The 57,017-nt window shown below is 66.0% G+C and carries 51 protein-coding genes (2 of these 51 running past the window's edge); 25 read left to right on the top strand and 26 right to left on the bottom strand.

The genetic code is table 11. The features are described from left to right. From EJP69_RS19580 to EJP69_RS19565, 4 genes are all read left to right on the top strand, one after another. Positions 1-511 carry the 3' end of a tyrosine-type recombinase/integrase gene (locus EJP69_RS19580; RefSeq protein WP_126472164.1) on the top strand. It extends 524 nt beyond the left edge of the window, so the window shows 511 of its 1,035 coding nt (coding positions 525-1,035); its start codon lies off the left edge, out of view; it ends in the stop codon at positions 509-511. 416 nt (positions 512-927) lie between these two features. Next, on the top strand, positions 928-2,106 hold the full coding sequence (locus tag EJP69_RS19575; protein WP_240652223.1) for an efflux RND transporter periplasmic adaptor subunit: 1,179 nt from the start codon (positions 928-930) through the stop codon (positions 2,104-2,106). Between the two features lie 2 nt (positions 2,107-2,108). Beyond that, positions 2,109-4,064, top strand: a complete 1,956-nt coding sequence (locus tag EJP69_RS19570) for a MacB family efflux pump subunit (RefSeq protein WP_126472162.1) — start codon at positions 2,109-2,111, stop codon at positions 4,062-4,064. Next, on the top strand, positions 4,064-5,500 hold the full coding sequence (locus EJP69_RS19565; RefSeq protein ID WP_240652222.1) for a TolC family protein: 1,437 nt from the start codon (positions 4,064-4,066) through the stop codon (positions 5,498-5,500). The genes EJP69_RS19570 and EJP69_RS19565 overlap by 1 nt, the downstream gene beginning before the upstream one ends. A gap of 126 nt (positions 5,501-5,626) precedes the next feature. On the opposite strand, the gene EJP69_RS29515 is transcribed toward EJP69_RS19565, so the two are convergent. The 4 genes from EJP69_RS29515 to EJP69_RS19550 form a co-directional block, all read right to left on the bottom strand. Next, entirely contained in the window at positions 5,627-5,794 is a 168-nt protein-coding gene (locus EJP69_RS29515) for a hypothetical protein (protein WP_170217177.1), read from the bottom strand. 209 nt (positions 5,795-6,003) lie between these two features. Continuing rightward, positions 6,004-6,930 (bottom strand): ChbG/HpnK family deacetylase, encoded by a 927-nt coding sequence (locus EJP69_RS19560; protein WP_126472161.1) that lies wholly within the window; start codon positions 6,928-6,930, stop codon positions 6,004-6,006. Between the two features lie 175 nt (positions 6,931-7,105). After that, positions 7,106-7,993, bottom strand: coding sequence for a glycosyltransferase family 2 protein (locus EJP69_RS19555; RefSeq protein WP_240652221.1), 888 nt, complete (start codon positions 7,991-7,993; stop codon positions 7,106-7,108). A 184-nt stretch (positions 7,994-8,177) separates the two neighbouring features. Beyond that, entirely contained in the window at positions 8,178-9,695 is a 1,518-nt protein-coding gene (locus EJP69_RS19550) for a glycosyltransferase family 39 protein (RefSeq protein ID WP_240652220.1), read from the bottom strand. 1,045 nt (positions 9,696-10,740) lie between these two features. Between EJP69_RS19550 and EJP69_RS19545 the strand changes: the two genes are divergently transcribed. Both EJP69_RS19545 and EJP69_RS19540 read left to right on the top strand, forming a co-directional pair. Further along, entirely contained in the window at positions 10,741-11,139 is a 399-nt protein-coding gene (locus EJP69_RS19545; RefSeq protein WP_126472159.1) for an ABC transporter ATP-binding protein, read from the top strand. 839 nt (positions 11,140-11,978) lie between these two features. Then, positions 11,979-14,105, top strand: a complete 2,127-nt coding sequence (locus EJP69_RS19540; RefSeq protein WP_420824225.1) for a type IV pilus secretin PilQ — start codon at positions 11,979-11,981, stop codon at positions 14,103-14,105. A gap of 59 nt (positions 14,106-14,164) precedes the next feature. Here the strand turns inward: EJP69_RS19540 and EJP69_RS19535 are convergent, their stop codons facing one another. Then, positions 14,165-15,208, bottom strand: coding sequence for a prephenate dehydratase (locus EJP69_RS19535; RefSeq protein ID WP_240652219.1), 1,044 nt, complete (start codon positions 15,206-15,208; stop codon positions 14,165-14,167). A 61-nt stretch (positions 15,209-15,269) separates the two neighbouring features. On the opposite strand from EJP69_RS19535, the gene EJP69_RS19530 reads away from it, so the two are divergent. Beyond that, positions 15,270-15,659: a PepSY domain-containing protein gene (locus EJP69_RS19530; protein WP_170217176.1), complete on the top strand. Its 390-nt coding sequence runs from the start codon at positions 15,270-15,272 to the stop codon at positions 15,657-15,659. Between the two features lie 119 nt (positions 15,660-15,778). Next, positions 15,779-16,231, top strand: a complete 453-nt coding sequence (locus tag EJP69_RS19525) for an SRPBCC domain-containing protein (protein WP_206169358.1) — start codon at positions 15,779-15,781, stop codon at positions 16,229-16,231. A 46-nt stretch (positions 16,232-16,277) separates the two neighbouring features. Here the strand turns inward: EJP69_RS19525 and EJP69_RS19520 are convergent, their stop codons facing one another. Then, positions 16,278-17,633 carry a M20 metallopeptidase family protein gene (locus EJP69_RS19520; RefSeq protein ID WP_126472158.1) on the bottom strand — a complete coding sequence of 452 codons (1,356 nt, stop codon included), beginning with the start codon at positions 17,631-17,633 and terminating at the stop codon, positions 16,278-16,280. A 397-nt stretch (positions 17,634-18,030) separates the two neighbouring features. Between EJP69_RS19520 and EJP69_RS19515 the strand changes: the two genes are divergently transcribed. Continuing rightward, on the top strand, positions 18,031-18,390 hold the full coding sequence (locus EJP69_RS19515; RefSeq protein ID WP_338067645.1) for a hypothetical protein: 360 nt from the start codon (positions 18,031-18,033) through the stop codon (positions 18,388-18,390). Between the two features lie 53 nt (positions 18,391-18,443). Here EJP69_RS19515 and EJP69_RS19510 read toward each other — a convergent pair whose 3' ends face one another. Genes EJP69_RS19510 through EJP69_RS19475 form a run of 8 tightly spaced genes read right to left on the bottom strand, consistent with a single transcriptional unit; the run spans position 18,444 to position 25,748 of the window. Beyond that, complete coding sequence (locus tag EJP69_RS19510) at positions 18,444-18,767, bottom strand: DUF971 domain-containing protein (protein WP_126472157.1); 324 nt, start codon at positions 18,765-18,767, stop codon at positions 18,444-18,446. Continuing rightward, a complete protein-coding gene (locus tag EJP69_RS19505; protein WP_126472156.1) occupies positions 18,757-19,779 on the bottom strand; it encodes a HEAT repeat domain-containing protein in 1,023 nt (340 codons plus the stop codon). The genes EJP69_RS19510 and EJP69_RS19505 overlap by 11 nt, the downstream gene beginning before the upstream one ends. Positions 19,780-19,787: 8 nt before the next feature. Beyond that, positions 19,788-20,636 (bottom strand): ABC transporter ATP-binding protein, encoded by an 849-nt coding sequence (locus tag EJP69_RS19500; RefSeq protein ID WP_126472155.1) that lies wholly within the window; start codon positions 20,634-20,636, stop codon positions 19,788-19,790. Then, positions 20,633-21,451 (bottom strand): ABC transporter permease, encoded by an 819-nt coding sequence (locus EJP69_RS19495; protein ID WP_126472154.1) that lies wholly within the window; start codon positions 21,449-21,451, stop codon positions 20,633-20,635. Before EJP69_RS19495 ends, EJP69_RS19500 begins: the two co-directional genes overlap by 4 nt. 36 nt (positions 21,452-21,487) lie before the next feature. Then, a complete protein-coding gene (locus EJP69_RS19490) occupies positions 21,488-22,900 on the bottom strand; it encodes an ABC transporter substrate-binding protein (protein ID WP_206169357.1) in 1,413 nt (470 codons plus the stop codon). Between the two features lie 48 nt (positions 22,901-22,948). Then, positions 22,949-23,182 carry a 4Fe-4S dicluster domain-containing protein gene (locus EJP69_RS19485; protein WP_018904228.1) on the bottom strand — a complete coding sequence of 78 codons (234 nt, stop codon included), beginning with the start codon at positions 23,180-23,182 and terminating at the stop codon, positions 22,949-22,951. 38 nt (positions 23,183-23,220) lie between these two features. Then, positions 23,221-24,978 (bottom strand): fumarate reductase/succinate dehydrogenase flavoprotein subunit, encoded by a 1,758-nt coding sequence (locus EJP69_RS19480; protein WP_126472153.1) that lies wholly within the window; start codon positions 24,976-24,978, stop codon positions 23,221-23,223. Continuing rightward, complete coding sequence (locus EJP69_RS19475; RefSeq protein ID WP_126472152.1) at positions 24,975-25,748, bottom strand: GntR family transcriptional regulator; 774 nt, start codon at positions 25,746-25,748, stop codon at positions 24,975-24,977. Before EJP69_RS19475 ends, EJP69_RS19480 begins: the two co-directional genes overlap by 4 nt. Before the next feature lie 372 nt (positions 25,749-26,120). Here EJP69_RS19475 and EJP69_RS19470 point away from each other — a divergent pair, with 372 nt between their 5' ends. Further along, the gene (locus tag EJP69_RS19470; RefSeq protein ID WP_126472151.1) at positions 26,121-26,360 is read left to right on the top strand and encodes a hypothetical protein; all 240 of its coding nucleotides are present in this window, start codon (positions 26,121-26,123) and stop codon (positions 26,358-26,360) included. Between the two features lie 78 nt (positions 26,361-26,438). Here the strand turns inward: EJP69_RS19470 and EJP69_RS19465 are convergent, their stop codons facing one another. Further along, positions 26,439-27,806 (bottom strand): replication initiation protein, encoded by a 1,368-nt coding sequence (locus EJP69_RS19465; RefSeq protein ID WP_093307253.1) that lies wholly within the window; start codon positions 27,804-27,806, stop codon positions 26,439-26,441. A 548-nt stretch (positions 27,807-28,354) separates the two neighbouring features. Here EJP69_RS19465 and EJP69_RS19460 point away from each other — a divergent pair. The 7 genes from EJP69_RS19460 to EJP69_RS19430 all read left to right on the top strand — a co-directional run bounded on the left by EJP69_RS19460 (position 28,355) and on the right by EJP69_RS19430 (position 37,200). Then, the gene (locus EJP69_RS19460; RefSeq protein ID WP_093307252.1) at positions 28,355-29,605 is read left to right on the top strand and encodes an AAA family ATPase; all 1,251 of its coding nucleotides are present in this window, start codon (positions 28,355-28,357) and stop codon (positions 29,603-29,605) included. An 891-nt stretch (positions 29,606-30,496) separates the two neighbouring features. After that, positions 30,497-31,585 (top strand): ParB/RepB/Spo0J family partition protein, encoded by a 1,089-nt coding sequence (locus tag EJP69_RS19455; RefSeq protein ID WP_126472150.1) that lies wholly within the window; start codon positions 30,497-30,499, stop codon positions 31,583-31,585. 1,070 nt (positions 31,586-32,655) lie between these two features. Then, entirely contained in the window at positions 32,656-32,865 is a 210-nt protein-coding gene (locus tag EJP69_RS19450; RefSeq protein WP_240652217.1) for a hypothetical protein, read from the top strand. Then, the gene (locus EJP69_RS19445; RefSeq protein ID WP_126472149.1) at positions 32,862-34,736 is read left to right on the top strand and encodes a site-specific integrase; all 1,875 of its coding nucleotides are present in this window, start codon (positions 32,862-32,864) and stop codon (positions 34,734-34,736) included. Before EJP69_RS19450 ends, EJP69_RS19445 begins: the two co-directional genes overlap by 4 nt. A gap of 270 nt (positions 34,737-35,006) precedes the next feature. Then, positions 35,007-36,056, top strand: a complete 1,050-nt coding sequence (locus EJP69_RS19440) for a Bug family tripartite tricarboxylate transporter substrate binding protein (RefSeq protein ID WP_240652216.1) — start codon at positions 35,007-35,009, stop codon at positions 36,054-36,056. An 11-nt stretch (positions 36,057-36,067) separates the two neighbouring features. Continuing rightward, positions 36,068-36,454, top strand: coding sequence for a chorismate mutase family protein (locus EJP69_RS19435; protein WP_240652215.1), 387 nt, complete (start codon positions 36,068-36,070; stop codon positions 36,452-36,454). Positions 36,455-36,585: 131 nt separating this feature from the next. After that, positions 36,586-37,200: a hypothetical protein gene (locus tag EJP69_RS19430; RefSeq protein ID WP_126472148.1), complete on the top strand. Its 615-nt coding sequence runs from the start codon at positions 36,586-36,588 to the stop codon at positions 37,198-37,200. A 43-nt stretch (positions 37,201-37,243) separates the two neighbouring features. On the opposite strand, the gene EJP69_RS19425 is transcribed toward EJP69_RS19430, so the two are convergent. The 6 genes from EJP69_RS19425 to EJP69_RS19400 form a co-directional block, all read right to left on the bottom strand. After that, positions 37,244-37,744 carry a hypothetical protein gene (locus EJP69_RS19425; protein ID WP_126472147.1) on the bottom strand — a complete coding sequence of 167 codons (501 nt, stop codon included), beginning with the start codon at positions 37,742-37,744 and terminating at the stop codon, positions 37,244-37,246. 84 nt (positions 37,745-37,828) lie between these two features. Beyond that, positions 37,829-38,017, bottom strand: a complete 189-nt coding sequence (locus EJP69_RS19420; RefSeq protein WP_240652214.1) for a hypothetical protein — start codon at positions 38,015-38,017, stop codon at positions 37,829-37,831. Between the two features lie 143 nt (positions 38,018-38,160). Beyond that, positions 38,161-38,478 carry a hypothetical protein gene (locus tag EJP69_RS19415; protein WP_126472145.1) on the bottom strand — a complete coding sequence of 106 codons (318 nt, stop codon included), beginning with the start codon at positions 38,476-38,478 and terminating at the stop codon, positions 38,161-38,163. 22 nt (positions 38,479-38,500) lie between these two features. Further along, positions 38,501-39,580 carry a hypothetical protein gene (locus EJP69_RS19410; RefSeq protein WP_126472144.1) on the bottom strand — a complete coding sequence of 360 codons (1,080 nt, stop codon included), beginning with the start codon at positions 39,578-39,580 and terminating at the stop codon, positions 38,501-38,503. A gap of 3 nt (positions 39,581-39,583) precedes the next feature. Further along, positions 39,584-39,805 (bottom strand): hypothetical protein, encoded by a 222-nt coding sequence (locus EJP69_RS19405; protein WP_126472143.1) that lies wholly within the window; start codon positions 39,803-39,805, stop codon positions 39,584-39,586. 11 nt (positions 39,806-39,816) lie between these two features. After that, the gene (locus EJP69_RS19400) at positions 39,817-44,253 is read right to left on the bottom strand and encodes an RHS repeat-associated core domain-containing protein (protein ID WP_126472142.1); all 4,437 of its coding nucleotides are present in this window, start codon (positions 44,251-44,253) and stop codon (positions 39,817-39,819) included. A gap of 539 nt (positions 44,254-44,792) precedes the next feature. Here EJP69_RS19400 and EJP69_RS19395 point away from each other — a divergent pair. Together EJP69_RS19395 and EJP69_RS19390 are read left to right on the top strand one after the other, a co-directional pair. After that, complete coding sequence (locus EJP69_RS19395) at positions 44,793-45,422, top strand: hypothetical protein (RefSeq protein WP_126472141.1); 630 nt, start codon at positions 44,793-44,795, stop codon at positions 45,420-45,422. Positions 45,423-45,799: 377 nt separating this feature from the next. Further along, positions 45,800-46,003, top strand: coding sequence for a hypothetical protein (locus EJP69_RS19390; RefSeq protein WP_126472140.1), 204 nt, complete (start codon positions 45,800-45,802; stop codon positions 46,001-46,003). Between the two features lie 142 nt (positions 46,004-46,145). Here EJP69_RS19390 and EJP69_RS19385 read toward each other — a convergent pair whose 3' ends face one another. Beyond that, on the bottom strand, positions 46,146-46,739 hold the full coding sequence (locus EJP69_RS19385; RefSeq protein ID WP_206169356.1) for a TetR/AcrR family transcriptional regulator: 594 nt from the start codon (positions 46,737-46,739) through the stop codon (positions 46,146-46,148). Positions 46,740-46,942: 203 nt separating this feature from the next. Between EJP69_RS19385 and EJP69_RS19380 the strand changes: the two genes are divergently transcribed. Beyond that, a complete protein-coding gene (locus tag EJP69_RS19380) occupies positions 46,943-47,386 on the top strand; it encodes a hypothetical protein (protein ID WP_126472138.1) in 444 nt (147 codons plus the stop codon). A 613-nt stretch (positions 47,387-47,999) separates the two neighbouring features. Here the strand turns inward: EJP69_RS19380 and EJP69_RS19375 are convergent. Both EJP69_RS19375 and EJP69_RS19370 read right to left on the bottom strand, forming a co-directional pair. Continuing rightward, complete coding sequence (locus tag EJP69_RS19375) at positions 48,000-48,203, bottom strand: hypothetical protein (protein WP_126472137.1); 204 nt, start codon at positions 48,201-48,203, stop codon at positions 48,000-48,002. 121 nt (positions 48,204-48,324) lie between these two features. Beyond that, a complete protein-coding gene (locus tag EJP69_RS19370) occupies positions 48,325-50,148 on the bottom strand; it encodes a sigma-54-dependent Fis family transcriptional regulator (RefSeq protein ID WP_240652213.1) in 1,824 nt (607 codons plus the stop codon). Between the two features lie 256 nt (positions 50,149-50,404). On the opposite strand from EJP69_RS19370, the gene EJP69_RS19365 reads away from it, so the two are divergent. The 4 genes from EJP69_RS19365 to EJP69_RS19350 all read left to right on the top strand — a co-directional run bounded on the left by EJP69_RS19365 (position 50,405) and on the right by EJP69_RS19350 (position 54,213). Then, the gene (locus EJP69_RS19365; RefSeq protein WP_126472135.1) at positions 50,405-51,880 is read left to right on the top strand and encodes a benzaldehyde dehydrogenase; all 1,476 of its coding nucleotides are present in this window, start codon (positions 50,405-50,407) and stop codon (positions 51,878-51,880) included. Between the two features lie 37 nt (positions 51,881-51,917). Next, positions 51,918-52,685: a coniferyl-alcohol dehydrogenase gene (locus EJP69_RS19360; RefSeq protein ID WP_126472134.1), complete on the top strand. Its 768-nt coding sequence runs from the start codon at positions 51,918-51,920 to the stop codon at positions 52,683-52,685. A 6-nt stretch (positions 52,686-52,691) separates the two neighbouring features. Continuing rightward, positions 52,692-53,684, top strand: coding sequence for an alpha/beta hydrolase (locus EJP69_RS19355; protein WP_126472133.1), 993 nt, complete (start codon positions 52,692-52,694; stop codon positions 53,682-53,684). Between the two features lie 289 nt (positions 53,685-53,973). Then, positions 53,974-54,213: a hypothetical protein gene (locus EJP69_RS19350; protein ID WP_126472132.1), complete on the top strand. Its 240-nt coding sequence runs from the start codon at positions 53,974-53,976 to the stop codon at positions 54,211-54,213. A 135-nt stretch (positions 54,214-54,348) separates the two neighbouring features. On the opposite strand, the gene EJP69_RS19345 is transcribed toward EJP69_RS19350, so the two are convergent. Both EJP69_RS19345 and EJP69_RS19340 read right to left on the bottom strand, forming a co-directional pair. Beyond that, on the bottom strand, positions 54,349-54,756 hold the full coding sequence (locus EJP69_RS19345; RefSeq protein ID WP_126472131.1) for a nuclear transport factor 2 family protein: 408 nt from the start codon (positions 54,754-54,756) through the stop codon (positions 54,349-54,351). Positions 54,757-54,784: 28 nt separating this feature from the next. Then, the gene (locus tag EJP69_RS19340) at positions 54,785-56,392 is read right to left on the bottom strand and encodes a bifunctional 3-(3-hydroxy-phenyl)propionate/3-hydroxycinnamic acid hydroxylase (RefSeq protein WP_170217175.1); all 1,608 of its coding nucleotides are present in this window, start codon (positions 56,390-56,392) and stop codon (positions 54,785-54,787) included. A gap of 134 nt (positions 56,393-56,526) precedes the next feature. On the opposite strand from EJP69_RS19340, the gene EJP69_RS19335 reads away from it, so the two are divergent. Beyond that, a protein-coding gene (locus tag EJP69_RS19335) for an alcohol dehydrogenase catalytic domain-containing protein (protein WP_126472129.1) crosses the window boundary here: on the top strand, positions 56,527-57,017 show its 5' portion. The gene runs 619 nt beyond the window's last position; the window shows 491 of its 1,110 coding nt (coding positions 1-491); its start codon is at positions 56,527-56,529; the stop codon falls past the right edge of the window.

The following is a 57,017-nucleotide window of genomic DNA, read 5'->3' as shown; positions in this document are numbered from 1 at the left end:
GCCGCTGACATGGCAGGAAGTGCGCAATCGCGCCTCGGTGGGCTTGCAGCTCGGCGCCGGACTCACGCCGGGAGACGTGCGAGCGCTGACGCTGGATTCGCCCGTCTCACAAGGCAGCCGCGTGCGGGAGCGGCCATGGAAGCTCCAGGTCCCCGGCAATGGCAATTCGCCGGCGCGCGAGACACCCGTGGCGCCTTGGGCCGCGGAGCTGCTGCAGCACTGGCTCGTCGTACGCACAGAGGCAGGCATCGCGGGGACCTTCCTGTTTCCTTCCACACGCACCGGCAAGCAGTGGCAAAAGCCGTCACAGTACGAATGCGCGAAACGGGTGCTCGAGGAAGCGGGCGCCGATTCTCGCGAAGGGGGCTCGTTTCGATTGCGGCACACGTTCGCACTGCGGCAATTGCGTCGCGGCACGTCGCCGCAGCAGGTGGCAGGATGGCTCGGCATCGAGCCGTCCAAGATGAAGCGCTACGAACGCGTGCTGCCGGGTGTCATCGAGGTCGTCTGAGCTTGTCCTCGCTGGACTCGAGCGGCACCCACCGTCCAGTAATCTCCTGCAAGCAACGCCCGCAATGAATGGGGCCATGATCCAACGAATCCGCAGTCACTGGATTCGTTGACGCTCTGCATCCGGGTCGATGCGGGCGTGAGCACCCAACAAGCCACCTGCCCTTGCACCGCATGCATGCAAAGGCGTCGCTGCTCGCGATTGCCGCAGAGACGCTGAAGTCTCGAGCGGCGCAGCGGCGGAAATGCCTGCCTCGCCCTGTGCTTTCCTCGTCGTGATCTCCACACGTTCTGCACGAGGGCCCCAAGGATTCTGGACAGCTGTCCGCGACATTTCACCGCTCGGCAGCATTGCCGATGTTGGATTCGATCGGTTCCAGAAAGGGATGAATGAGGTTGGTGTCTCGACGATTTGCCATGCTCGGCCTGTCCATCGCGGCCGTGATCGCGGGCATCTGGATATGGGTGCTGGCTTCGGACCCGGGCCCCGAGCTGGCGACCGCGAGCGTGACCGTGGGCGACCTGGAGCAGACCGTGCTGGCCGTCGGCCGGTTGCAACCCAAGGAGCTGGTCGCCGTCGGCGCCCAGGTCTCCGGACAGGTCAAACGACTGCATGTCGTTCTGGGCCAGCCCGTCAAGACCGGCGATCTCATTGCCGAGGTCGACGATCAGCCGCAGCAGATCTCGATGCGCAGTGCGCAGGCAGCAGTGAGCTCGCTGCAGGCCCAGCTTGCGGCCAGGCGCGCCGCCCAGGCACAGGCCGAGCTCGCTTTCCGGCGCCAAGAGACATTGCTCACGGCAGAAGCCACCTCCAGGTCCGACCACGAGGCGGCCAGGGCGGTGTTGGAGACCGCGCGTGCCGAGGTCCGCTCGCTGGCGGCCCAGATCGAGCAGGCGCACACCCAGATCGAAACCGCACGCATCAATCTTGCGTACACCCGGATCGTGGCACCGATGGACGGCGTCGTCGTCGCCGTCGTCACCAAGCAGGGCCAGACGCTCAATTCATTCCAGACGACACCCACGATCGTCATGCTGGCCAAGCTGGACGTCATGACGGTACGCGCCGAGATCGCGGAGGCCGATGTGCAAAAGGTCGAGCGAGGCCAGAAGGTGACATTCACGACCCTGGGTGACAAGCGGGAACGGTACGTGGCACAGATCGAGCGCATCGAGATCGCGCCCACGTCCATCGTGAACGACGCGGGCAGCGCAGGTGGCTCCGGCGGGGGAAGCGCATCGGGCGCCCCGACCTCTTCGCGCGCGGTCTACTACAACGCCGTCTTCGACGTCCCGAATCCGAAAGGACAGCTTCGCCCTTCCATGACGGCGCAGGTCTCCGTGCTGATCTCCCATGTCAGGCAAGCGCTGCTGGTACCCACCGCCGCCCTGGGCGAGCGCGATATGCATGAGGCCTACACGGTGCGCGTGGTCGACCGCCGGGGACGGGTCTCTGCGCGCTCCGTGCGCATCGGCGTGCGAACCAACGCGACGGCGCAGGTCCTGTCCGGCCTCCAATCCGGAGACCACGTGCTGATCGGCGAGGCTTTGCCGGCCCCTGTGCCTGCCAGTTCGGGATTGCTGGGAGGGTTCTGAGCATGGACAGTGAGCCGCTTTTGGCGCTGCGCGCGGTACGCCGGGAGTTTCCTGCCGGAGACGGCACCGTGGTCGTGCTCAAGGACATCGACTTGAAGATTGATGCGGGCGAGATGGTGGCCATCGTCGGCGCATCCGGCTCTGGCAAGTCGACACTGATGAACATCCTCGGCTGCCTGGATCGACCCACGGCAGGCAGCTATCGGATCGCGGGTGCGGAAACCGGGGAGCTCAATCCCGACGAACTGGCCGCGCTTCGGCGCGAGCACTTCGGCTTCATCTTCCAGCGTTACCACCTGCTTGCGGATCTCTCGGCCACGGCGAACGTCGAACTGCCGGCAATCTACACGGGGCTGGCCGCCTCAGCGCGGCAAGCACGCGCGCAGGCGCTGCTCGCGCGCCTTGGCTTGCACGAACGCATGAACCACCGTCCGGGCCAGCTCTCGGGCGGCCAGCAGCAGCGCGTGTCCATCGCGCGCGCCCTGATGAACGGGGGAGCAGTCATCCTCGCCGACGAACCGACGGGGGCGCTGGACAGCACCAGTGGCGAGGAAGTGATGCGCATCCTGCGGGAGCTGCACGCCGATGGCCACACGGTCATCATCGTCACCCATGACATGTCGGTTGCCTCTCATGCTGCACGGGTGATCGAGATCAGCGATGGCGTCATCGTCGCCGACCGACAAACCGGGGCCTTCCCGGCCTCGGCACCTGCAGGCGTCGCGTCGCCCGCTCCCGCCACCGCCGCCACGGTGCGGGCGGCCGCGGATCGTCTCGCTCAAGCGTTTCGCATGGCCGTGCGGGCAATGAACGCACACCGGCTTCGCACCTTCTTGACCATGCTCAGCATCATCATCGGCATCGCTGCCGTCGTCTCGGTGGTGGCGCTCGGCCGAGGCGCGCAAGAGCAGGTGATGACACAGATCCGCGAACTGGGAACCAACACCCTCGACGTCTTTCCCGGCAAGGATTTTGGCGACACCCACGCGGGAGCCATCGAAACGCTGGTCGCCGCCGATGCAGACGCACTCGCCGACCAACCGTACGTCGACAGCGCCACCCCGAACCTGTCGATCAACGTCACCGCGCTCTATCGTGAACTCGTGGTCGCAGGTCAGGTCACCGGCGTGGGCGCGGGACATTTCCGCGTGCGCGGCCTGAAGCTCGCATCCGGACGCTTCTTCGATGCACGCGACGTCGAGCGGCACGGTCAGGTCGCAGTGATCGATCCGAAGGCAGCCGCGACATTGTTCAAGTCCGCGGCACGTGCCATCGGTGAGATCGTGCTGCTGGGCAACATGCCCGTGGAAATCATCGGTGTGCTGCAGCCCGTGCAAAGCAGCACCGGTACTTCCACCCCGACCTTCTACGTGCCCTATGCGGCGGTGGCGACGCGCCTGTCCGGGCAGTCTCACCTCGACAGCATCAGCTTGCGCGTTCGCGATGCCGTGCCCAGCCAGGCCGTGCAACAGGCGGTGACCGCGATGCTGAGCGAGCGGCACGGTCGAAAGGACTTCTTCATCTTCAGCTCAGACCAGATCCGGCAGGCGGTCACCCGCACCAGCACCACGCTCACGGTGCTGATCTCGGGCATCGCCATGATCGCACTGCTCGTGGGCGGCATCGGCGTGATGAACATCATGCTGGTATCGGTGACCGAGCGCACCCAGGAGATCGGCGTGCGCATGGCGATCGGCGCTCGCCAGTCCGACATCCTGCAGCAGTTCCTGATCGAGGCAATGCTGGTATGCCTTGTCGGTGGCATCCTGGGCGTGCTGAGCGCATTGGGCCTGGGCGTGGCCGCCGACCTGATGCAACCCGGCCTCCAGATGTCCTTCTCCGGTGCATCCATCGTGCTGGCCGTCGTCTGCTCCTCCCTGATCGGAATCACCTTCGGCTTCCTGCCGGCGCGCAATGCGGCCCGGCTGGATCCGGTTCAGGCACTGGCGAGGGACTGATGCGCTTCCTCATCATGGGCCACATGACGGCGCTCACGGTGGCATTGGCAGGTTGCACCGCCCTCACCCGCACGCCCTACCAGCAACCGCCCGTGCCCATGCCGGCTCGCTTCGAGTACTCGGCCTCCACCGCCGATGCCCGGCACCACGAGGCATGGTGGCGCTCGTTCGGCGACCCGCAGCTCGACGGGTGGATCGATCATGCGCTGGAGCGCAACCCGGACCTTGCCGCAGCGGGCATCCGGGTGCGCCGCGCCTCGCTCGAAGCGCAACTGGCCGGCAACGCATTGCGGCCGGCCTGGGACGGAGTGGTCTCGGCCAGCGCGAGCCGCGCACTGTCCGGCGAGAGCCAGCGCACCCGTGAGGCCGCCAGTGTCAACCTCGGCGTGCGCTGGGAGATCGACCTGTTCGACCGCCTGGCGGCCCAGCGCGACGCAGCCGGCTTCGAGGCACAGGCGAGCACGCAAGACCGAGAAGCCGTCGCCCTGTCGCTCGTCGCTGCGACAGCGAGCCTTTACTGGCAACTCGGCCATGCGAACGAGCGCATCGCATCCGCACGGCAGAGCCTGGCGTACAGCCACCGCACCCGCGAATTGATTGGTGCACAGCACCAGGCCGGCTCGGTCTCCCGCCTCGAGCTGCGCGAGGCTGAGCAATCCTTGGCCGAGCAGCAGGCGCTGCTGAGTCAGCTCGTGCAGACACGCAACGAACTGCATCAAGCACTGGGGATCCTGTTCGACGGGGCTTTGCCGACCGGCCCCGAACCGCAGCGCCTGCCAGATGCCATGCCTGCCCCTGTCGGCGCGGGCCTGCCGGCGCAACTGCTCGGACGCCGGCCGGACCTTCGCGCTGCCGAGCTTCGGCTGCGCGCCTCGCTTGCCAGCCGCGATGCTGCCATCGCGCGCTTCTATCCGACGCTCTCGCTCACGGGTGGCCTGGGCGCAGCCAGCACGTCGCTGCTCGAGGTGCTGCGCAATCCGGTCGCGACGCTGGGTGCCGAGATGACACTGCCCTTCCTCAACGCGCGGGAGATGCAACTGAGCAGCGCCATCGCCCGGACACGCCATGAGGAAGCGATCGTCGCGTTCAGGAAGTCGCTCTACACAGCGCTTGCGGAGGTGGAGCGGGCGCTTTCAGCGCGCACACAACTGTCGTTGCAGGACGTCGCGCGCCAGCGCGCGCGGGAGGAAGCTGCCGAGAGCGAAAAGCTCTACGAGGTTCGCTATCGCAACGGCCAGATCCCCCTGCGCTCATGGCTCGATGCGCAGGAGCGCAAACGCGCGGCTGAACTGGCTCAGGCAGCGACGCGCCTGGCCTTGCTGCTGAACCACCTGACGCTCCATCGGGTGCTGGGCGGCCCCATTCCTGCCAGGGACAACATCGGCGCGGCACGCGAGGGCGATGGCAGCGTGAATCTCGCGAAGCGACGCTCCTGAAGAGCCTCGTTCTTCATCACTCCTCGGAAAGCCCGGCCCCAGGGGACCGCGAAGGACTCGTGTTTCGTGCTTGCGGTTCGAGCAGCCGTCGTTTCGTGAAGGCGGGACGGTTGGCCATGCAGGTGATCACGGCCCGAACCAGAAGGCAAGCCACAGCGCGACGACGCCCAGTGTCGCAAGCAGCAGGAGCGTTTCGGCCTTGCGCCGCAACCAGCAAGCGCCGCGTGAGCCCCGGCACACGATGGCGGCCTTCCCTCGCGCGAAGACCGACAAAGGCCTGGGCTGGCGCGTCATGCCACTCTCATGGTCAGCGCCGCACGGCGGCGCAAGGTTTCCCATGGCGGCACGGGACACCATCGGTGCAAGCCGAAGCAGCTTGAAAAGCGCAGCGGGCCGGCACCGGCGCGGGATCGCTCTGCGCACGTGCAGACGGCCTCATCCTCGAAGTGCTTCCAGCCACGCGGCCGGTTCGCAGAAGATCGTCGCGGACACTTGCGAGGCACTCAGGGTGCTCGCTGCGATGTCTTTGCGCCGATGCCCGACATCGGCGCGATGCCGATACCCAGGGTCCGCAGCAACTGAGGAAATCCGGGATCGGCCCACACCATGAACTCGACACCGCGTCCGTGGCGGATGACGTCGCCCATTCTTGGAATTCCCGGATGGCACATCAGGAGGTCGCCGTCCTTCGCGCGCCTGAGCCAATGCCGCAGCAGCGAACCGTAACCGCTCTCGGTGGCCTTGAAGTCGTAGGCACCGAGCAAGCGGGTGTTCACGAAGAAGCCAAGCGCACGTGCCTGGCGCCGGAAGTCCTCTGCGCCCACCAGCCGATCGATGAGCCACGCCTTGCGGTCTTCGGGGCGCTGCATCGAATCCATCAGGGACGAAGTCGGTGCCGCACTCGCGCGCACCCAAGGCAGCGAGCCCGTGTAGCGGCGGGCCAGCACATCGAGCACGATGTCGCGTATCTGCGGCAAGTGATGCACGTGCTCGTGGCTGTCGAGATGCGCAGGTGCCCGGAACATCTCCTCCTCGAAGGCATCGAGCTGATCCAGCAAGGCTTCGCGGATGCGTCGCTTGGGCAGCAAACGCAGATGAGCCGCCGTGACGAGCGTTCGCACCGACCCCAGCGCGGGCGCGCCATTGAATGACAGAGTCAAGTTGAAGTGGAGGCCGACGTCGATATGGCGGGCGTCGAGGTGGCGCGCACGCGCCGCTCCCTCCTCCCACTCCGGCGCCTGCGTCATGGCACTCAAGGCGCTCACGCGGCGCATCTCGGCCAGCTGCAAGGCCGCAGCGTTGACGCCTTGGTTCAGGCCGAAATCATCCACGCAAACGGCAATGGTTCGCTGCACCGGGCGAGGTGCGCCATCGTCGACCGCGGGCGGCGTCGCAACAGTGTCTTCGGTGCGCTCGGCTGGGCGGCTCATCGGTCGAACTCCCTGGCCAGGACTGGCTCCTGAGCGAGCGGCATGGAGGCGGACAGAAGCCGCGGCCTTCCCCCCGCTCTGGAGACCCGAGCGCACCGACAGGTCCCGCGCGGGCACACCGCGGCCTTGCCTGCTTCAGCGATGCCGGACCGGCTCTGACGCGGCTGCGGCGTCCTCATCGCTGGTGCTCCTTCGGGGCGTTGTCGCGCGGCCGCTTGACGAGATAGAGGGGCCGGCCCTTGACTTCATCGAACACCCGCGCCAGGTACTCGCCGATCACGCCGAGCGACACCAGTTGCACGCCGGCCAGCAGGAACATGGCAACGACGATCGTGGTCCAGCCTGATACTTCATTGCCCCACAGCATGTACGACACGGCCAGCACTGCGCCGTAGCCGAACGCGGCGGCTGCCAGCACGCCGCCGAGCACGCTGGCGGCACGCAGCGGCCAGCTGGTGAACATGGTGATGCCGGTCAACGACAGGCTGCACAGTGCCCGCAGGCTGTAGTGGCTGCGCCCGTGGGGCCGCGGCGGTGGCACGTAGGCGATATGCTCGACGCGAAAGCCCACCCAGGCGAACAGTCCCTTCATGAACCGGCTGCGCTCGGGGAGTGCACGCAGGGCCTCGACCACCTGGCGATCGAGCAGGCGAAAGTCGCCAGCGCCCGCCGGAACGCGATAGCGCCGGTCCCGGTCGATGAGACCGTAGAACAGGCGAGTACCGATGCGCTTGATCCAACTTTCCGCCTTGCGATCGGTGCGCACCATGCAGATCATGTCGCCTCCCCTGGCCCAGCGCGCGACCATGCCGGGGATCAGTTCGGGTGGGTGCTGGCCGTCGCCGTCCATCAGAAGCACAAGGTCTCCGCGTGCGGCATCCAGCCCCGCACTCAGCGCGGCCTCCTTGCCGAAGTTGCGCGAGAGCTCCAGCAGCCGGACGCCATGATCCCGCCAGCGCTGCGCCACCTCCACGGTGGCATCCGTGCTTCCATCGTCGACGACGACAATCTCCCAGTCGCGCGCCAGGCTCGAGAGCACCACCACCAGCTGTGGCAAGAGCAATGCAAGATTCCTGGCTTCGTTGCGACAGGGAATGACGCAACTGAGAGAAGCCACGCAGGCCCTGGGAGACGAGCCCGCAAGCGGCTCCTGCGAAAGGCTGTCGCCGCTTGTGCCCGACTGCACGGGCGCGCGCAGGGTGACCGGGGGTTCCGTGCCCTGCGCACTCCAGCGCACAGCTCCTGGATCAACGCGTGGCATTCGACTCTCCAGTGCAGCGCACCGAGCTGGAAACGGGCGCGATCACGCGCCAGTACAAGCCAGGGAAGTTGTCGCCCACCGCGCGATAGCCAGGCGGCTTCGGGGCCTTGCTCAGCACGAGGACGCCGCATCCGTCGACCAGTTTCCTGTCCACCCATGGACTGATGTCCAAACGACCATGGAGAAGGACCAATGGTTTCTCCTGAAGTCGAAGCGCCAGTGCACCAGCTTCGGCCGGGGGGCCTGCCACCAGGCGGATCGGCCCTCCGAGCTCGGCGCGCGCTTCCGGCGCTACGGCGTCCGCGAGTGCCTGCGCATCGAAGTTGCGCCAGTGGTGTCGCTGCCATCGCACCTCTCCATTGGCGGAGATCATCTGCCCCCACAGAAGCAACAGCAGTTGGACAAGGCCAAAGGCTTTGAGGGCCGATTTCAGCGGGACGGCAGACCAGGCACGCTTGCAGCGGCCAAGCTCCATCGCCGCCGGGATGGCAAGCAGCAGAAAGGGCGCGCCCCAATGCAGCTGCAGGTCCGCGCCGACGAACAGTCCCAGCGCGCAGGTGAAGACCAGCGGGGTGATGCCGAAGCACAGCAGCAGGCGCCGGCTCATTGCCGTGTCGATGGCCGGCGCCGTGTGCCGATGCGCCGGGATTCGCTGCGCGCCGCGATTGCATGTCCACAGCGCCAGCAGCAGAAAGAACCATGCGGGGAGCGCGCGATTCAGAAGCTGATCCAACAACCAGTGCGCACTTCCGGTCCATCGGCGCCCTCCCTGCAGTTCGAGCCCGAGGGAAGATTCCATGGCGTAGCGGATGGGCCCCAGATCGTGCTGCCAAAGCCAGTACAGATGCGGAGACACCAGCGCCAGGGCGGTCACCATCGCCAACAGCAGGCCACGCCGATGGTGCGTGTCCCGCCAGCCGCGCTGCCAGCCCCAGAACGCGAGAACCGCCAGGGCCATCACCGCGATGTGGTACTTGGCGAGCCCGCCCAGGCCAAGGCAGGCTCCCAAGGCAAGCCACCAGCGCGCCTGCCTTGTACGAAATGCCTTCCACGTGAGGCCGGCGCTGGCAACCGCGAAGGGAATCAGAACCACTTCGTGGTTGTAGTAGTAGAGGCGCCCGTTGTAGTAGGTGATGCAAAGCGCGGCCAGGACGGCAACGGTTGCATGCACGGGCCCGCGCAGGGCCGCAAGCAGCCGCCACAGCAGTCCCATGGCCGCCAGCGCGAACGTCGCCCCCAGGACATAGGTGGCGACTTCCGACAGTCCCATGACCTGCACCGGAATCCAAAGCACCCAGGTGGGCAGCGGCGGGTGTTTGTAGTAGCCCCATTCGAGGCTGCGCACCCAGGTGAGCTGCTCGATGTTGTCCGTGGGGGGCACCAGGCTCGAGTGGGCCAGATGCGGCAGCCAGACGGCGGCAAACAACAGCAGCAGCAAGGTGATCCAGATGCCGTCGGGCCGGGGCGAACATGCGTCCATCGCGCGGCGCAGGGTCGCTGCCAAGGAGCCCCCATCGGGATGCGACACAGGGACACATGGCGCCGGCGCCAGAGGATCTGTGGCTTCTGACAGGGACGGAGTCGAAGCGGTGTCTGCAGGCGGAGAGTGCATTCGAGGCAAGCGAGTTCGGGAAGGGCTCTGTGGATGGACAGAGGTGCCATGCTCGTTCGCCGTCGTTCAGATGTGCTGCAAGTTCCGTCAACATCCGATCAAGCGGCGAACGAATCCGCGCCTTCGCCCAACCGATGCCACTTGGCCTCGCTCGGTTGTCCGTGCATCGCACCGGTGAACGGTGATGCGGCCTGCATCGCCCACGCTCTGATGAGCGGGAGACTTCAGCATCTCCATCAGATCTGGATCGGACGCGAGCCCGTTCTCCATGCTCTTTCAAAAGAATCGTCGCCAGGCCACTGGTCCGGGCGGACCTCGTTGCGGCAACTCTTGCTCGCCCCGGCGATAACCGTCCTGACGAGGTGCTGTATGCGTTCGCGTTCGAACGCCTTGGTCCACCTGAACCACACGCAGCCATCTTGCGCTGGCTTGCGTGTCGCTTCGGACCCATTCCAAGCCGGTCGCGGCATCAACCGATGAAGAAAGCAGAATCCGTTCACATCCCCTGCGTGGAAGCAGACCTTCTTCCGCGAGAGGCGGTATCGCCTTGCACCAACACGGGATGGAGTGCGCGGGTGATGCGCCTGCACGGCGCAGCCATTGCCTGTCGCACAGCCCTGATCTGGGCATGCGAAGACTTCGCGACGGCGCAGAGTTTGGCGCGGGAGCCGTTCGGTCGGCAATCGCCCGCGCCACGGCCCGCATGACGGCGCGGTTCGATGCGTCCGACCGCCGCTCGCACGGGCCGCAAGCCGGCGGCTCGCATGTTCGGCGTCTTGCGGCCCGGTGCGGTTGTTCGCATGCCCCAGACGGTGGCTTGGGAAACCACGCCCGCCGCCACATGGCTGCAGCGCTCGTTGCCGCATGCGGCTGGCTGGCTGGCACAACGACGGCTTGTGCCCAGGACGTCGCCGCACTGCCTCAGGGCTCGAACGCCATGAGATGGGAATGGATGTTCTCGCCCTACGCCCATCATTTCCGCCGCAGCAACCAGCACCGGAACGTGTACCTCCTCGGCGTGGAGCGGTATCAGACCGAGAACTGGCTGGTGGGTGTGGGGGTGTTCAGCAATTCATTCGGCCAACCCTCGGCCTATGCCTATGGCGGCTACCAGTGGAGCGACCTGTTCGGCCAACCGAGGCTCTACCTCAAGCTGACAGCAGGCGTCATGTACGGCTATGTCGGAGAGCACAAGGACAAGGTGCCGTTCAACCACAACGGATGGTCGCCGCTGGTGGTGCCTGCCATCGGCTACCGACTCAACTCCCGACACAGCCTGCAGGTGTCGGCATTGGGAACCGCGGGTCTGTTGTTCTCGTATCACTTCCGTCCGTGACAGCGGCGACCGGTCACGAAATCTGCGCCATCGGGCCGCGTGTCGGCGGTGAGGCGCAGGCCTTCATCTTCGTGGCGAATGAACATGCGGTGAAGGATTTCTCCACCGACACGCCAGACCATCGCGCCGGCGATCCTCACCGATTGCGCGGTCCGCTGCGGCTGCGCCGGACAAGACGCGCCTCCTCCGGAGCATCACGCCATCAAGGATGCCTTCCATGAACCTGACATGCTTGGCACAGCAGACCTCCTGCGGGATCGCAGCTGTCTTCGCCCTGGTCGCTGCGGCACCGGTTGCCGCAGCAGGACATTGGTCCATCGACATCGACCCGGCCGCAGCGCATGCCGTGTCCAGCGGGCCAGCACCGATCCACGGCATGCCGGGACCTGCCTATTCCGGTACAGCGATTCCACGGCCTGCACCCGCAGTCCTCCATCGCGCGGCATCGCCATCCCACTTTTCCGCCGCGGCGCTGCGCTCCGGAGGCGACGTCTATCGGAACGACCACTATCACTACCACCTGCACGGCCACGAACGGGAGGGATGGCAGCTGACGGACCGCGGCGCCTCGGCCGATTCGCCGGGATGCCGGCCCGCTGGCTGCCCGGCAACAGGAGCACCTCTTTCCGGAGGCGGCTCATGACGCCTTCCGCGTTGGAGGTCGCGCCGCCGCGGCACTCGGTGGTGACCGCCGCTGGCAACGGTGGGTCCGCGGGCCCTGACGGGGTCCATGGCCAGGTTCCGCCGCGACGCAATCCGCAGGACCGGCGCATCTGCAGGACACCAACAGGGGAATGGCGACGGCTTCACACGCTACCCCCGCGGAGGGAGGAGAACCCATGAAGACATGCCCACGCCCGATGAGTGCTCCCAGTCTGCGCCTGCACCTGCGGCGGTGGATCGGCGCCCTGCTCGCGTCACTGCTTCCGATGGCGGCACAAGCCCAGATGGAAACGCCGCAGCACAACATCATCGAGTCCGTCACCGGCACGACGCGGGCCGGGCTGGATTTGGTGCGCATCGATTTCACGCACCCGCTCAAGGCACTGCCCGTTGGCTTCGTCGTACATTCGCCGGCCCGCATCGCACTGGATTTCCCGGGGGTGGCCAGCGCGGTGGGTCGTTCGGCCATTGCCTTCGATCTGGGCAACCTTCGCGCCGCCAATGTGGTGCAGGCTGACGAGCGCACGCGCGTGGTACTGAGCCTGCGGCATGCGGCCACCTACGAGGCGGAAATCCAGGGCCGCTCATTGCTGGTGTCGCTGCAATCGGGTGCGGACCAGCCACCGAAGACCCGGCCCCTTGCGGAGTTCGCGGGGAACCGCCTTCGCGGCATCACGCCACTGCAAGACATCGACTTTCGTCGCGGCGACGATGGGGCGGGCCGCATCGTCGTGGCCATGGGCAGCAGCCAGCTTGGCGTGGACGTGCGGCGCGAGGGCTCGGCGCTGGTGGCCGATTTCATAGGGGCCTCGTTGCCAGAAGGACTGCGGCGCCGTCTCGACGTGTCCGACTTCGGCACGGCCGTTGCAACGGTGCACCCGCAGCAGTTGAGTGACCGGGTACGCCTGACCATCGGCGCGCACGGTGACTGGGAGCAAAGCGCCTACCAAACCGATGAGCAGTTCGTCATTGAGGTCGGCCCGCGCAAGGTCGACCCGGGCAAGCTCACGCCCGGCACGGGCTATGCCGGCGAGAAGCTCACGCTGAACATCCAGAACGTCGACGTGCGTGCTCTGCTGCGGGTGATCGCGGACTTCACCGGCTTCAACGTGGTGGCCTCCGATGCCGTCTCCGGCAACCTCACGCTGCGGCTCAAGGACGTGCCGTGGGACCAGGCACTGGAAGTCATCCTGCAGGCCAAGGGCCTGGGAATGCGCAAGAACGGCAGCGTGCTGTGGGTCGCGCCGCGCGACGAGATCAACGCCAGGGAAAGGATCGACCTCGAGGCACAGGCCTCGCTGGAGAACCTGGTGACCTTGCGCACGCAGTCGTTCCAGCTCAACTACGCGAAGGCCGCGGCCGTGGTGCAGAACCTGACGGGTGGCAGCAGCGTCGCCTCGGGTGGCAGCGGCAATTCGGCCACACGTCTGCTGAGCCCTCGCGGCAGCGCGATGGCCGAGGCCCGCACCAACCAGCTCTTCGTCACCGACACGCCGGTGCGCCTGGCCGAGGTGAGCGAGTTCATCCGGAAGCTCGACGTACCGGTGCGGCAGGTGCTGATCGAAGCGCGCATCGTCGAGGCTTCGGACACCTTCGGCAAGTCGCTGGGCGCCAGGCTGGGCGGCGGTGTCATCGAGAGGAACAGTTCCATCGGCACCATCCCCGCGGGCCGCAGCCACACCTTCGCGCCCTACACCAATCGCAACTTCGTGAACCTGCCGGCCGGCAGTGCCGGCAGGGGAAATGCGCCGGGCACGTTCTCGGTCTCCCTCTTCAGCTCGAGCCATACGCGCATGCTGAACCTGGAGATCTCGGCGCTCGAGGCAGAAGGCAAAGGCAAGCTGGTGTCCAGCCCCCGGGTGATCACCGCCGACCAGACGAAGGCCCTGATCGAGCAAGGCGAACAGATCCCCTACCAGCAGGCCACGTCCAGCGGCGCCACCTCGGTCTCATTCCGCAAGGCCGTACTCAAGCTGGAGGTGACACCACAGATCACGCCCGAGGGCAGCATCATCCTCGCACTCGACGTGAGCAAGGACGCGCGCGGCGTCAACACTTCCGCCGGTCCGGCGATCAACACCAAGCACGTCAAAACCGAGGTGCTGGTGGAAAACGGCGGCACGGTCGTCATCGGCGGCATCTTCGAGCTGACCGAGATCAACGACGAGTCGCGCGTGCCGGTGCTGGGCGAGGCGCCCTACCTGGGCACACTGTTTCGAAAGCGCTCACACACATTGAACAAGGTCGAGATGCTGGTGTTCATCACGCCGCGGACGATCGTGGGTCGGGGCGCCGCGCCCTGATCGCACGACGACGCTGAGACTCTTCCGAGAGCGCATCCATGCGATGCATGCACCCGGGGTCAGCGCCGCGGATAGGAACCGAGGACGCGAAGCTCCCGATGTGCCTCCAGAAAGACCTCCAGCGCACCCTGCTTGGCATGCCCCGCCACCTCGACCAGATAGCGGTGCGTATCCAGTGATTTCTTGCTCGGACGCTCGTAGATCGTCAGGACCTGCACGCCCGCTTCGCTGAACGTTGCCAGGATGCCTGACAGGCTGGCATCCGAGGCATTGACCAGCAAGGAGGTCTTGTCGTGCCCGGTAGGCGCCGGCATCTGCCGGCCGAGCACCCACCAGCGCGTGACGTTATGAGGCCCCTCCTCGATGCCGTCGACCAGTGAGACGAGTTGATAGATGTCGGCCCCGACCCTCGGCCCGAACGATGCGGCATCGAGCGCGGAACTGCGCGCAACGGCCTGTGCGGCCGCGCCCCCGCTGGCCGCTTCGACGCGACGCACTTGAGGCATCTCCTGCTCCAGCCACGGCTTGACCTCCTCGAAGGCCACAGGATGCGCGTGGACCGACGCAATGTCCTCGCGCTTCGTCCCTGGCTTGGCCAGCAGGCTGTATCCGAGCATCTTCGGGTACTCGGCGACGATGGTCACCTCGGGCAGGTCGAGCACCGCGTCGAGGTAGGGCGTCACGCCAACCACGGAGGTCGTGACGGGCACGCAGGCGCGCTCCACTTTCCTGTCGGCATAGCTCCTGAACAGCTGGTCGCGCGCGAGCGGCACAAGGTCCCGGCCACCGAACAGGTCCAGGCAAGCCTGGTGCGTCCAACTCCCCGCCGGCCCCAGGTAGCCGATCGGGCCGGCCACGGCAAGGTTCAGAGAATTCCCGACGACGATCAGCCCACAGGCAACGGCATTGACGGCTCTGAGCTTCGGCATGGTGACAGGCTGAAAGTTGGAGGGCGGATGTAGGCCGGGTTGATGCCCTTCGGCTGCGGACAGTGTTTCGCACGCCCGGGTCTCCAGCAAGACCTTCGCCAAGTGCAATTCGTGGAACGTCGCGAGTGCCCCGCCGCCGTTCGAACGGCACACCTTCTGTTGCGTGACACGCAATGACGCTCCTTCTCGCGTCAGGAGATTGCCGTTCTGATGAGAGGAGCGCCGCGATTTCCCCATGCGGCATTGGCATGCGGCGGCTCTACTGGCTAGACATGCACAACCTCGCGGGCATCGTGCAGCGGACGGCCGACGCGGCGTTGGCCGCGGCGCCCGGAACGGACATCTCGTTCATCGACTTTCCAGGCAACCCCTTCTCATCGCCGCATCACTACATGGCTTCCGTGCGCGGCAACTCACCACTGACTGCACGGCTGCTGACGCCCATGATGATCGACGCGCAAACTGGCGAGCCCTGCGCAAAGCACGCCTTGCCTGGGACCTGAGTTCCCTGCTTCTGTCGCAGCCGCTTCACTTCGGCGACTACGGTGGACTTCCGTTGAAGGTCATTTGGACGTTCCTCGGCCTGATCACCAGCTCCGTATTGGCGAGCGGCCCGTATTTGTAGGGCCGGAAACAGGCGGCCTGGGCGGGCTCCTTGCACGCAAGGTCTTCGGCTGCGATGTTTCCCGGGGAAAATTCCGAGGCCCTCATCTGGACAGCAGAACCATGCCCTTCCGAACAGTCATGCAATCCATCCGCATTGAGGCCGAACCTCGGGATGTCTGGGGCGCACTCACGGATCCCGATGCCGGGGAGAAATGGCGCAATGCGCATTTCAAGACCGACTGGCAGCCCGGCAGTCCCATCGAAATAGAAGCGATCATCGGGACAGCGCGGTATCGGGACAAGGGGCAGGTGATCCAGGTGCGATCGCCCTCGCTACTTCAGTACACCTATTGGTCCAGGGTTTCCGGTCTGCCTGACGTTCCCGAATCCTATTCATCGATCACGATCACGCTCGAGGTTGAGGGCGCCGAAACGGTCCTGAGGGTCAGCCATCAGGTGCCGCCCTCCCCTCTACGCCGCGGAAAGGACTGGGAGATCGGTGAGGACTCAGGCTGGAACCACGTCGCGTTCTACTGGCGCGCGACACTTCCGATCCTGAAACGAATCGTCGAGGAGCAACACCGGATCTGATGGCGCAGCCGACGACTCCAATGCCCCGAGTGCCGCTGCAAGACGTTCAGCGCCCCTGAAGCCGCGCACTGGCCAGTTGAGAAAGTGTCGCAGCAGTCAGCGCACGAACGCCCACGCGCATCGCCGACTCGTCAATCTGGAACAGCGGCGAATGGTTCACCGGCCCGTCCTTTTCGCCCATCGGCGAAGCGTTCAGCATCCAGAACACGACCGGCACGCCGGTCGAGCCGAAGGCCCCGAAATCCTCCGATCCCATGGAGGCCGGCATCTGGCTCACCTTCGCGGCACCGCCGGCAGCGGCACCGAAGGCTCCCACCAGCGAGAGCGTGGCGTCGCGGTCGTTGACCAGCACCTCGTAGCCGTCGCCGCTGTCGATCTTCACATCCGCCTGCACGCCGTAGCTGGCCGCGATGCCGGTGGCGCGGCGGCGGATCTCCTCCTGAGCGATCTTCTGGTTCGTCGTCGAGAGCGCGCGGATCGTGCCGGCGATCTCGGCCGTCTCGGGCAGCACGTTGAAGCGGTTGCCGCTTTGCAGCATGCCGGTGGTCACGATCGTCTGCCCGCCGTCGATGGTCGGATTGAGCCGGTGGCTCACGATGTTCTGCAGGCCCAGCACCGTCTCGGCCGCCGCCAGCATGGGCGTGTTCGAGGCCCATGGCGCGGCGCCATGCCCGCCCGTGCCCTTGAACTTGATGTTGAACACGTCGATGCTGGCCAGCATCGGGCCTGGCCTGTAGCGGATCGTGCCGGAAGGCGCCTGGTTGCTGATGTGCTGGCCGAGCACGACATCAACCTTCGGGTTGTCGAGCACGCCCTCGCGCACCATGGCCATGGCGCCACTGGACTTGCCCAGCCCCGGGCCAATTTCCTCGGCCGGCTGGAAGATGAAGACCACCGTGCCGGCGAGTTGCTCGCGCAGCGAGGACAGCACCTTGGCCGCGCCCAACAGCATGGCGACGTGCGAGTCATGTCCGCAGACGTGCGACACCGCAACCGGCTTTCCCAGCCAGTCCGCCTTGGCCGTGGACTTGAAAGGCAGGTCGTTGCGCTCCTCGACGGGCAGCGCATCCATGTCCGCGCGCAGCGCCACCACGGGGCCCGGTTGCGCACCGCGCAGCACGGCCTTGATGCCGGTACCGGCGATCCCGGTCCTGACCTCCAGGCCGGGCATGCCGGCCAGCGCCTGAGCGATGTACTTCGCTGTACCGGTCTCCTGGTAGGCCAGCTCAGGGTTCTGGTGGATGTGCCGGCGCCACTCGACCACCTGCGGCTGCACACCGTCGGACAGGGCCAGGGCCTGCGACAGCAGCGAGGCAGGCGCCGCGGATGTCGCGCTCTGTGCATGCGCCCCGACGAAGGAGGCTCCGAGAAGGAAGGCGCAGATATGGCGTCGAAGGTTCATGTTGATCGCAGGAGTTGCAGAAAAAGAGTTGAGGGAACCGTGCGTGGCCGACTCTATCGCCCGGTAGTGATCTGCTTCTTGCCGGACTCCTTGCACAGAGTCACCGAAGCGACGCATCGGGTTCATCGCGGCGAATGTCCTCTAGCAATCGATGGACCAGATCGTCCAACGGTGCCAGACTCAGCTTCCCCAGCCGTCAGGTGCTTGGCAGTGAGCCGCGTTGGAGCACGCTTCCCGTTCATCGCCAATCCCACGACCGATCTTCACTGGATCTCGATGAAAGCCCCGCCGCTTCTCTACCAACACACGCCATAAACATGCCCAGGATCTCACCGGTTCATCCGACCGGAACAGAGGCACAGCCCGTACCTCGGATTCCCAGGGGAGCGAATTCCCCATGTTGGAGATTTCCATGTTCTTGAATGGCTTCACAAAACACATGCGCACCGCCGCCGTGCCTGTCTTCGCATTGATGGTCGCGACGTCGGCGACGGCGGGTGTGAGCTGGTCATTCGGCATCAGCGTACCTGCGCCTGCTGTCGTAGCACCGGCGCCAATCTTCTACGAGCCGACGCCGGCCTATGTCGTTCCCGCGCCTTCGTACTACCCTCCCCCGGTTCTCTTGCGTCCCGCGCCGCCGGTCTACTACCGTCCGGCCCCGCCAGCCTACCCATCACCGATCACGTCACTGCGGGTCGAGCACAACAGCTATCACAGCAACCATTACCACTACCACGACTGGTACGACGACGACTGATGCGAGCGAACCCATGCGCGCTGTTCGGGTGATCAGAGCCCGAGAGGCCTGTGTCAGGTGTCGCAGGGCTGATCCAGCAAGCGCGCCAGCAGCGTTCTGAGAAAGATCCAGGGGAATATCCCCCTGTCATGCCCATCACTGAAAACGAGCTGCACGCCGTAGGCGCCGACCGGATGGATGTCCATCACCTCGACGCCCTCGTCGGGCAATGGCTCACCCGCGACGCTGCTGCGCGATGCGGCGCGCCGCGACTTGCAGTCGGCACACGGGCAATTCGCGCGCAGCAGCCTATAGGCGACCACATGACGCGCGCCGTCCGCCCAGCGGAACTCCAGTGCCGCGCGCACGCGATGATCGACGATGGACTCAGGCGCCATGCGATGCGGCGAGGTGCTCACCGATCTGCGCGATGGCCAGTCGGGCGGACTTGCGCACTTCGGGATCGGAATCGTGCGCCGCGCGTTCGAGGCCCGGTAATGCCTTCGCGTCGCCCACTTCGCCAAGCGCCAGCGCCGCTTCCTTGCGCAGGTTGCTGATGGCGTGCTCGAGCGCCGCGAGCAACGGCGCCACGCTGTCGGTGCTGCGCAGCCGGCCGAGACTGCGCGCTGCACGCAGGCGAACCTGCCAGTAGGGATCGTCCAGCGCCACCAGCAGCGCCTGCGTCGCCGCCGGTTGCTGCAACTTGCCGAGCGCAGTGGCCGCCTCTTCCCGGACCTGCCAGCTCCCATCGCGCAGCGCTGACTCCAGCGCGGCGCGGGCCTGCGTGTCGCCCGCCGCGAAGGCCAACGCCCCCACTGCGGCACGACGCACCTCATCCACCGGTTCAGCCACCGCGAGCGCGGCCAGCACTGGCAGCGCAGCCGAATGCTTCAGGTAGCCGAGCACGCCGATCGCCTCGCGGCGCAAAGCCACCGCGTCGCCCGTATCGGCTGCCTCCCCGGCCCCCCGTGCCTGTGACGTCTGCAACACCGCGAGCGCGGGAGCTGCGCTTGCGGGCACGCGCAGTTCGCGCAAGGCGCGCAACACCGCGGCGCGCACGCGCGCCGGGCCGCTGTGGGCATGCGGCAGCAACCAGATGGCCGAGGCCGGATCCTTTAGCTCGGCCAGACTGTGGGCCGCCGCCTCGCGAACCTCTGCCTCGGGATCATCAAGGACCTCTACCAGTCCCTGGACAGCGGCCTGGTTCTCCATGGTTTCGAGCGCCAGCGCCGCAGCGACGCGCACGGCAGGTGCGCCATCGCGCAAAGCGGCGGCCAGCAGCGGTGTGTGCGCCTCGTCGGCCAGATCGCCAAGGTCCATCACGGCGATGCGACGCACTTCGGCATCGGATGAGGCAAGTCGCGCAGCAATGGCCTGCAGTTCGGAATCGTCAAGGATCGGGAGGGTCATTTCTTTGTCTAGATCGCAAAGTGCAGATGGGCGGCGGCGGGCTTACCGAGCGGCGTGAGGCGTTCCAGTGGTGCACCGGAGGCCGCGTGCGGATGCAGCAGCTGCAGGCAGTGCCGCTTCAAGGCGGTGAATTCGGACGACGTCACCAGCGACGGATCGCGCGGGCGGGCGAAGCCCGGCTCAAACTCGGCGACGATGCGGCCCGGCCGGGGGCCCATCACGAGCACGCGATCGCCGAGGTACAGCGCCTCGTCGATGTCGTGAGTGATGAAGACGATGGTGGTGCGCACGCGCGCCCAGGCGTCGAGCAACTGGCGCTGCATCATGAGGCGGGTCTGCGCATCGAGCGCACCAAAAGGTTCGTCCATCAACATCACGCGCGGATGGTTGATGAGCACCCGCGCGATCTCCGCGCGCTGCTGCATGCCGCCCGAGAGCTGCGAGGGATAGAAGCCTGCGAAGGCGTCGAGACCCACGAGACGCAGCATCTCGTGCGCCCTTGCATGGCGCTCACGACGGCCGACGCCCTGCATCTTGAGTGCGAAGGCGACGTTGTCCAACACCTTCTTCCACGGAAAAAGCGTGTGCTGCTGGAAGACCAGCCCGCGATCCGGATGCGGTCCGCGCACAGGCTCGCCATCCACGCGGATCGCACCGCCGGCAGGTGCGAGATGGCCGGCGAGCGCGCCCAGCAGCGTCGATTTGCCACACCCCGAGGGGCCGAGCAGGCAGACGAAATCGCCGGGTTCGATGTCCAGCGTGATGTCCTGCACCGCGTCGAAGGCCTGGGCGCCGTGTCCCAGACGCACGCGCAGGCGATCGATGGCGATGCGCCCGGCTCTCACATCCGCCTTCATCGCCTCGCCTCCTGCACGGCGCGCCAGGGCATCAGCAGTTGGCCGGCACGACGCACCAGCGCACTGCTGCCCATGCCGAGCACACCGATGAAGAGCATGCCCACCACGATGTCGGCGTAGTTCTGGATCGTGTACGACATCCACGTGTAGTAGCCGATGCCGAACTGGCCCGAGATCATCTCGGCCGTGACCAGGCAGAACCACGCCGTGCCCATGCCGATCGCCAGGCCCGTGACGATGCTTGGCAGCGCGCCGGGCAGGACGACCTCGCCAAACACCGCCAGGCGGCCCGCGCCCAGGCTGCGCGCCGACGCGACGAGACGCGCGTCCACCGCCTCCACGCCGTGCACGGTGCTGAGCAACACGGGAAACAGCGCCCCCACGAAGGTGATGAACACCATCGAAGCCTCCGAGGACGGAAACATCAGGATCGCCAGCGGGATCCACGCCACCGCAGGGATCGGCCGCAGGACTTCCAGCGGCGGCAGCAGCGTGTCCTCGGCCCAGCGCGCGCGGCCGACGGCCAGGCCCAGCGCCACACCCACCACGGTGGCCAGCCCGAAGCCGATGAACACGCGGCGCAGGCTCGCTCCCAGGTGCTCCAGCACCAGCGGTGATCGCGCGAGCGCCCACGCCGACTCGGCCACCTCGCGCGGTGAAGGCACGTTGCGGAAGGTGATGAAGCCCAGATCGACGCGCTGGACGGTGGCAAGGTGCCACGCGAGCAGGCAGCCGAGCAATGCGACGGTGCGCAAGGCGGCGCGCGGCAGGCCGGCACGCAGGAGCACAAATGAGGAGACGGAGGAGCTGGCCATGGTGAGCGCGCGAGGTTTCGTGCCGCCCGCGGGAGCTCAGCCGGCCAGCGCGGCGCGTACGCCAGCGAAGTCGGCCACCCTGCCGCCATGCTTCGCGGCCCAGCCCTCGGCCTGCTCCTTGAGCAAGAACGCATCGACCTCGCCCTTGGCGCCGAGCACGAACCACGCATCAGCCGCCAACAGCTTGTTGCCGCTGTTGCGGTCCTGCGCATAGACCACACGCGCCTTCTTGCCGGCCCTCTCCAGTTTCTGCAGGTCGCCGAAAGCGTTCTCCGGCGAGGCGTAGTGCCGCACCAGCGGCTCGCCGGCCACCCAGACCTGCGCCACGCGGCTCACATCGGCGATGGGCTTGCCCGTCGCGGCGTCCTTCGCGACCAGCGGTGCACGGGCATAGTTCTTCAACTGCCTGTCGTAGTCCAGACCGGCCTCCTTGAAGGCGGCTCGGACGTAGCCGTCCTGCACGAAGGCATTGGCATCGATGTCGTTGTCGGTGCGCTTGAGCAGGCGCAGCGTGTCGAGCGAAGTCTTCACCGCCTGGCGGTACTCGGGCTTCCAGCTCAGGTCGCGCGTCTGCAGACCGAGCGGACCGTGGAACAGGTAGTTGACCTCGGCCTCGATGCCCGTGACCTTGGCGATCAGCTCGCTGTACTTCTCGGGCTCTGCCGCCACGAGGCGGTCGGCCTCGAGCGCCGCGCGCAGGTAGGCGACGACCACCTCGGGGTACTTCTTCGCATAGTCCTCGTCGACCAGGCTGCCGTGGAACGTGGGCGCGTTCGCCTGCGAGCCGTCGTAGATCTTGCGCGCGAAGCCGCGGTACGGAAAGAGTTCGGCAAAGGGCACGAAGTCCGCGTGCGCCTCGACCTTGCCGGCCTGCAGTGCCGGGCCCGCCACCTCGGGCGCCTGGGTCGTGATGTTCACGTCCTTCATCGGATCCCAGCCCTGGGCCTGGACGGCGCGCAGCAGCATGCCGTGCGAGGTCGACGCGAACGGCACGGAGATGGTCCGGCCCTTGAGCTCGGCGAGCGACTGCACCTTCGAGTCCTTCGGCACGACGATGCCGTTGCCGCTGCCCGTGGTGCTGCCGGACAGCACGGTGATGAAGATGCTCTTGCGTCCCGCCTTCTGGAAGGCCGCGCCGTTGAAGCTGCCGGGGAAGTCGGCCATCGAGCCGAGGTCGAGCTTGCCCGCGACCATCTCGTTGGTCAGCGGTGCCCCGGAGGTGAAGTTCTTCCACTCGATCTGGTACTGCGCATCCTTGTACTTGCCGGTGCGCGGCAGGTACTTCTCGAGCAGCTTGAGCTCGCGGATCAGCAGGCCGCCGGTGGCGCAGTTGATGGTGGTGTCCTGTGTGCCGATGGCGATGCGGATGGTCTCGGCCTGTGCCGCCGGCAGCGCCAGCAGCAGGCCAAGGGTCGCGCCCCACAGGGCCAGTCTTCTCGTGGTCTTCATCGTGATAGCTCCGGTTGATGCACTTGAAAGGCGGCGGCCGCAGCGCGGTCAGCGCAGCAGGTAGGGGATGTCGACGGTGACCGCGCCGGTGGGACAGTCCTTCTCGCAAGGCATGCAGTACCAGCATTCGTCGAACTTCATGTAGGCCTTGCCCTTGCTGAGGTCGATGGCGAGCACATCGAGCGGGCAGACATCCACGCAGACGGTGCAGCCCTTGTGGGCGATGCACTTGTCCTCGTCCACGCGCACGGGCACGCTGGTGGGATTGAAGGCGAGGGGCATGTGGGACTCTCTTGTTCTCTTTCTTGGGGAAGGTGGCCTCAGGCCTCGACAGGCTCGCGCGCGAGGGTGGCGCCAGGCACGCGCAGGTGCTGGTAGGCCGACATCTCGTGCGCATCGAGCGGCACGATGTAGGGGTCGACGGGCCGCTTGAAGCTCGCCATCGCCTCCCCCCGCTTCTGCAGCTGCGTGTGGCAGAACCACTCGCGGTCGTTGCGCTCGGGAAAGTCCACGCGGTGGTGATAGAGGCCCCAGCGGCTTTCGGTGCGGTAGAGCGACGCGCGCGCGGCCATCTCGGCGCAGTCGCGGATGGCATGCACCTCCATCGCGCGCATCAGTTCGTGCGGGCCGGCGGCACTCAGCCGTTGCAGGTCCTCGTGTATCTGCTCGAAGCGCGAGAGGCCGATTTCCATCTTGCGCGTCACCTTGGGCGGCTGCAGGTAGTCGTTGACCATGCGACGCAGCTTGTATTCGACCTGCGCAGGCGGCAGGCCCTCCCCGGACGGGTTGCTGCCGCGAAGAAGTGGCGCGCTCACGCGTGCGTGCTCGCGTGCGACCTGCTGTGGGTCGAGGACAGGCAGTTCGTTTTCTGCGCAGTACCGCGCCGCGCTTTCTCCCGCGAGGCGCCCGTAGACGAAGGCACCGAGCATGTAGTTGTGCGGCACGCAGGCCAGGTCGCCCGCGGCATGAAGGCCAGCCACCGTGGTGCGCGCGTGCTCGTCCACCCACACACCCGAGGCCGAATGGCCGCTGCACAGACCGATCTCCGAGATGTGCATCTCCACCATCTGCGCGCGGTAGTCGGTGCCGCGCCCCGCGTGGAAGCGCCCGCGGCTCGGACGCTCGTTGGTGTGCAGGATCTGCTCGATGGTGGCGATGGTTTCCTCGGCCAGGTGGTTCAGCTTGAGGAAGACCGGTCCGTTGCCGCCTTGGAGCTCGTTGTAGAACTCCATCATCATCTGGCCGCTCCAGTAGTCGCACTCGATGAAGCGCTCGCCCCGGTTGTTGGTGGTGTGACCGCCGAAGGGGCCGGTCACATAGGCGCAGGCCGGGCCGTTGTAGTCCTTGATCAGCGGGTTGATCTGGAAGCACTCGATGCCCGACAGCTCGGCGCCCGCGTGGTAGGCCATGCTGTAGCCGTCGCCCGCGTTGGTCGGGTTCTCGTAGGTACCGAAGAGGTAGCCCGAGGCCGGCAGTCCCAGCCGTCCGGCGGCACCGGTGGCCAGCACCACGGCCTTGGCGCGGATCACGTGGAATTCGGCCGTGCGGCAATCGAAGGCCATGGCGCCCGCGATGCTGCCGTCGGCCGCGGTGAGCAGGCGCGTGACCACCAGGCGCTGCGACATCTCCACGCGCGTGCGCTTCAGGCGCCGGTACAGCACATTCTTGATGTTGTGGCCCTCGGGCATCGGCAGCACGTAGGTGCCCATGTGGTGGACCTTGCGCATCGCGTAGTCGCCGGTCTCGTCCTTCTCGAACTTCACACCCCAGCGGTCGAGCTCCTCGATCATCGAATAGCTGTTGCGCGCATAGGCCATCACGGTCTTCTGGTTGACGATGCCATCGTTGGCGGTCGTGATCTCCTTGACGTACTGCTCGGGGGTGGCGAAGCCGGGCACCACCGCGTTGTTCAGGCCGTCCATCCCCATCGAGATGGCGCCGCTGCGCTTGACGTTGGCTTTTTCCAGCAGCAGGACTTCGAGCGCCGGGTTGGCTTCCTTCGCCTTGACGGCGGCCATCGGACCGGCCGTGCCGCCGCCGATGACCAGCACATCGACGGTGCGGGTGATGATGTTCATGGGTTCACCTTGGTCGACGGGATGGCGCGGGCGATGCGAAGCCGGTGCTGGAAGGCGTCGCCGCGGAAATAGAGGTCCTCGAAATCCAGCGGCGCGCCGTCGGCCGTGTAGGTCAGGCGTTCCACGCGCAGCACGGCCGCGCCTTCGGCCACGACCAGTGCCCGCGCGAGCACCTCGTCGGCCAGCATCGCGTCGATCTGCAGGTCGGCGTGGCCGAGCGCGATGCCGTAGTCGTTCTCCAGGATCAGGAAGATGTCGCGCCCGGCCAGGTCCGCCTGGCGCAGCCGCTCGCCGATCGCATGCGGGAGGTAGGTCACCTCGTAGGACACCGGAGCGCGGTTGAGGTGACGCACGCGCTTGATCTGTGCGACCGGGTTTCCCTCGGCCAGGCCCAGGCGCTGCGCCACGCGCGGCGAAGCGGGCACGGTCTTGTGGCTGGTGACCTGGTTGCGGATCTCGTAGCCCATGCGCTCCATCGCCTCGGCAAAGCCCTCGAGCTGTCCGAGATGCTGGAAGGCCTTGGGCTTGGCGACGAAGGTGCCCTTGCCCGGGATCTTGAAGATCAGGTTTTCGCGCTGCAGGTCGCTGAGCGCCTGGCGCACCGTGATGCGGCTGACCTTGAACAGCGAAACCATCTCGCTTTCCGAGGGCAGTTGCGCATGCGGTGCGTAGGTGCCGTCGAGGATGCGCTCGCGCAGCGTTTCGCGCACCTGGGTGTAGAGGGGCACAGGAGAAAAGGCGATGGGTTCGAGTGCCTTGGCGGGAGACATGCGGCTGACCTGTTATGACCGGTTGAATGAGACCGGATGCTAGGCAGCGATGCATCTTTCGCTAAATAAGTAAATCGTGCATCGATATGCGGGAAATGCTCGGGCCACGTCCGCATGGGCTGCGGACCCGATCACAACCACGCGCCGTCGGGTCGGCTCGCTGCTGCAGCAGGTGCTGCGGCGCCCTTCACGGAATCTCCACCCGATCCCCATGCCGCCTGCATCCTCCCGGCGCATCCTCGCGCCCCAGTCGCAGGCATCGCGGCGGCAGCAACAACCGGAGGCAGGTTCGCGTGGCGCATCGCGAGTTCGCTGTCGACAGCCCTCGCACTTCAGCGATTTCGAGGGCCTTCCCCCTGCCCTGCCCTTGCAATGAACAGAACAGAGATCTTGGCAACCATCGTCGACATGGGGCGCGCGGGCCTGGGGTTCGCGCCCGTGGACGCGCTCGATGTCATCGCCGAGCTGATCGCCAGGGAGGACCCGCGGGGCAGCTCCTACGACATCAACGTCGAGCGACTCCTGCGCCTGGGGACCACCATCTGGAGCCTGAGGCACCGGCTCTTCCTGCCGGTCGAGGGTCACACGGACACCCGCACCGATGCCCTTTGACGGCTCGGCCTGCTCGATTCGTCGTGCGGAAGCCGTGTCGAGGCATCGGGTCGGACGCGCCCTTCCCGACCGCCGCGGCTACATGCCCGCGACGCCCTGGGCCAGCGCGAAGTCGAGCAGCACGCGATCCGAGGGCTCCTCGGGCCACGTGACCTGTGCCAGCCAGCGGTGGAAGGTGGTCGCCGCGATGCGGCTGGCGGGCCCGTCGCGGCGCCAGGCCCGGGCGATGGGCGCGGCGATCTGCCCGAGCCGATCTGCCTCGAAGCGCGACCGCATCTCGGCTTGCATGGCTTCGGGCATCTCCTGGTAGAGCGACTTGGCCTTCTGCATGCGATCGTTGTCCCACAGCTCCCGGATGCGATGCATGCGGTCCGCGCCGCTGGATGCGGTCACGGGCCGGGCGTGGCCCAGCGCGGGCGCTGTCTCGGGGATTTCGATCGTCCCCTTCACGCCGGCGTATCCCTTCTTCAGCGCATCCTTGAAATAGGCTGCCGGCGACTTGAGCGTCGGCAGGGACTGGCTGCGAAGCCGCTGCTCGACGTGCTCGAGCGTGCCGCGCAACTGGCCTTCGTCGGTGGTCGCATACAGGTCTTGCGCCTCGTCCTGTTTGAGGCCCAGTGCGATCAGCTTGCCCACGAGCTCGAGGTCGAAGACGTTGCGGCTGGGGTCATCGGCAGCGCCCAGGCGCTGCTGAAGCTTGGGAAGGACACGGAACTGGATTTCCTCGATGCGCCGGCCTCGCTTGTGCTCGATGAGTTCAAGGCTGAAGTCCTCGCAGAGGGCGTCGATCTCGGCCAACGCCTTGCTGATCACGTCGCGCTTGAGGAAGCGGTAGTCGACTTCCGTGATGTCGCTTCGCCCGGTCAGTACAGCGGCCCACCACAGCACGTCCTCGCGCATGGACAGTCGGCTCGGCGAGGAGAGGTAACGAGCCCCTATCTCGTAGAGGACGGCAGCGGGGTAACTGCGCATCTGGCCGCTGATTTCCAGCAACACACGGGTGTACTGGTGCGGCTTGACCAGGCGCTCGCGGATTTCTTCCGGGTAGCGCCAGGTGATCGTGCAGGGCCGGCCCCTGCCCTGCTCTTCGATCGTGACGGTACCCAGCAACTGGGAGGAGACCCAGCGCTTGAGGCCTGCGCCGCTGGTGGACCATTCGATGGTGGTCGCCTGCATGTCGCGCAGGTGGGACTTCAGCAGTTCGGTGTTGTTGGAATTGAAGCGAGCGTCGCCGATGAGCTCGCTGAGGGCGAGCTTGTAGACGGGCTCGTCCACACCCTGACGCTGCGAGTGGTAGAGCAACGCGTTGTAGATGCGGCGCGACAGCAGCGTCAGGCGACCGCGCTTGGGACGGATCGCGATGGCTTCGTTGGCCTTCGCGACGCTTTGCTCGTCGGGGGCCGGGGATGGCTTGGGCGGCTGTCGCGGAACTTCGCCGTCTTCCATGTGGCCTCTTTCAGGGATCTGTAGTTTCACATGATGCCGATGTTTTGTGAAATGGTCAATTTACAAATCCACGAAGCATCCCTTGAGACTTTGAAAAGAAACACTTGGAGAGATTGAAGAATTGACGGAGCACTTTTTCGATGCCTGACAAGGACTTGCAGAAGATTCTGTGAGGACCTCTGGGATTTGATGTGAGAAGGTTTGGGATTGAGTGTGAGATCGAATGGGATTTGAAGGCGTTGGACGTGTGAGTGGTTGGGATTTGAGGTGAGTGGACTGGGGATGCATCGTGCGGCTGGGCGCGCGGCGGCGGTGCAAGGTGCCGGAATGCGCGTCGCAAGGGCGCCAAACGCCATCGACAGGTCCGTTCGACATCTATTTCGGCCATCCCGAGCGTCTGATCCGTACGAGAATCCCAATGAACCTCACCTTGGTCCCCAAACCCTCTCACAATTGACAGGGGCTCAATGGCGAGGCTCTAGGTGGTTCTTGTTCATTCGACGGAATCCCATAGAATGGCCAAATTCTGTTGAATAAGGCTGTTCTTCATGGCATTGCCCGCTCCCAGCGGCGCTGGAAACCAGGTTTCCACGCCTCCCCTCCCGCTCTCTCCTTCCCCCTCTTCTGCACGCGCGCGGATCGACATGCCGCGCATCGCGGCGCTGGCCGTGCGTGCCGGCTCGATGGTCGAGCAGATCCGCGGCCGCCTGCTGGCGCCGGAAGCACGCAAGGTCGCGCCGATCTACTCGACCGCCCAGCTGGCGGCCCTGTGCGGTGTCGACAAGGCGCATGTGGCCTACCGCATCACCAAGGAGGATCTGCCAAGCGGGCGGCTGACGCCGGCGGGCGGCAAGCGCAACTTCGAACTCAGCGAACTGCGCACCTGGACCCGCACCTACCGCGCCGACAAGATGCGCCCCGATGGGAAAAAGGCATTCACCATTGCCGTCGGGAATTTCAAGGGTGGCGTTGCCAAGACCACGACGGCCATGGTGCTGGCGCAGGGGCTGAGCTTGCGTGGCCACCGGGTGCTGGCCATTGACACCGATCCGCAGGGCTCGCTCACCACCTTGCACGGCCTGCTGCCTGAAGCGGAGATCAGCGAGGACATGACCATCGCTCCGCTGTGTGACGGCAGCCAGTCCGATATCCGCTACGCGATCCGGTCGACCTATTGGGACGGGCTGGATCTGGTGGCTGCGGCCCCCTTCCTTTTCTCGGCCGAGTTCGCGCTGCCTGCGCGCCAGATGCAGGAGCCTAACGCTCGCTTCTGGGATGTGCTCAACGCGGGGCTGGAGAGCGTGCGTGATCTCTATGACGTGATCATCATCGACACGCCTCCGTCGCTTTCCTACGTGACCATCAATGCGCTGTGGGCCGCCAACGGAATCGTCGTGCCGGTGCCTCCGTCCGGCCTGGACTTCGCATCGTCGGCGCAGTTCTGGTCGCTGCTGGCCGATCTGGGCGCCAATCTCGATGCACAGGGTGGCGACATGGCCGGCAAGGCCTTCGACTTTCTGCATGTGCTGCTCAGCCGGGTCGACCCGAGCGACCCGGCCACCCCTGCAGTCCGGCAATGGATCCAGGCCACCTATGGCGAGTACACGCTGCCGGTGGAGATCCCGAAGACCAGCGTGACCAGCAACAAGGCGGCCGAGTTTGCCACCGTCTATGACGTGCAGAAATATGAGGGGGCTGCGAAGACCTACAAGCGTGCTTCCGACGCTTACGACGCGTTCGTTGATCTGGTCGAGCAGTCTGTGGTGAGCAGCTGGGCAGACAAGGCGCAGGTGCAATGAGAGCCTTGGCGCTTCAGCTGAAGAGGGTGCAGGGGCGGGGTGGAAACCAGGTTTCCACCGTTTCGTGGCCATGTCGCGCACTGCACCACGCCGAACTGGTCTGCGCTGACGCGTGGAAACCTGGTTTCCACGCGCCTGCGTCCGATGCGGCATGGCATCTGGAAACCAGGTTTCCACGCGATCCGTTGCGGGCAGCTTCGCTGCGGCCCTGCCGGATGCACGGCCCGCTCGCGGTGTGGAAACCCGGTTTCCACTTCCTCGCGTCTGACCCGGTACCTCATGTGGAAACCAGGTTTCCACACGATCTGTTGCAGGCGATGTCGTCGCTTCCGTCGCGCCGCGCGCGCGCGCTGTCCGTTGCGTGGAAACCTGGTTTCCACGCAACAGCGTCTGATGTGTCACGGCACCTGGAAACCTGGTTTCCACGTGATCCGTTGCGGGCCGTTTCGCCGCGGTCCTGCCGAATGCGCGGTTCGTTCGCTGCGTGGAAACCTGGTTTCCACTTCCTCGCGTCTGGCCCGGTACCTCATGTGGAAACCTGGTTTCCACACGATCTGTTGCAGGCGATATCGTCGCTTCCGTCGCGCCGCGCGCGCGTGCTGTCCGTTGCGTGGAAACCAGGTTTCCACGCAACAGCGTCTGATGTGTCACGGCACCTGGAAACCTGGTTTCCACGTGATCCGTTGCGGGCCGCTTCGCCGTGGTCCGGCCGGATGCTCGGTCCGTTCGCTGTGTGGAAACCTGGTTTCCACTTCCTCGCGTCCGACCTGGTACGTCATGTGGAAACCAGGTTTCCGCATGGCCCGTTGCGCGCGATATCGTCGCTCCCATCCCGCCATGTGCGCATGGCGCTCGGCTGGAAACCAGGTTTCCACCGCCTCGGAGGTTCCAATGGCTAGTACCCGCAAGCGCCTCGAAGCCCTGACCGCTGGATTGTCGATTCCCGAGCCGACGCCGGCCGCAGCACCGACTGCCCACGCTATCGTTGCGCCTCCGGCATCACTTCCCGGTGTTGCTGCCGCGCACGCGGTGGAAACCAGGTTTCCACCAGCGCAGACCAGCTCGCTTGCTCCGCGCACCGGTCCAGGCCAGATGCTGGCCTTCCGGGGCCAGATGCAGGCGGTGGAGGGCGAGCTGGCCGCCCTGCGCGATCGGTTGCGCCAGCACGATGGCTCGACGCCGACACGCAAGCTCGATCCTGCAATCATCCGTGCTTCCCGCTGGGCCAACCGCCATTCAACATCGTTCGAGACAGCGGAATTCGCGGGGCTTAAAGCCGACATCGAGCAGGCCGGCGGCAACGTGCAGCCGATCCTGGTGCGTCCGGTGGCAGGCGAGCCCGGACAGTATGAACTGGTGTTTGGACACCGGCGCCACCGTGCATGCTTGGACTTGGGCATCCCGGTGCTGGCGGCCATCTGGCTCGACGAGCTCGGGGACATCGAGCTGTTCACGGCCATGGACCGCGAGAACCGGGAGCGCTCGGATCTCTCTGCGTATGAGCAGGGCGTGATGTACCAGCGCGCGCTCGACGAGCAACTGTTCCCGACCCAGCGCCAGCTGGCCGAGAAAGTCGGCAGGAGCCACACCTGGGTGCGCAAGGCGTTGATGGTGGCGCAGCTCCCCTCGGCCGTGGTGGAGTGCTTTCGCAGTCCGCTGGAAGTGCAGCACCGGCATGCGGAGCAACTCAACGCGGCCCTCGACAAGGACCGCCGCAGCGTCCTGAAGCGCGCGGAGAAGGTCCGTGGCCTGAAGCTTGCGCCGGCAGCGGTTGTAGCGCGCCTGCTGGGGCTGGACGTGACGGCGAAGCCGGAAAAGCTCGCCATCCAGAGCGACGGCAAGACGGTTGGCGCCTGCGTGCGGGCAGCCGACGGGACTGTCACGCTGACCCTGCTGCCGGGTGCCGTGTCCGAACTTGCGTCGGACGCTTTGCTGAAGTCCATGGCCGAGACGCTGCAGAAGGTCCGGCTGCTCGGCTAGCGCAAGCGCGCGGCCGGTCATGTGAGCACCATTGGGAAATGGTGCTCACAGCGGCAAGGGGAGGGGAGGCGGGAGGATTCTCTGGCCCCAATGTCGTCTTCCTCCTTACGTCTGAATGCCGACGTTGAATCGGCCCGAGTCGCTTCCCTCGGCACAGCCTCTGTCCTGGGAAGATCGAGTCCAGTGCCTCATGCGATTCACAGCTCAGCCGGGCGTGCTTGAGAAACTGCATTTAGAAAGCTTGTACTCACTTCCATGGAGCATCCGGATCCCAATTCCCAATCAGTCGCACAGTGGCGGGGCGGGTGCCCTGATGAAAGCCGGGACAGCAAGGGGCGTGATCCAGGTTGTCGACCCCATTCAAGGGGGCCCATGCGGACGGCGGATGCCGAGGACGGGCCTTCGTTTTGTCGACAGAAGCATCAGGCTGATAGCCCTGGGTTGGGAGGCGGGTCCCGCGTCGCGATAGGCAAGTCCGGGTGCCGGGGCGATAGCGTCGCGGCCCAAGCCCGGCGGTTCGATGAAGAGACGCCCCGGAATATTCAATGCGAGCGGCCACTTACGGCGAAGACCGAAGCCAAATGCTCAACACGACGGCGCAAGCGCATTCCACCGTACTTGCCCGGCGCATGGCGGCTTGGGAAAAGTCATTCTGAATCAATCACTTGCGCGCGATCCTGAGCCTGCCTTCTCGAATTTGCGCTCGTCGACATCGCAAATTATCATTGATGATTATGTGAGTCTGGATCTCTCTTCGGATGAGACGGATCCAGACAGGGAGTGGAAATTGGGAAGGCCAGCATGCTGGCCTTCCCCGTGTTCGCGCCTGGCGCACCGGTAGCATTGAAGGCAAACAACACAATGAGGGTCTCAGTGAGCACGATGATTTGCAGGGGGATGACCGCAGTTGAGCGGCCAGGCAGCCGCGGTCGCGCGGGCGATTTCGGAGGTCAGCATCCCGGTCCGATCGGCGGGGGCCGAGCCGCTGCCCGGCGCCGGGCAGGGGACATGAGCCGATGAGCCGCCACCCCGTTCCGAGTCCGGAGGAACTGGCCGGACTGGATGACGAAGTGCTTGAGCGCCTGGCCATCGAGTGGCGGGCCCGCGCCTCGCGCGGCACGAAGCAGGCCTACGGCGTGGCCCATGCGCTGGAAGTCGAATGGCGCCAGCGCGCGCGTGTCAGCCGCGCCCAGCAACTGCCGCAGCCTGTGGTCGCGCCGCGCCGCTGGTGGAAGTTCTGGCAGTCCTCGCCGGGGCCCGGGTCGCCCCCTTCACCGTGAAGAAAACGTCCCCGCGCAAGCTTCATCGCGGCCACTTCGCCTTCATGCGTGCGCTTGCGCAGGGCGTCGACGAACGCGCCAGCTGGGAGCGCTACCTGCGGCTGGAGGGCGAGCATGTCGATCTGCGCACCGTGCGTCGCACGATCGCCTGGATCCGGGATGCCTTCGCCGCGGCCGCGCGTCGCGAACGCAGACCCGGCACGGCGCGTCTGATCCTGCTCGATCCCGAGCGCTTCACGGCCCCCCCGGCGCTGCCGAGCCTGGCCGAGTTCGCGCAAGCCCAGGGCCTGGAGGATTTCTCGGAGGCGGAGCAGGTCGAGGCCTACGAAGCGGCCTTCCCGCAAGGCGGCGGGGCGTCGGGCCGGGGCCGCGGCCAGCCCTCCCGGCGCGCGCGCGTCATCGAGCGCCAGCTCGAGGCGCTGCACTGGCTGGAGCGCCTGGTCGCCCAGGATCCGCGCCCGGCCGACGGCGTGTCCGCCTGGCTGAATCCCGTGCTGGCCGCGCGGCTGGAGCGTGCAGGGCTTTTGACGCTGGCCGCGCTGGTGGCGCGCATCAACGGTGCCGGGGCGCGCTGGTGGGTCCCGGTGCCGGGCGTCGGACAGCGCAAGGCCACGCGGATCATGGACTGGCTGCATGCCCACGAGCAGGTGCTGGGCCTGCGGGTGGGCGCGCACGCCGCCGCGCCGCGTGCGCAGCTGAATCCATCCGCCCTGGCATCGGTGGTTCCGGCAGCCACCGCATTGGTGCCTTACGAGAAATTCGTGCTGCCCGCGAACCTGGATGGTCGCGCGGGTACCTGCCGTGCCCCGCGGGAGGTCTGTCGGCTTGCGGCGACCGACGACCATGAGGCCGTGGGCGCGTGGCTCGCCTCGAAGGGGCGCGCCGGGCCCGCGCAGGCGCCGCTGACGTCCACGCAACGCTCGTACCGCAAGGAGGCGGAGCGGCTGCTGCTCTGGGCGGTGCTCGAGCGCGGCAAGGCCTTGTCCTCCCTCACCAGCGAGGATGCGCAGGCCTACCAGGCCTTTCTCGGGGAGCCTCCCGCCGAGTGGTGCGGCGCGCGCCACCACCAGCGCTGGTCACCGATGTGGAGGCCGCTCGAAGGTGCGCTGACGCCGGTGGCGCTGCGCCAGACGCTGATCATTCTTCGAAGCCTGTTCGCCTTCCTGGTGGTGCAGGGCTACGTGGTGGGCAACCCCTTTGCGCAATCCGCCTTGCCGGCGGATGCGCAGGGCCGGCTCGGGGCGAATCGCACGCTGAGCTTTGCACAGTGGGATCACATCGATGCGCTGCTGCAGGTCCACGTGGACACCGAGGCCGGCCGGCGTCTGCGCCGGGGCATGCGCTGGTTGTATGCGACGGGCCTGCGCCTGGCCGAGATCACCGGCGTGCGCTGCGAAGACCTGCGACCGGGAATGCCGTCGACCGCCGACGGGCTCGGTTGCAGCGACTGGCTGCTGTCGGTGACCGGCAAGCGTGGCGGGCGCCGCGAGGTCGCGGTGCCCGTCGAGCTGGTCGACGAGTTCGGCCTGGAGCTGGCGCGCCACGGCTTCGACCGGCAGGTGAATGCACCCGGCAACCACGGCGTTCCGCTGCTCGCGCGCTTCGGTGGGGGCGCCGAGCATCCCGCCGGCTGGTCGTCCTCGGGGCTGTACCAGGCCATCAAGGCATTCCTCGCGCGCGCCGCGCAGGGTCTGGGCGCGGCCGATGCCGCGCAATTGAGAAAGGCCAGCACGCACTGGCTGCGGCATTCCCATGGGGCCCATGCCCTGCGCGGAAGGGAAGGGCGTGCGCCGGTGTCCTTGGCGGTGGTGCAGAACAACCTGGGCCACGCGTCGTCCACCACCACGTCGATGTACCTGTCGAAACCCTGATCGGGCAAACGCTCGCGCGGGAGCACGCGTGGCGTTCGGTGGCCACGGGAGCGCGCTCCGGCATGTCTGCATGCATCGGCCACGCATTTGCGTTTGGCAGTGAACTTGCACCACAGGCAAGTGCACCGTGGCCAGGATCGTGCGCTGTCCGCCGGCAGACAGGGCCTGCGCAGCGCGGCGCTGATGCGCAGCTTCTTGCGCACCAGGCAGGAGTTGATCGGGGGAGCGGTCGAGGAAAGACTGACGCCCCCGTTCCCAACTTCCATCACCATGTCTTTCCTCCTGACTCGATCGCCTTTCACTCGCCTGCTGTGTCTGGTCGGCGCACTCGTGTGCGCCGGCACGGCCTGCGCGCAGGCCTCCAGCGCGGCGCGCGCCGATGCCCGATCCTCGGGCGCCTCGGGTCCTCCCGGCGAGGCGCTGAACTGGCCGACGCGGCCGCTGCGCCTGGTTGTGGGCTTTGGCGGCGGCTCCTCGCCCGACTTCGTGGCGCGTGTGCTTGCCGAACCGTTGGCGAAGGCGCTGGGCCAGCCCGTGATCGTCGAGAACCGACCCGGTGCCAGCGGCAACATCGCGGCGGACGTCGTCGCGAAGTCCACCGACAGGCACACGGTCGGCATTCTCATCAACGGCAACATGACCATTGCCAAGGTGCTGAATCCGTCGATCTCCTATGACCCGCAGAAGGACCTGATGCCCCTGAGCATCATCTGCACGGCGCCCCTGGTGCTCGCCGCGGCGCCGGAGGTCGTGAAGACCGATGCACGGGGCTTCCTCGACGCAGCGCGTGCGGCCGGCAGCCAGTGGAGCTACGGGACGCCCGGCATCGGCACGATCGGCCACCTCGGCATGGAACTCCTGAAGGCCCGCACAGGCATCGGCGCCGTGCATGTGCCCTACCAGGGCAACCCACAGGTCATCACCGGCCTGGCCAGCGGGCAGCTGCAGCTCGCACTGCTGCCGCCGGGCCTTGCCGAACCCCAGGTCAAGGCCGGCAAGCTGCGTGCGATCGGCGTGACCTCGGCGCGCCGATCGGCGCTCGTGCCGGACTACCCGAGCCTGCAGGAAGCGGGGCTGAAGGGCTTCGAGCTCGAGATCTGGACCGCAGCCGCAGCGCCTGCCAGCCTGCCGCCTCCCATCGCGCGGCGCCTGAACGAGGTCCTCGCGGAAATCATCCGCTCGCCGCAGGTGCAGCAGAAGCTCTTCCAGCACGGCTACGAGGCCGTGGGGATATCGGGCGAGGCGCTGGTCCACCGGGTGAAAGCCGATACGGCGGCGCTTGCCCAGATCATCGCCAGCCAGGGCATCAAGCTGGAATGAGGAGCGCTTTCATGAACTCGGAACAACAGCGCCCGCACGGGCAAGACGACCGCATGACCACGGTCCACGACGCCATCCCGCTTCCTGTGGGCAGCCACGATGCCGCCGAGCGCATCCTGCAGTCGCTGCGCGACGAACTCGACGGCCTGGACAGGACCCTGCTCGAGACCCTGAGGCAACGGCTGGACTGCTGCTGCCGCATCGGGCTGCACAAGCGCGATCACGCGATCCCGATGATGCAGCCCCAGCGCATCGGCGTGGTCCAGGCGCGCGCGGCCGCCTTCGCCGCCGAGCACGGCATGAGCCCGGCGTTCCTGCATGCCCTCTATGAACTCATCATCGCGGAGACCTGCAGGCTGGAGGACGAGATCATCGGCGCACCCGCGACCTCTGAATGAGCGCGCGCATCCTTCACTGGGTCACGAGCCGGCCGAGACAGTGCCTGCGGCCTTCCCGATGCCGCAGGCCTGGCAAGGCAAATCGCCGTGAGCGACCATCCCCTGGCCATCTTGCCTTGCCGCTGAAGCACATGATCATCTTTTCGACACTGGGCCCGCGGGGCAGCAACCATCACTTCGTCCTCGGGCAGTATCTTGCCGCGCACGGCCTCGCCCATGCCGCGCGCATCACGCTGTTCGACGACTTCCACAGCGGCGCGCGCGCATTGATCGCCGGTGAGGCCCACTACCTGCTGCAATGTGCCGTGCATCCCGCGGCGGCGGAGATCACGGGCACCTACCGCAGGGAGATGGCGGTGGTCGATGCCTTCATCTCTCCCAGCCAGCCGATGGCGCTCGTGCAAGCCAGGGACGGCAGGGAAGGCGCGGGCAAGGTGGGCGTGCAGCCTGCCACGCAAAGCTATGCGGACCTGAGCGCCTGGCCGGATGTGGTCCACGAACCCACGGTGCTTGCAGTCCAGTCGGGCCTGGAAGAAGGCCGCTACGGTGCCGGTATCGTCTTCGCATCGTTCGCGGCATCGCGCGCCGAGCGCTTCGAGGTGATCGAGCCCATCGGCACCGTGTGCGACGCCTGGATCGTCTACGGGCGTGCAGCGATCGACGAGGGCAGGGCGGTGGTCTGGAAGGACAGCCCGGTGGCACGGCAGTTCCGGCAGAGGGTCGGAGGACTGCCTGAACGCGGATGAGGCCTGCCCGAACATCGGGTCGCCGAACCGCTTGATGCGAGTCTCAGGCGCCCATCACTGCCAGGTCGCCTTGTTGCCCGAAATATCGCTTGGCCTTGGCCGAGAATCCGAAGGCATAGGCCCACCATGCAATCAGCGACGGCATGAGGACGAACTGCGCAAGCAGGCCCCCTGCTCGCTCTGCCTCGCTGTCATAGGTGGTTGTGTCATGCCCGAAGAGGCTCGTGACGGCAAGAAGCGCCAACACCAGCAGCCCCAGCCAGCGTCCCCATCGCCTTGCCTTGAAGATACCTGCCGAGACGATCAAGATCACTCCAAGGATGGCGAGGCGAAAGCCCAAACCCAGCAGGATGCTCCATTGACCAGGGATTTGCCTGACATAAGGTGCAAGCAGGAAGATTTCCTGTGCGATCCCGACTGCAAGCGCGATCCCCATCAGCGTCAAGAGGGTCAGCAAGAGCCACGCCGAGATGGGCCGCGGACTGCGCCGGGCAGGTGTTGCAAGGACGACGCTTTCAGGAGGACTGTAGGGATTGGGCTGCATGGATGGTCCGCGTGACCGGATGTGGGTTGAGTGTATGCGTCGCATCACATCGTCTGCATGCCATCAACCGGCCTTCCCGCTCAGCTAGCCGGGTGCCTGCCCAACATTGCCGGCGAACCATCGGAAGATGTTCGTCTGGCTCCTTCCGTTGCTCGACCGCACGAACAGAAAGCCGCGCTTCGCGTTGCCCAGCGAGTCCACTGGGATGCCGGCCGCCCGCAGGGCGGTGAGTTCTGCACTGGCGCTGATGTCGGACGGCAGTTTCAAGGTCACGGTCGCGTTGTGGATGGTCCGCTTCGGCATTGCACTGCCCCGACAAACGCGAGCGGTGAGGCAAGCGCTTCGAACATCATCGGTCGCCCTGCGCTGTTGCACAACGGTCCGATCCTCTTGTACGCATGCTGTTTCCTGTCGAGTTACGGCGCGTGCGCGTCAGAGGGTACGGCTACCGACCATGGCTCCGCGATCTTGTCGACGATCACCTGGATGCGCTTGTGTCCGTCGCCCGTGCTGGCCCAGTAGGTGAAGTGCGACCGGGGCCTCGCGATTCGGAAACCGGTGAGCATCAATCCATCGATCGACTTGTACTTGGCATCTAAGGAAGGTGCTGTCATCAGGTATTCGCGCGCCAACTCGGCTTCGCGCGATGTCGCTGCTGAATACCAGGCAACTGCGAAGCCGCCAACGCCCGGCATTGCTGCGCCGATGAGCGAACATTTGGCCTGCCAGCGCATTTGTGCGCACTCCGTCGCCTGCTCATCCAGTCCTCACCGTGTCGCGCTGCGTGGGCGGTACGCTGGGCTGCTCCCAATTCTGCGGCTGTGGCCCCCATGGCGGTGAAGGTTCTTTCTCGAGCAGCGCGCAAGCCAGCTCACCCAGATCGATGCGGAGATTCTCACGAGCGGATGTCGCTCCCGCATCCGAAGCGTCTGCATCGAGCACGAATCTCTTGAAGGTCTCCCAGTCGCTTGCGAAATGGCTCACGATCAGCCGGGCGAGATCGTAGGACAGCATGTTTCCATCGTCGGTGCGCTTGAACGACTCACCCGACCAGAACTCCTGGATCTCCTGTGGTCCCCAGAAGCCCAGGTGCTTCCTGCGCAGTTCGTGCGTGCCCGGGTAGCTCCCGGAGCCGCCTGTAATACGAAGCTCGGTATTCACTGCCAGTCCCTCGTTCAACCATAGCGGAAGCGGCAGGTGCGCCAGGCAGCTGTGCGTCATTTCATGTGCGATCACCGGCTCGATCGCGCTGAGGTCTGCCTTGACCGTCACGAAATGGGCACACCCATCGTTGATGTACATCCCGCTGCTGAATGCGAACTCACCCTGGTCCGGGTAGTAGTGCGCGACGTACCTGTAGTAGCTTTCCGCATCGTCGAAGACGATCAGGATGTCCTTTCCCCATGACGGGATCTGCGCGAGACCATCGAGCGTCGCTGCAACACGTGCGAGCGTGCGCACCATGTAGTTGAGGGTCGCCCTTGCAACGCCGTCGTCCAGCGATGACAGAAGCATCGCACTCTCGGCTTCGCGAAGCTGGAACGCGGGACCAAGTGCCTGCCGGAAATGAAGCAGCCAGGCTTTTTCCGCGGCCTCCCATGCATGCGCCTGGGCTGCCGGTGATTCGGTGTCCGAGAGCCATGACTCGACCTCCGCCCACTTCATCGCCGGAAAGCCTTCGTGAAGACTCAGGTGTTGGGAAAGATGGAGATCGGGCAGTCCGTCGGCGGAGATGACGGCGGGAGGTAACAGACCCTGCTGGGCGGTTGGCTCAACGTCGCCGGAAATCGGCCGACCTGACTTTCCCCCGAACAGGGTGCGCAGGAAATGCAGCATGCCCTATCTGGATTTCCTGGAGTGCTTGTAGAGCGCGTGTCCGATGATGCCCACCCCCATCAAAAGTATCGGCAAGCCGCCTGCCCATGATTCATACGCGGCGGGCAGGAGCATCTTGAACACGTTGTCGATCCAGCAGGTCGTGCGGCACATGCGCTGCCCAGTTCCCATCAGGACCAATCCGATGAGAACCCCGGCAACACCAATTCCGAACTCGACCTTCAACACTCACTCCTTCATGGACGTATTGCATCCAGCATCCGTCGGATTTGACCATCGCTGTTTCTGTACTTGTCCACCAAGCCAGGCAGGTCCGACTTCGGATCGAAGCTCGGTGGGTTGAAGACGGGCCCCAGCATTGTCTGCGTGCACCGGCAACCTTCCGGCGGAGAGTCCTTGAAATAGGCTGGCGGCAAGAAATCAGTGGGCGACTTGCCGGGCGTGCAGGACCGCTGCGAGCACTCCCACCGCACACACCTGAATCGGTAGTCGCCGGCCTCCGGATCAGGCACAGGCATTTGGGCTGCAGCCTCCCAAGCCGACTGGGTTCCTTCGCCGCGTGGTGTCTGGATGGGCTTGGGTCCGTGCCGCTCCCACTGACGTCGGTCGTAGGCGTTGCCACCCCGTGTTGCGGGCCGCGCGTTCCTCAGACCTTCCGGATCCGTGAAGCTCAACGGATCCGCATCGACATACCCGAAGCGATTCCACCCGCCATCCAGCCCGATCGGGTCCGGCTGGCTGTAGCGCCCGGTTCTCGCGTCGTAGCTGCGGAAATAGTTGTAGAAGAGGCCCGACTCCTCGTCCGCGTACTGCCCCGGATACCGCAGATTGAACTTCACCTCGGAGATGCCGGTCGTGCCGGGGTTCGGCGTCACATCGAGGTTCGCGAAACGATTCTTCGCCAGCGTCGGCTTGTCTTCCCCGAAGGCGCTGTAGCCCCATTGCCAGACGGCCTGTCCATCGGCATTGCTGAGCCGTCTCGGCGTGTTCAGGTGATCGCTGTGCACCGCGTACGTGGCGCCATTGATCACCGTTGCGACCGGCATCGGCCCGTTGGCTGTCGGCAGGTAGATGTAGCGTGCTTCACCGGCGCTGTGCGTGCCGCCGCTGCCGAGCTCGGCGATCAGGCTGCCTTGCTCGTCGTAGACATAGGCGTAGCCGAGCTGCTCGGCCGGCGTCGTCGCCGGGCTCCACAGCTTGGTGAAGAAGGCCACGAGGCTGTTCCAGAAGCCCGGGTCGTTCTCATCGCCTTGGCTGGGCGGGTACAGCGGTTCGGTCTTGAACACGCGCTGGCCCAGTGCGTTGTGCGCATAGCGTGTCGTTGGGCTGACGTCCGTTGCGCCCGTGGTGGCCGTGGCCAGGCGACCTTCCGCGTCGTAGCCGTAGCTCCTGAGGCCGTCGCCCGTCAGGTCGCCGTTGGCGTTGTAGCCATAGGCGACGCTGGTGCTGCTGGCGCCGTTGATGGTCTGGCTGAAGCCGGCCAGGCGGTTGGTGCCGGCCTGCAGGGTGTAGCCGCGGCTGGTCGTCTGGCCTGCCAGCACGCGGGTGCTGGCCGTACGGTTGCCGTTGGCGTCGTAGCCGAAGCTCGCGCTGTCGCCGGCAGTTGCTGTGTTGGAGAAGCTGATGATCCGGCCCGTCGGGCTGTAGCCCACGCTCCAGGTCGTGTCGGCAGCGACGACGGTGCTGTTGCCGGGATTGCTGTCGGCAGGGCCCCAGAGGTTCTGGGTGAGGCTGCCGATGCGGCCGGCCGCATCGTAGGTGTAGCTGCTGAACTCGGTCTGCGCCAGGCGCGCGGCACTGTCGTAGCTGCGGCTGGCCGCCAGCGCCGGACTGGTGGTGGTGAACGTCCAGTTCCATCCCGTGGGCTGGCCCAGGGCATTCCAGGTGATGGCGGAGACCAGCGGGTTGCCGTTCCAGCTCAGGCCCGTGAGGCGGCCCGTGGCGTCGTAGGTGTGGCTGAGCGTGCCGCTGCCGGGGTAGCCGATGCTTGCGAGTGTTCCGGTGGGGTTGTAGGCATAGCTGACCTGCTGGATGCTTGCGTTGGTCAAGGTCTGCTTCTTGAGCGTGACGCGTCCGTGTTCATCCCGGGTGTACTCGGTGATGCCGGCGCGGTCGACGATCTCGCTGAGGTAACCCATGCTGTTGGGGCTCAGGTCGTAGCGCAGGGTGGTGGTCTTGCCATCGGCGAAGACCAGGCTGGTCGGACGCCCCAATGCGTCGCGGGTGATGCTGGTGGCTTGGCCGAGCGCGTCGGTGACCTGGCTGGGCAGGCCCAGCGCATCGAACTGGCCGCTGCGGGGGCCGCTGTCGGCACTCGCCTCCGCGGTGGCGTTGCCCAGGGCATCACGGCTGTAGCTGGTGGTGATCGCGTTGAAGTCGCTGGCCTGGGTGATGGCATCCAGCGCGTTGTAGCCCAGGCCGGCGTTGGCACTGGCCGCATCGGTGACGGTCTTGACGCGCGCCAGCGCATCCAGGCCCCAGCTGGTGGTCTGGTTCAGCCCATTGGCCTGGGCGATGCGATCGCCATTGGCGTCGTAGCCGAAGCTCTCGTTCTGGCTGCTTCCTTGCGTCTGCGTGGCAATGCGGTTGAGCTTGTTGATGGTGCGGGCGGCTGTCCATGCGACCGAGCCGGATGCATTGAGCGTCTGTTCGGTCAGCTGGTTGCCGGCCGCATCGAGGGTGTAGGCGCCGCTCTCGCCGCGGTTGTTGCTCCAGCCCGTGAGGCGTTGCGCGGCGTCGTAGGTGTAGGCGGTCACCAGGCCGGTCGGCAGGGAGATCGTCGCCACGGTCCCCGTGGGGTGGTAGGTGAGGGTGGTGGTCTGCCCCAAGCCGGAGCCCACAGTGCGCGAGAGCAGCCGGTCGTACGCATCCCAGGTGAAGGTGGTGACGAGCCCGTTCGGGTCGGTCTGGCTCGCGAGACGGTTGGCGGTGTCGTAGGCGTAGGTTGTGACGTGGCCCATTGCATTGGTCGTGCTCAGCACATTGCCGCGGGTGTCGTAGGCGTACGTGGTGACGGCACCGTTGGGCTCGGTGTAGGTGTGGATGAGGCCTTCGGTGGTGTAGGTCCGCTGGCTCGTGCGTGCCGAACCTGCCGTGCCGCCGGTGTCGGTGATTGTTTCGGTGAGTTGCCTGCCGACGGCGTCGTAGGTGTACGCGGTGTCCCGACCCGTCAGGCTGACCAGCGTGGGCACCGGCAGCGTCGTGTCCCAGGTCGTGGCGATGGTCCTCTGCTCGGGCATGCCGAGCGCTTCGGTGCGCGAGGCCTCCAGGCCGCGGGTGTTGTAGGTGAAGCTGGTGACGCTGCCTGTCGCATTGGTCTGGCTCGCCAGCAGGCCTCGCGCGTCGTAGGTGAACGAGGAGTTGCTGGCCGGGCAGCCGGGCGCAGGTTCCCCCTGGATCTGCGAGATGCGCTTGACGCCGTTGACCACGGTGTAGTGGTAGGTCGTGGCGCGTCCCACCGCATCGGTCACGGTCGTCGTGCCGTTGGCGTTGTAGGCCACCTGCGTGAGTCCGGCATTGCCCGCGTGCGTGGTGCTCGTGGCGCGTCCCAGCGAGTCGTAGGTGTAGGTGGCGAAGCGCACGCCCAGTTCATCGGTGATGCCCGTCAGGAAGCGGGGGTTCGATGTGTTCTCGTAGTGGTACGTGCGACTCGTCACGTTCGCCCCGGCCGTCTTGGTGACGGAGGTCAGCCGGTTCGCTGTGTCGTAGTTGTAGGCGATGCTGAAGTTGGGTGTGGTCAGCGTGCGCGGCTGGAAGTGGGCGTCCTCCGTGTAGCCGATGCTGTTGCCGAACCCGTCGGTCACCGTCACCGCGCCATTGGTGCCGTAGGAGAGGCTGTGGGACCAGCCCTCGGGATGCGTCCGCTTGGTCAGGCGTCCGGTGGTGTTGAACTCATAGCGGGTGTTGTCGACATCGACATAGAGCCAGCCGGTGCCGGTCTGCGTGAGCGTGCCGAGCTCGTCCGCGTCGCGGGTGATGGTGGAGCCGCTGCGCGCGAAGGGTGATTCGCGACCGTTCGCATGCAGCAGCACCACTTCGGCGGTGCTGATCCTCAGACGGGTCGCGTACGAGTAGCGCCAGTAGCCGTCGGCGCTGTTGAAGATGCGCGAGAACTTCAGCGGATGGTGCGCTGAGGCGCTGCGGAAGTCCTCTTCTTCCTGCACCTTGTTGCCCATCGCGAAGTTGATGGGGTTGCCGGTGCACGACTGCGGTCCGTTGCGCTCGGTGCCGTCGCCCTTGTTCTTGCGCGGGATGACGTCCGACGTGTCGTAGTAGACCGTCATGTAGTCCGACGCGCTGCAGCCGCCGACGCTGCCCGAGACCGCCAGGTAGTTGGGACCGGGGCGCAGCGTGACGGGAACACCGCGTCCCTCGAGGAACGACACGACCGCGGTGAACGAGCCCGAGTAGTTGAAGAAGGGCGATCCGTTGAGGGTGGCGGTCACGGTGCCGGCGTCCCCTGTGGTGGCATCGCCGCCGCCGGTGCCGTATACCGTGATGTTGGGCGAGGTGACTTTCGCGCCCTTGCTCGGCGAGGTGAAGTTCAGGGAGCAGGCGGCATGGACGCCGGCGGAGATGCCCAGCAGCGTGAATGCGGTGGCGCCTTGCAGGGCGAGTCGCTTCATCAGGCGATGGCTCGAATGGCCATGCCCGGCGGTTGCGTCGGAATGCATGTGTGACCCTCGTTCGTTCTCTTGAATTCGGATGCATTGCGTCGTGCGGCAATGCCGGAACGAGCGTAACGACATGTTTTGCGAAGCCCACCAATGGCCTTTTCTGGCTTCTGTGATTGCTCATCGAAAGAATTACTTTGACGGCCGCGAGCGCTCGTCAGCGGGTCCGACGTCGCATCCTGCAGGACCGCAGGTATCGCTTCACGCAACTCCCGCACAGACTTCACGTGGAGTTCGGCGGTGTCGAGCACACTGCGTCTCGACAGCGGTCCGGTGCTGGTAGAGGCCAGGGGGAAATGCTTGGGGGGAATCGCCTCGATGCCGGCCGCTGTCGCTTTTTTCTCAGCGCAGGAGCACTCTCAGAGCAAGCGAGAAGCCGTGCCTCCTGATCGGGTGAATGCTCGACAGCACGCAGCTAGACTTCCTCCGTCGGCCAGGACCACACGGTTGCGACGTCTACGAAAATTCACCTGACTCCGGGCATCTGTGGCGTCGAAGTGATGCGGCGTTGAGCAATTTGCCGGAGGTACATGAATCCAATGAGAGCCCGCGTCACAACCCTTTTCCTTGTCGGTCTTGTCACTGCCGGCCTTTCGCACGCCGAAGGTGCGGCAAATGAACTGTTTCCGCGCATGTCGAATATCGAGAATGCGCAGCGCGATTCAAAGGGGCTGGGCCCGCAGCAAGAGATCGTGGTGGCCCCTTTCTTGGGAGACCTGTCGATCGCGCTGACGTTCGTTGGCAGGGATGGTCAGCCTGTCGCGGCGACCCACGCTGACTTGGAACGCCTGAGCCTCAACCATGACATGGCCCGCCAACTGGCATTGAAGAACTTCAAGACCAGATGCGTTTCGAAGTTCACGAGCTTCGAGGGCAACTTTTGGGCCATTGACGTTCCGTATGCGCCGGAGTGTCAAAGCGCCGTGTATTTGCTCTGGGACGAAATTTGGTTGGACGTCGGAAGAAAGCTGACAAATGGAGTGGTCGCCGCCATGCCAACCGAGGGCATGCTCATGTTTGCCTCGGCTGACGACTCTGCGGCGGTGGCGCGTTTGGAGCGGTTGATATCAAGCGAACAGGCCATGCCGATGGCAAGACCAATGTCATCCCTCATGTACATACACCGCGACGGCAGATGGGCTGTCCTGAGTGTCAATAGAGGAAAGTAGCGCGACTTCGCTGCGGTGGTCAAGCATGGTGGCTCGCCAATCACAGAAACATGACAGTCGTAATGTCACCACTGTGGATCAAGCATCCTGACATCCCATGGGGTAGCGTCGGGTGGCGCATGGGCTGGGGTGAGGCGTACTGGGATCAATGGAGAGTTTTCTTCCTGGCCCTGAAGGAGGAAGAGCGACAGCGCTACCGAGAGACCTGGCCGGAACCGGAGTCATGGCGGGGGCTGTATGCATTTATTGAGTCGGGTGAACCCCCACCCTGGGCAATCGAACACAGGAGAAAACTGGCTGGGCCGTATCCCCTACCGAGTCCCGAAGAGTCCAATATCTGCGAGCACTATCGGGTTGTATGGTTGGTCAGGTGCCACATGAGCAAGCTCGGCGTCTACGAAGTACCCGCGAGATTTCCGTCGCCGTATCTTGGACAAGCACTGGATGAGGGCGACGTGACGTTCTATGCGGAACCGAACGGCGCCTGGTGGCGTTTGTCGATTCCAAAAAGTGGCGGGCTTATCCTGAACCGACTGACCCAACCAAACGCCCCTGACACGTTGCTGTTCCGCAAGGCATAGCTGCTGTCGGCCAACACCGGAACTTACAGCCGGGCGGCTCGATGCGTGACCAGGAAGTCATCGACGCCCCCGCGGCCCGGTCGTTCGCTAGCGTTTTGCCGCTGGCGTGCGCGACCCGGCTTTTTTCTTATGTAGTGCTGGGTCAGCGTCCTAGGCCTGGGGCACCTGCCAGCTGCGACATGAAGAAATCCAACGTGTCCGCCATCGTCTTCGCGGTGGACTGGCGCGACAGGCTCCATTCCGGAAAGTGGCCGTCCACGGCCATACGCGCAAGGCCGTAGACCAGGGCGCGCGCGGCGATCTGCGCGTGCGCGGCATCCGTGCCTGCCGCGCTGCCGCTCTTCTGCGCAAAAGCTTCGTCGAACAACTTACGCATCTGCGCGCGGATCGTTTCGTTGTCGCTGCGCAAGCTCGGCGAGCCGTCGTAGTCGATCAGCGAGCGTTCGCTGATGACGCGAAAGTGCGTCGGATTTGTGCGCGCCCATTCGATGTACGCGTGGCCGATGGCGCCGAAGCGCACAAGCGGTGGCGCGTCGGCCACGGCCGATATCGCTTCCTCCACGTGCGCGCGCAGCCGCTTCGTGGCCTGCTCTGCCACGGCGGTCAGCAGCGCGGTCTTAGTAGCGAAGTGGCGAAAGGGCGCTCCCGGCGACACGCCGGCGCGCTTGGCCGCTTCGCGCACGCTGAGCTTGTCAAGGCCGCCATGCTCGATCAGCTCGACGGCCGCTTCGACCAAGGCTTCGCGCAGGTTGCCGTGGTGGTACGCGCGGGGGCTTGGGGCGGGCGGAGAAGAGGAGCGGGGTGCCATGGAGATGGAGCTTGTCGCATTCAATGTAATCGCCGCTCATTTTGCGCTAGACTGCGCCCGTCGCCATGTATGCATCGATTACATGCGGTGGCATTCCGATTTCCTTACCCATCGTTCCGACTGGAGTTTCCATGCGCATCCGTCTTGTTTTTCTGTTCGCTGCGGCCCTCTGGGCAAGCGCGGCATCGGCCCAGGAGCCAGCGCCGACATTGCAGATAGTCTGGCCGCCTGAAGGTGCCGCCGTGCAACTGGGCAGTGATGCCGAGCGCGCCATCGGCGTGGTCGTGCAGAGCAACTACAGGTTGCTGGCGGCCGGGCAGTGCGGCAGCGACGAGCGCTGCGGCCACATCCACATGAAGATCGATCCTGAGGGCAACACCTGCAACCTGCCAGGCCGTCCCTACAACAGCATGAACAGCGATTTCGGTGGAGAGCTGATCAAGGCGCGCTTCGGCCCGTGCCCGTCACCGACGGGTGAACATGTGATCGGCATCCTGCTGGCCGACGACCACCACAAACCGATCCTGGTGGACGGCAAGCCGGTGACGCGGTTCGTGAAGATCACGACTCGCTAGGGTCCTGTCCCGCTGATACCGCCAAGCCTGTGCTGGCTCTGATGGGTTTGGGGGGGCAGCAGGGGAAATGCTCACTGCGAAATACCGAGTGTTGAAGGGCCGCTTCCAGCAAAGTCGTACAGCCGGTTAGGGCCCATCTGAGACATTCATCTTTCTTGGAAGCGGTCCGTGGTGTGCTGTCTGGAGCCGCAAAGATGATACAAGACACATTGTCCTTTCCCACGGCGGGATCTGCGCAAAACCATCGAGCGTTGCGGCGACGCGCGTGAGCGTGCGCGCCATGTAGTCGAGCGTGGCTCTGGCAACACCATCGTCCAGCGACGACAGGAGTGTGGCGCTCTCGGCTTCGCGAAGCTGGAACCGGGGCCCGGGCGCTTCCCGGAACTGCAGCCGCCGGGCCTTTTTCCGCCGCTGCCCATGCATTCGCCTGGACCGTGGGTGGCTCCGTGCTGGAGAGCCAAGACTCGGCCTCCTTCCAATTCATCGTCGGAAAGCCTTCGTGGTCGACCAGGTGCTGACAAGACGGAAATCAGGCAGCCCGTCAGCGGAGATTGTGGTGGGAGGCGACAGGCTTTGCTGGACGCTTCGTTCGAGGCCACTGGAGGGTGGTCGATCAGGCTGTTTTACCGAACAGGGTGCGCAGGAAATTCAATTTCCATCCGGTTTGCTGAAGAACCCCGAGGGCGAGGCAGACATTCACCACCCGAGGCAACACAGGTAGGCCCAGTAGAACAGGGATGCGCATACAAAAAGTGCCCACCATGCAACTCGTGATCTGGAACTGGCCATCGAAAGCTTTCGATGCTTTGCCGAGCATCCCGGCTTGAGGTTAGTGGGGGTGAGCGCTGCAAGCGGTGCTGCCCAGACCCGAGCGATCTCCGTATCCATGAGACGGGCATCGATGGGCTTGAGCCTCGCCGGGAGGATTCCGTTGGTGGTCAGCTCGTGATGCCGCGCTTGCGTGCGCGGTAGGCCAGTTGGGGGCGCGTGATGCCCAGCGCACGCGCTGCAGCAGAGAGGTTGCCCCCGCTTTGTGTCAGCGCGCGGCGTATCAGCGTCTCCTCCACCTGTCCCAGCGAACCGGGCCCTTCATGGTCTGGCATGGCGCGGCTTGCGGGCCCGGCCTGGGAGGGAAGCGGGTCGCCGGTGCCGGCAAGGCGACCGTCAGATCGGACCGACAGCACGTTCTTGTCCAGTGGCTCGCCACTCGTGAACAGGTGATGCACTTCCAGCAGGCTTCCTTCGGGCGCGATGATCACGGCGCGCTCGATCAGGTTCTGCAGCTCGCGGATGTTGCCGGGGTAGTCGTAGTTCAGGAGCGCCTTGACCGCGGCCTGCGTGAAGCCCGAGACCTGCCGCGCGTGCTTGCGGCCATAGTGCTGCAGGAAATGGCTCATCAGAAGAGGCACGTCGTCGCGCCGTTCTCGCAGCGGCGGCAGGTGGATCGGAAAGACATTGAGCCGGAAGAACAGGTCGTCGCGGAATCGGCCTTCGCGCACGGCCTGGCGCAGATCGACATTGGTGGCCGCGATGACGCGCGTGTCGACCCGGATGCTGCGCGTGCCGCCCACGCGCTCGACTTCGCACTCTTGCAGCGTGCGAAGCAGCTTGCCCTGGGCCGCGTAGCTCAGTGTGCCGATCTCGTCCAGGAACAGTGTGCCGCCATGGGCGCGCTCGAAGCGCCCCGGCCGGGACGCGCCGGCGCCGGTGTAGGCCCCACGCTCCACGCCGAACAGCTCCGACTCGATCAGTGTCTCCGGAATGGCCGCGCAATTCACCGCGACGAAGGGCTTGTCGCGCCGCGCGCTGATGCTGTGCAGCATGCTGGCGAACTTCTCCTTGCCGACGCCGGACTCGCCGGTGAAAAGCACCGTGGCCGTGGTCGGCGCCACGCGATGCAGGAGATGGCAGGCCGCGTTGAAGGCGGCGGAGGCGCCCACCATCGCGTCGTTCTTGCGCTGCGCTGCGGGCAGCTGCGCCGCCTGCGGCGCCGACCCGCCGTTCTGCGGTGAGCCGACGAAGTCCCGCGCTCGCAGGTAGCGCATGTCCTCTTCCACGTCGTCCCAACGCTCCGCGGATTTACCGATCACGCGGCAGTGGCTTTCGCCCATCGAGCGGCAGGCGACCTCGCGGAACACCACCAGGCGCCCGAACAGCGTGCTGACGTACCCGGTGGCATAGCCCACCTGCATCCAGCAGGCCGGCGAACCGCCGATGCCGTACGCCGCGATGTGCTCGTCGTCCTCGCTCGAGTGGTGCCAGATGAACTCGCCCTCGTAGTCCGAGGTCTCGGGGTCGTAGCGTGCATGGACCAGCTCGACCTTCACCACGCCCTCCAGGGCATGCAGGCGGGTGCCGGCCATGGCGGCCGCGGCTGGCTCGGCCTCCGGCCAGTGCGTGCGCACCAACTGCGCGTCGCGCGCGCCGCTGACGTAGCCCGCGCGCGTGAACAGACCCCGGGCCTTCTCCTGGCCCAGGCTGTCGATCAGCTCGCGCCGCAGCGATCCCAGCGCCTCGGCGTGCAGCAGCACCATGCGCTGGTCCTGCAGCCAGATGCGTCCGTCACCGGGCGAGAAGAACAGGCATTCGCTGATGTCGGCAATCGTCGGGTGCGCTTCGCTGCCCACGTGGGAGGCCTCGAAACGGCCCAGCGCGCGTGCCACTTCAGCGCCGTCGAAACGTCCCAGCGCGGCGCCGGTGGCACGCGCCACATCGGCGAGCGAGATGCGCTGCGGGACCGGCGAAGCGGCGGCTTTGGTCAATGTCGACCTCATCTTTTGGTGAAACGGGCGAGCGATTCTTGATGATTTGGTGAAGCCTGAGATCAGGGTAAACCAGTTATTTGAAATAACCAGTAGGGCCTCGGGAATTCACCTAGTTCCCCAATGAAGATGGCCGCTCGCGGCGGCACCCAGCAACGCCTGCGTGGTGCCGCTGGTATGCCCGTTGCGGAAGAGGAGGGCGCCGCGGGCATTTCCAGCCGCGGCCAGCCGATCAATTTTTTCGCAAGAGGTAGTCATGGATGTTTCCGAGAAGCCGGCGTTCCTGGACGCGGCGGCCTGGGCGGGCAAGGTGTTCAACGGTGCCTGGGTCGCACCTGCGGGTGGTGTGCGTGATGTCGTCGAACCGGCCACGGGCCAGGTGATGGCGAGCGTCGGCATCGCCGATGCGCAGGATGTGGCTCTGGCCACGGCCGCCGCGGCACAGGCCCAGAAAGGCTGGGCGCAGGTCCTGCCGCGCGAGAAGGCCGCGGTGTTTCACCGCGCCGCGGCGCTGTTCCAGCAGCATTTCGACGAGCTGGCGCTGCATGTGGCCCGGGAAACCGGCGCGATCCTGCCCAAGGGACAGCACGAGGTGCGCGAGGCCATCACCCTGTGCCATCTGGCGGCGGCCATGCCGCTGCAGGCGCAGGGCCAGGTGCTGCCGAGCGCGAGTGGCACCACCAGCCTCGCGCGGCGCGTGCCGCGCGGCGTGGTGGGCGTGATCTCGCCTTTCAACTTCCCGCTCATCCTCACGATCCGCACCGTGGCGCCGGCCCTCGCGGCCGGCAACGCCGTGGTGATCAAGCCCGATCCGCGCACACCCGTGAGCGGCGGCTTCATGATCGCGCGCGTGTTCGAGGAGGCCGGCCTGCCCGCCGGCCTGCTGCAGGTCTTGCCTGGCGATGCGGTCGCCGGCGAGGCTCTGGTGACCGATGCGCACGTGCCGATGATCGCTTTCACCGGCTCGCCCGCCGTGGGCCGGCGCATCGGCGAGCTGGCCGGGCGCCACCTGAAGAAGGTGACGCTGGAGCTCGGAGGCGCCAACTCGCTGATCGTGCTGGACGATGCCGACCTGGACATCGCGGCCAGCAATGCTGCCTGGGGCGCCTACCTGCATCAGGGGCAGATCTGCATGGCGACCAATCGCATCCTCGTGCACGAGCGCATCGCCGCCGCGTTCACGCAGCGGCTGGTCGCGAAGGCCCAGCACCTGCCGGTGGGCGACGGTGCCAGCGGGCAGGTGGCGCTCGGACCGCTGATCGACGCGAAGCAGCGCGACCGCGTGCATGCCATCGTACAGGACAGCATCGCCGCCGGTGCACAACTGCTGGCCGGTGGCGCCAGCGAGGGCCTCTTCTACAAGCCGACGGTGCTGGCGGGCGTGAAGGCCGGCATGCGCGTGTACGACGAGGAGGTGTTCGGTCCCGTCGCCAACATCATCACCTTCGAGACCGACGACGAGGCCGTGGCGCTGGCCAACAACCACCAGGGCAGCTTGGCGTCCGCGGTGATCTCACCCTCGATCGGACGGGCGATGGCGATCGCCGCGCAGCTGAACTCCGGCATGGTCCACATCAACGACCAGACCGTCAACGACGAGTGCGTGAACCCCTTCGGTGGCCCCGGCATCGCCGGCAACGGCAGCAGCGTGGGCGGCCCGGCCGACTGGGAGGAATACACCCAGTGGCAGTGGCTGACCATCAAGAACGTACCGCATCCCTACCCATTCTGAACACGACCCCCAAGGCGAACGCACAAGGAGACACTTCATGCAGCTTCAAGGAAAAACCATCGTCGTCACCGGCGTGTCCTCGGGCATCGGCGCCGAGGTGGCGCGCATCGCGCGCTTCGGCGGCGCCCGCGTCATCGGCGTCGATCGCAACGACCCCAGCCTCACACTCGACGGCTTCGTCAAGGCCGACCTGGGTACTGCCGCGGCCATCGACGCGGCCGTGGCGCAGTTGCCCGCGCGCTTCGATGCGCTGTGCAACATCGCCGGCGTGCCCGGCACGGCGCCGGCCGGACTGGTCGCCGATGTCAACTACCTGGGGCTGCGCCATCTGAGCGAGCAGGCGCTGCCGCGCATCGCGCGCGGTGGTTCCATCGTCAACGTGGCTTCCATCCTTGGGGCCGAATGGCCGCAGCGATTGGCGCTGCACAAGGCCCTTGCCGCTGCGCAGGGCTTCGAGGCCGGCGCCCGGTGGCTGCGCGACCACCCCGTGCCGCAGCAGACCTGCTACCAGTACTTCAAGGAGGCGCTGATCGTCTGGAGCGCCACGCAGTCGCAGAAGTGGTTGCTGGAACACGGCGTGCGCATGAACTGCGTGGCACCGGGCCCGGTGTTCACGCCGATCCTGGGCGACTTCGTGAGCATGCTCGGCGAGGAGCGGGTGCAGGCTGACGCGCATCGCATGCTGCGTCCCGGCTTCGCCGACGAGATCGCGCCGCTGATCGCCTGGCTGTGCAGCGACGAGGCGCGCTGGATCAGCGGCGCGAACATCCCGGTCGACGGCGGCTTGGCATCGACCTACATCTGAGGCGCGATGACCCGCACAGCCATCCCTGCCGTTCTCGAGGCGGCGCCGCTCGATCCCGCTCTGGCCGGCTTTCTGGCGCAGGCCGCCAGCCAGGGCAACCCGCCGCTGGAATCACTGCCACCACCCCTGGCGCGGCAGGTCTACCGCGACCTGGCTGCCGGCCTGGGCCTGCCGGCGCCGGCCGTCGCGTCGGCGAAGGACCGTGTCATCGACGGACCGGGCGGTCCGCTGGCGCTGCGCATCTACCGGCCCGACGCTGAAGGGGCGCTCCCCCTGCTGCTTTTCGTGCATGGCGGCGGTTTCGTGATCGGCGACCTCGAAACCCACGACACGGTGTGCCGCACCCTGTGCCACGACGTAGTGGCCGTGGTGGTGGCGGTGGACTACCGCTTGGCGCCCGAGCATCCCTTTCCGGCGGCGATGGACGACGTGGCCTGCGCCCTGCGCTGGGTGGCCGCGCACGCGCGCGAACTGGGCGCGGATGCGTCGCGCATCGCGCTGGCCGGCGACAGCGCGGGCGCGCAGCTCGCCACCGTGGCGGCGCTGCGTGCAGCCGGCGCGATCGTGCTGCGAGCGCTGGGCCTCATCTATCCGGTCGCGCAGCACTACAGCGAGCCTAGCCCTTCGATGGCCGAGAACGGCGGAGGCAAGTTTCTCACCACCGGCGCCATGCGCTGGTTCATCGACTGCTACCTCGGTGGGCGTCAGGAATTGGCGCGGCACGCCGACTTCGCGTTGCTGCAATCGCAGACGCTGCACACACTGCCGCCCACCTGGCTGGCCACCATGGGCCACGACCCGCTGCGCGACGAGGGCCTCGCGCTGGCGTTGCGCATCGCACAGGCCGGTGTGCCGACCGAGCACCACCACTACGCCAGCGCCATCCACGCCTGCCTTCACTTCACCGCCGTTTCGACACTGGGCAGTCAGGTGATGGCTGATCTGGCCACGTGGTTGCGAGCTCAGCTGTCCATAGACATGCAGGCGAGGCATTCTTGATGCTGGACCTGATGCGAGGCACTCCATCGATTCAACGATTCCGTCGCGCGAGCGGAGGTTTGGAATTTCCCGGTACTCGTCCTGGGGAGGTGGCTCGCACGAACGGGAGCCAAACGAACGCGATCGGTGCGGGAGTCACATCACGAGGTGGGATGCACGAAGGCCGCGGGGCGGCGGGGCCGGATTTGAGACTGTCTGTGCGAGGGGAGGGCGGGGTGTCCGGGGAGATGCAGAAAGCACGGAAATCCCCGGCATCGGAACGCTTTAACTTGACCTCAGGATGCTTGAAATGCAAAAGACCGACGTTCTGGTGACGGTGATCGAGATGGCGCGTGCGAGCCACGGATTCACTCCCACGGGTGCACTGGACTGCATCTCGGATCTGATAGGCCGGCAGGATCCCGAGGATGTGTTCTATGACAGGAATGTGGAGGAATTGCTTCGCCTGGGGGCGTGCATCTGGAGCTTGAGGCAAGGCATTTTTGTGTCGGCATCCACCAGAATCGTTCCTCCGACACGGACGAGGTAAAAAGGCAGCGACTCGGATCGCGCCATCGACTCTCGCTCCTGGAGGATGTCCGGATCTGCCGGATCGACTTCGGTGTTCAGCGCTTTGCCGACATGGCCCGCATTCGCTCGCCTGCGGATCCCGTACCCCCGGCGCTCAGGTGATGCTCATCTCCAGCGGCGTGGTCTGGAATGCCAGTTGCCGCCAACGGCCTTCGTCATGGGTCCAGACCTGCATGACGCGCGAGTCGATGCGCACCGTGCCGCTGCCGTCCTTTCGCACGGCCACCAGCAACTGGCGCCCGGTCATGAGCGCCGATGTGCCCAGCAGCCGCACCTTCAGGTCCGGCCGCTCGATCTGCTGGTAGGTCACATGCGTGCCGCCCGAGCGGAAGTAGCTCTCGTAGTCGTCGGTCTGGCCCTTGGCATGCACGTGCGTGAGGCCAGGGTGCAGGATCTCGCGCAGCCGCGCGAAGTCGGCGCGCTGCATGGCGTCGCAGCGCTGTGCCTCGAGGTCGAGCAGCAGTGCCTCGTCGGCGCTGAGGGAGGAAGGTGCGGGGTTCATCGGGTGCCTTGGCAAGAAGAGAGAAAGATCAATCGCACGCGACACCCAGTCGCATGCAGGCGCGCTGAAGCAGGGCCTGGATCCCATCGGTGTCCTTCGCCACACCGTAGACGGCATGATCGGGCCGCACCAGCGCGGCGCGGCAGCCGTGCTGCTCGAACCATCGCGCGAGCAGGCCATCGGCTTCCGAGAGCGAAAGAACGCCGGGCGGCGAGGCTGCATCGGCCATGCAGACGATCCGCGCTCGCAGTGCCGCCAGCGCACCTTGCCACTGTGCCAACTGGGCGGCGGCGGGCGCGTCGCGCATCACGAGCAGGAAGCCCGGCGGCACGAGTTCGTCCATCATCTGCGCGTCGCCCGCCGCGCCAGCGCCGGCCACGCGCACGATGGGCTGTGGAAATGGCGTGCCTTCGGGCGCTTGTCCGCTGTCGATCAGGCCGTGGCGGATGCCTGGCAGCAGGTTCTGGCGCAGCTGCACCTTCACCTGGTTGCCCTGTTGCGCGCGCAGTTCGCGATCGCGTTGTGCGGCGCGCACCGGGTCCCGCTCGCAGATGATCTGCCCCAGGCGCTTGACGGTGGCCGTGACTTCCTCGACCTGAGGGCCGCGCTCGGTGCCGTAGCTGTCCAGCAGGCCGTCGCTCGCGCGGCCATCCAGCACGGCGTCGAGCTTCCAGGCGAGGTTGAGTGCGTCGCGCAGCCCCTGGCACATGCCCTGGGCCAGGAAAGGAGGCATCTGGTGCGCGCTGTCGCCGGCGAGCAGCACCGATCCCTTTCGCCATTGCTCCAGCACCACCGCGTGAAAGCGGTAGGTGGCCGCACGCCAGATCCGCGCCTCGGTGGGAGCGAGCCAGGGCGCCAGTAGCTTCCATATCGCGTCATGCGGCATCTCGCGCTGCTCGGCCTCGTCGGGCATCAGCAGGAACTCCCAGCGCCGGTGCGTGCCGGGGCCGACCACGTAGGTGCAGGGCCGCGAGGGATGGCAGTACTGGATGTTGGTGGCGGGCAGGTCCGCGAGCTTGGATTCGTGCACGTGCATGTCCACGACGATCCATGGCTCGTCGAAGTCGAGGCTCTTCAGGCGCAGGCCCAGCCGCTTGCGCATGAGGCTCGTGCCGCCGTCGCAGGCCACCACATAGCGGGCGCGCAGCTGCGAGACCTCGCCCTGCGGTGTGCGCACCGTCAGCACGGCGCCGTCGCAGGCTTCTGGGCTTCCCTCTTCCACATCCGTCACCTCGTGGCCCAGGTGGACCTGCACCGACGGCAGCGCGGCCACTGCCTCGCGCAATGCGGCTTCGAGCGCCGGCTGGTTGAAGGTGTAGGAGGGGGCCCAGGCGAGCGGATAGGGAGAAGGTCCCATGTCGAAATGCTGGATCGGCTCGCCGTCGCAGCCCTGGTAGAGGGTGGGGCGGTACGGCGTCATGTGCGCGGCCAGTGCACCCGCGATGCCGATCTGCTGGAAGGTGCGCATCGCTTCGTGGTCGAGCGCGAACGCGCGGGGCAGCGGGTAGATCTGGTCCGACTTGTCGAAGACGGCCACACGCCGCCCGCGCTGCCCCAGCAGCGCGGCGAGCGAAGCGCCCACGGGGCCGAAGCCGACGATGGCGACGTCAAGGGGGGCGTTGAGGGAAGGAGGCATGTCGTTCATTGTGCAGAATATATAAATTATGCATAAAACATTCGAACATGCATTCAGGGTTCGTACCGATGCGGGGTCGAGTGTGAGGAAGAAAATGCATAAAACTGCACTTATGCATTTTTAAAGGAGACAAGATGTCGATGATGAAAGCCGCGCGCCTGCACAAGGTGGGCGCCCCCATGGAGATCGAGCAACTGCCGATCCCGCAACCTGCCGCCAACGACGTGCAGATCCGCGTCAGGGCCTGCGGCATCGTGCCCAACCTCGGCAACATCCTGGCCAACTGGACCACTTGGTTCCCCGAGTTGCCGCTGCCGCCGCTGCCCGCGGTGTTCGGGCTGGACCCCGCGGGCGAGGTCACCGCCGTGGGCTCGCACGTGCACGCCTGGAAGCCCGGTGACCGCGTGTACGTCAACCCCAGCCTGTACTGCGGCGGCTGCAGGGCCTGCCGCAGCGGCGACCTGATCAACTGCACGCACTATGCCTTCAGCGGCTACTTCGGCTTCTCCGAGAACTCGCTCAAGCTCTACAAGAACTACCCCAACGGCGGGTTGGCCGAATACATGATCGCGCCGCAGTACGCGCTGGTGAAGCTGCCCGACAACGTCAGCTTCAACCAGGCGGC

The sequence above is a fragment of the Variovorax gossypii genome (assembly GCF_003965815.1).
GTDB classification, from domain to species: domain Bacteria; phylum Pseudomonadota; class Gammaproteobacteria; order Burkholderiales; family Burkholderiaceae_C; genus Variovorax; species Variovorax gossypii.
Note: the sequence above shows the minus strand (reverse complement) of the source record. Positions and strands in the feature narration are given on the sequence as shown.

Bases quoted from the DNA above. Each gene is read 5' to 3' on its own strand.
- EJP69_RS19355 (WP_126472133.1), top strand. From the start codon at position 52,692: ATGACCCGCACAGCCATCCCTGCCGTTCTCGAGGCGGCGCCGCTCGAT.
- EJP69_RS19390 (WP_126472140.1), top strand. From the start codon at position 45,800: ATGAGCAAGCTCGGCGTCTACGAAGTACCCGCGAGATTTCCGTCGCCG.
- EJP69_RS19490 (WP_206169357.1), bottom strand. From the start codon at position 22,900: ATGAAGACCACGAGAAGACTGGCCCTGTGGGGCGCGACCCTTGGCCTG.
- EJP69_RS19545 (WP_126472159.1), top strand. From the start codon at position 10,741: ATGAGATGGGAATGGATGTTCTCGCCCTACGCCCATCATTTCCGCCGC.
- EJP69_RS19345 (WP_126472131.1), bottom strand. From the start codon at position 54,756: ATGAACCCCGCACCTTCCTCCCTCAGCGCCGACGAGGCACTGCTGCTC.
- EJP69_RS19500 (WP_126472155.1), bottom strand. From the start codon at position 20,636: ATGAAGGCGGATGTGAGAGCCGGGCGCATCGCCATCGATCGCCTGCGC.
- EJP69_RS19455 (WP_126472150.1), top strand. From the start codon at position 30,497: ATGGCTAGTACCCGCAAGCGCCTCGAAGCCCTGACCGCTGGATTGTCG.
- EJP69_RS19410 (WP_126472144.1), bottom strand. From the start codon at position 39,580: ATGCTGCATTTCCTGCGCACCCTGTTCGGGGGAAAGTCAGGTCGGCCG.
- EJP69_RS19480 (WP_126472153.1), bottom strand. From the start codon at position 24,978: ATGAACATCATCACCCGCACCGTCGATGTGCTGGTCATCGGCGGCGGC.
- EJP69_RS19540 (WP_420824225.1), top strand. From the start codon at position 11,979: ATGAAGACATGCCCACGCCCGATGAGTGCTCCCAGTCTGCGCCTGCAC.
- EJP69_RS19350 (WP_126472132.1), top strand. From the start codon at position 53,974: ATGCAAAAGACCGACGTTCTGGTGACGGTGATCGAGATGGCGCGTGCG.
- EJP69_RS19485 (WP_018904228.1), bottom strand. From the start codon at position 23,182: ATGCCCCTCGCCTTCAATCCCACCAGCGTGCCCGTGCGCGTGGACGAG.
- EJP69_RS19520 (WP_126472158.1), bottom strand. From the start codon at position 17,633: ATGAACCTTCGACGCCATATCTGCGCCTTCCTTCTCGGAGCCTCCTTC.
- EJP69_RS19575 (WP_240652223.1), top strand. From the start codon at position 928: ATGCTCGGCCTGTCCATCGCGGCCGTGATCGCGGGCATCTGGATATGG.
- EJP69_RS19395 (WP_126472141.1), top strand. From the start codon at position 44,793: ATGAGAGCCCGCGTCACAACCCTTTTCCTTGTCGGTCTTGTCACTGCC.
- EJP69_RS19475 (WP_126472152.1), bottom strand. From the start codon at position 25,748: ATGTCTCCCGCCAAGGCACTCGAACCCATCGCCTTTTCTCCTGTGCCC.
- EJP69_RS19560 (WP_126472161.1), bottom strand. From the start codon at position 6,930: ATGAGCCGCCCAGCCGAGCGCACCGAAGACACTGTTGCGACGCCGCCC.
- EJP69_RS19515 (WP_338067645.1), top strand. From the start codon at position 18,031: ATGTTGGAGATTTCCATGTTCTTGAATGGCTTCACAAAACACATGCGC.
- EJP69_RS19565 (WP_240652222.1), top strand. From the start codon at position 4,064: ATGCGCTTCCTCATCATGGGCCACATGACGGCGCTCACGGTGGCATTG.
- EJP69_RS19440 (WP_240652216.1), top strand. From the start codon at position 35,007: ATGTCTTTCCTCCTGACTCGATCGCCTTTCACTCGCCTGCTGTGTCTG.
- EJP69_RS19525 (WP_206169358.1), top strand. From the start codon at position 15,779: ATGCAATCCATCCGCATTGAGGCCGAACCTCGGGATGTCTGGGGCGCA.
- EJP69_RS19510 (WP_126472157.1), bottom strand. From the start codon at position 18,767: ATGGCGCCTGAGTCCATCGTCGATCATCGCGTGCGCGCGGCACTGGAG.
- EJP69_RS19505 (WP_126472156.1), bottom strand. From the start codon at position 19,779: ATGACCCTCCCGATCCTTGACGATTCCGAACTGCAGGCCATTGCTGCG.
- EJP69_RS19470 (WP_126472151.1), top strand. From the start codon at position 26,121: ATGAACAGAACAGAGATCTTGGCAACCATCGTCGACATGGGGCGCGCG.
- EJP69_RS19570 (WP_126472162.1), top strand. From the start codon at position 2,109: ATGGACAGTGAGCCGCTTTTGGCGCTGCGCGCGGTACGCCGGGAGTTT.
- EJP69_RS19435 (WP_240652215.1), top strand. From the start codon at position 36,068: ATGAACTCGGAACAACAGCGCCCGCACGGGCAAGACGACCGCATGACC.
- EJP69_RS19460 (WP_093307252.1), top strand. From the start codon at position 28,355: ATGGCATTGCCCGCTCCCAGCGGCGCTGGAAACCAGGTTTCCACGCCT.
- EJP69_RS19360 (WP_126472134.1), top strand. From the start codon at position 51,918: ATGCAGCTTCAAGGAAAAACCATCGTCGTCACCGGCGTGTCCTCGGGC.
- EJP69_RS19495 (WP_126472154.1), bottom strand. From the start codon at position 21,451: ATGGCCAGCTCCTCCGTCTCCTCATTTGTGCTCCTGCGTGCCGGCCTG.
- EJP69_RS19465 (WP_093307253.1), bottom strand. From the start codon at position 27,806: ATGGAAGACGGCGAAGTTCCGCGACAGCCGCCCAAGCCATCCCCGGCC.
- EJP69_RS19380 (WP_126472138.1), top strand. From the start codon at position 46,943: ATGCGCATCCGTCTTGTTTTTCTGTTCGCTGCGGCCCTCTGGGCAAGC.
- EJP69_RS19340 (WP_170217175.1), bottom strand. From the start codon at position 56,392: ATGCCTCCTTCCCTCAACGCCCCCCTTGACGTCGCCATCGTCGGCTTC.
- EJP69_RS19375 (WP_126472137.1), bottom strand. From the start codon at position 48,203: ATGCTCGGCAAAGCATCGAAAGCTTTCGATGGCCAGTTCCAGATCACG.
- EJP69_RS29515 (WP_170217177.1), bottom strand. From the start codon at position 5,794: ATGACGCGCCAGCCCAGGCCTTTGTCGGTCTTCGCGCGAGGGAAGGCC.
- EJP69_RS19415 (WP_126472145.1), bottom strand. From the start codon at position 38,478: ATGCGCTGGCAGGCCAAATGTTCGCTCATCGGCGCAGCAATGCCGGGC.
- EJP69_RS19365 (WP_126472135.1), top strand. From the start codon at position 50,405: ATGGATGTTTCCGAGAAGCCGGCGTTCCTGGACGCGGCGGCCTGGGCG.
- EJP69_RS19400 (WP_126472142.1), bottom strand. From the start codon at position 44,253: ATGCATTCCGACGCAACCGCCGGGCATGGCCATTCGAGCCATCGCCTG.
- EJP69_RS19430 (WP_126472148.1), top strand. From the start codon at position 36,586: ATGATCATCTTTTCGACACTGGGCCCGCGGGGCAGCAACCATCACTTC.
- EJP69_RS19530 (WP_170217176.1), top strand. From the start codon at position 15,270: ATGCGGCATTGGCATGCGGCGGCTCTACTGGCTAGACATGCACAACCT.
- EJP69_RS19425 (WP_126472147.1), bottom strand. From the start codon at position 37,744: ATGCAGCCCAATCCCTACAGTCCTCCTGAAAGCGTCGTCCTTGCAACA.